The sequence below is a fragment of the uncultured Aquabacterium sp. genome (assembly GCF_913773725.1).
GTDB lineage: Bacteria > Pseudomonadota > Gammaproteobacteria > Burkholderiales > Burkholderiaceae_C > Aquabacterium.
This window is the reverse complement of sequence record NZ_CAJYGK010000089.1, coordinates 1-45,021: the sequence shown is the minus strand read 5'-3', so window position 1 is coordinate 45,021 and position 45,021 is coordinate 1. Positions and strand designations below refer to the sequence as shown.

General features: G+C 67.6%; 39 protein-coding genes and 1 riboswitch. Of the genes, 26 read left to right on the top strand and 13 right to left on the bottom strand.

Annotated elements, in window-relative coordinates:
* The 4 genes from QZ709_RS10430 to glp form a co-directional block, all read right to left on the bottom strand.
* Positions 1 to 1,065 (bottom strand): GGDEF domain-containing protein (locus QZ709_RS10430; RefSeq protein ID WP_294637210.1); only part of this gene is annotated, 1,065 nt, incomplete at its 3' end.
* Positions 1,066 to 1,075: 10 nt separating this feature from the next.
* Positions 1,076 to 1,462, bottom strand: coding sequence for a CrcB family protein (locus QZ709_RS10425; protein ID WP_294637209.1), 387 nt, complete (start codon positions 1,460 to 1,462; stop codon positions 1,076 to 1,078).
* Positions 1,459 to 2,013, bottom strand: coding sequence for a molybdenum cofactor biosynthesis protein MoaE (locus QZ709_RS10420; protein WP_294637208.1), 555 nt, complete (start codon positions 2,011 to 2,013; stop codon positions 1,459 to 1,461). The genes QZ709_RS10425 and QZ709_RS10420 overlap by 4 nt, the downstream gene beginning before the upstream one ends.
* Positions 2,014 to 2,085: 72 nt before the next feature.
* A complete protein-coding gene (glp, locus tag QZ709_RS10415; protein ID WP_294637212.1) occupies positions 2,086 to 3,342 on the bottom strand; it encodes a gephyrin-like molybdotransferase Glp in 1,257 nt (418 codons plus the stop codon).
* A gap of 172 nt (positions 3,343 to 3,514) precedes the next feature.
* Here glp and QZ709_RS10410 point away from each other — a divergent pair, with 172 nt between their 5' ends.
* Complete coding sequence (locus QZ709_RS10410; RefSeq protein ID WP_294637206.1) at positions 3,515 to 4,168, top strand: DUF542 domain-containing protein; 654 nt, start codon at positions 3,515 to 3,517, stop codon at positions 4,166 to 4,168.
* 81 nt (positions 4,169 to 4,249) lie between these two features.
* Here QZ709_RS10410 and thrC read toward each other — a convergent pair whose 3' ends face one another.
* The 3 genes from thrC to QZ709_RS10395 form a co-directional block, all read right to left on the bottom strand.
* Positions 4,250 to 5,671, bottom strand: a complete 1,422-nt coding sequence (gene thrC, locus QZ709_RS10405) for a threonine synthase (RefSeq protein ID WP_294637205.1) — start codon at positions 5,669 to 5,671, stop codon at positions 4,250 to 4,252.
* Positions 5,668 to 6,990, bottom strand: a complete 1,323-nt coding sequence (locus tag QZ709_RS10400) for a homoserine dehydrogenase (protein ID WP_294637211.1) — start codon at positions 6,988 to 6,990, stop codon at positions 5,668 to 5,670. Before QZ709_RS10400 ends, thrC begins: the two co-directional genes overlap by 4 nt.
* A gap of 96 nt (positions 6,991 to 7,086) precedes the next feature.
* Positions 7,087 to 8,310 carry a pyridoxal phosphate-dependent aminotransferase gene (locus QZ709_RS10395; RefSeq protein ID WP_294637204.1) on the bottom strand — a complete coding sequence of 408 codons (1,224 nt, stop codon included), beginning with the start codon at positions 8,308 to 8,310 and terminating at the stop codon, positions 7,087 to 7,089.
* Between the two features lie 194 nt (positions 8,311 to 8,504).
* Between QZ709_RS10395 and QZ709_RS10390 the strand changes: the two genes are divergently transcribed.
* The 11 genes from QZ709_RS10390 to QZ709_RS10340 all read left to right on the top strand — a co-directional run bounded on the left by QZ709_RS10390 (position 8,505) and on the right by QZ709_RS10340 (position 22,743).
* Positions 8,505 to 8,873, top strand: a complete 369-nt coding sequence (locus QZ709_RS10390) for an Mth938-like domain-containing protein (RefSeq protein WP_294637203.1) — start codon at positions 8,505 to 8,507, stop codon at positions 8,871 to 8,873.
* 126 nt (positions 8,874 to 8,999) lie between these two features.
* Positions 9,000 to 9,479, top strand: coding sequence for a peroxiredoxin (locus QZ709_RS10385; RefSeq protein WP_294637202.1), 480 nt, complete (start codon positions 9,000 to 9,002; stop codon positions 9,477 to 9,479).
* Positions 9,480 to 9,855: 376 nt separating this feature from the next.
* Positions 9,856 to 11,631, top strand: coding sequence for a PhoH family protein (locus QZ709_RS10380; protein WP_294637201.1), 1,776 nt, complete (start codon positions 9,856 to 9,858; stop codon positions 11,629 to 11,631).
* 80 nt (positions 11,632 to 11,711) lie between these two features.
* A complete protein-coding gene (locus QZ709_RS10375) occupies positions 11,712 to 12,224 on the top strand; it encodes a GNAT family N-acetyltransferase (protein WP_294637200.1) in 513 nt (170 codons plus the stop codon).
* 137 nt (positions 12,225 to 12,361) lie between these two features.
* A complete protein-coding gene (locus QZ709_RS10370) occupies positions 12,362 to 13,084 on the top strand; it encodes a CerR family C-terminal domain-containing protein (RefSeq protein WP_294637199.1) in 723 nt (240 codons plus the stop codon).
* The gene (locus tag QZ709_RS10365) at positions 13,081 to 14,109 is read left to right on the top strand and encodes an HlyD family efflux transporter periplasmic adaptor subunit (RefSeq protein ID WP_294637198.1); all 1,029 of its coding nucleotides are present in this window, start codon (positions 13,081 to 13,083) and stop codon (positions 14,107 to 14,109) included. The genes QZ709_RS10370 and QZ709_RS10365 overlap by 4 nt, the downstream gene beginning before the upstream one ends.
* An 18-nt stretch (positions 14,110 to 14,127) precedes the next feature.
* The gene (gene rbbA, locus QZ709_RS10360) at positions 14,128 to 16,902 is read left to right on the top strand and encodes a ribosome-associated ATPase/putative transporter RbbA (protein ID WP_294637197.1); all 2,775 of its coding nucleotides are present in this window, start codon (positions 14,128 to 14,130) and stop codon (positions 16,900 to 16,902) included.
* A 6-nt stretch (positions 16,903 to 16,908) separates the two neighbouring features.
* Positions 16,909 to 18,036, top strand: coding sequence for an ABC transporter permease (locus QZ709_RS10355; RefSeq protein ID WP_294637196.1), 1,128 nt, complete (start codon positions 16,909 to 16,911; stop codon positions 18,034 to 18,036).
* A gap of 22 nt (positions 18,037 to 18,058) precedes the next feature.
* Positions 18,059 to 19,792 carry an alpha/beta fold hydrolase gene (locus QZ709_RS10350; RefSeq protein WP_294637195.1) on the top strand — a complete coding sequence of 578 codons (1,734 nt, stop codon included), beginning with the start codon at positions 18,059 to 18,061 and terminating at the stop codon, positions 19,790 to 19,792.
* A gap of 12 nt (positions 19,793 to 19,804) precedes the next feature.
* Positions 19,805 to 21,220 (top strand): bifunctional enoyl-CoA hydratase/phosphate acetyltransferase, encoded by a 1,416-nt coding sequence (locus tag QZ709_RS10345; protein WP_294637194.1) that lies wholly within the window; start codon positions 19,805 to 19,807, stop codon positions 21,218 to 21,220.
* Positions 21,217 to 22,743, top strand: a complete 1,527-nt coding sequence (locus QZ709_RS10340) for an efflux transporter outer membrane subunit (protein WP_294637193.1) — start codon at positions 21,217 to 21,219, stop codon at positions 22,741 to 22,743. Before QZ709_RS10345 ends, QZ709_RS10340 begins: the two co-directional genes overlap by 4 nt.
* Positions 22,744 to 22,822: 79 nt before the next feature.
* Here the strand turns inward: QZ709_RS10340 and ilvC are convergent, their stop codons facing one another.
* From ilvC to QZ709_RS10325, 3 genes are all read right to left on the bottom strand, one after another.
* Positions 22,823 to 23,839, bottom strand: coding sequence for a ketol-acid reductoisomerase (gene ilvC, locus QZ709_RS10335; protein WP_294637192.1), 1,017 nt, complete (start codon positions 23,837 to 23,839; stop codon positions 22,823 to 22,825).
* 97 nt (positions 23,840 to 23,936) lie between these two features.
* A complete protein-coding gene (ilvN, locus tag QZ709_RS10330) occupies positions 23,937 to 24,428 on the bottom strand; it encodes an acetolactate synthase small subunit (protein WP_109036974.1) in 492 nt (163 codons plus the stop codon).
* Positions 24,429 to 24,613: 185 nt separating this feature from the next.
* A complete protein-coding gene (locus tag QZ709_RS10325; protein ID WP_294637191.1) occupies positions 24,614 to 26,392 on the bottom strand; it encodes an acetolactate synthase 3 catalytic subunit in 1,779 nt (592 codons plus the stop codon).
* Positions 26,393 to 26,714: 322 nt separating this feature from the next.
* Between QZ709_RS10325 and QZ709_RS10320 the strand changes: the two genes are divergently transcribed.
* From QZ709_RS10320 to QZ709_RS10300, 5 genes are all read left to right on the top strand, one after another.
* Entirely contained in the window at positions 26,715 to 27,299 is a 585-nt protein-coding gene (locus QZ709_RS10320) for an RNA polymerase sigma factor (protein ID WP_294637190.1), read from the top strand.
* The gene (locus QZ709_RS10315) at positions 27,296 to 27,949 is read left to right on the top strand and encodes a DUF3619 family protein (protein WP_366937164.1); all 654 of its coding nucleotides are present in this window, start codon (positions 27,296 to 27,298) and stop codon (positions 27,947 to 27,949) included. The genes QZ709_RS10320 and QZ709_RS10315 overlap by 4 nt, the downstream gene beginning before the upstream one ends.
* Complete coding sequence (locus tag QZ709_RS10310) at positions 27,946 to 28,749, top strand: DUF3106 domain-containing protein (protein WP_294637189.1); 804 nt, start codon at positions 27,946 to 27,948, stop codon at positions 28,747 to 28,749. The genes QZ709_RS10315 and QZ709_RS10310 overlap by 4 nt, the downstream gene beginning before the upstream one ends.
* Before the next feature lie 63 nt (positions 28,750 to 28,812).
* Complete coding sequence (locus tag QZ709_RS10305; RefSeq protein ID WP_294637188.1) at positions 28,813 to 29,397, top strand: RDD family protein; 585 nt, start codon at positions 28,813 to 28,815, stop codon at positions 29,395 to 29,397.
* A 7-nt stretch (positions 29,398 to 29,404) separates the two neighbouring features.
* Positions 29,405 to 30,019, top strand: a complete 615-nt coding sequence (locus QZ709_RS10300; protein ID WP_294637187.1) for a TIGR00730 family Rossman fold protein — start codon at positions 29,405 to 29,407, stop codon at positions 30,017 to 30,019.
* Positions 30,020 to 30,044: 25 nt separating this feature from the next.
* Here the strand turns inward: QZ709_RS10300 and QZ709_RS10295 are convergent, their stop codons facing one another.
* Both QZ709_RS10295 and QZ709_RS10290 read right to left on the bottom strand, forming a co-directional pair.
* Positions 30,045 to 30,383, bottom strand: coding sequence for a P-II family nitrogen regulator (locus tag QZ709_RS10295; protein ID WP_294637186.1), 339 nt, complete (start codon positions 30,381 to 30,383; stop codon positions 30,045 to 30,047).
* A 140-nt stretch (positions 30,384 to 30,523) separates the two neighbouring features.
* Positions 30,524 to 32,245, bottom strand: coding sequence for an NAD+ synthase (locus QZ709_RS10290; RefSeq protein WP_294637185.1), 1,722 nt, complete (start codon positions 32,243 to 32,245; stop codon positions 30,524 to 30,526).
* Between QZ709_RS10290 and QZ709_RS10285 the strand changes: the two genes are divergently transcribed.
* Both QZ709_RS10285 and QZ709_RS10280 read left to right on the top strand, forming a co-directional pair.
* Positions 32,244 to 33,503: a GNAT family N-acetyltransferase gene (locus QZ709_RS10285; RefSeq protein WP_294637184.1), complete on the top strand. Its 1,260-nt coding sequence runs from the start codon at positions 32,244 to 32,246 to the stop codon at positions 33,501 to 33,503. The two genes, QZ709_RS10290 and QZ709_RS10285, sit on opposite strands and share 2 nt — an antisense overlap.
* A 43-nt stretch (positions 33,504 to 33,546) precedes the next feature.
* A complete protein-coding gene (locus tag QZ709_RS10280; protein ID WP_294637183.1) occupies positions 33,547 to 34,065 on the top strand; it encodes a hypothetical protein in 519 nt (172 codons plus the stop codon).
* A gap of 15 nt (positions 34,066 to 34,080) precedes the next feature.
* Here the strand turns inward: QZ709_RS10280 and QZ709_RS10275 are convergent, their stop codons facing one another.
* Entirely contained in the window at positions 34,081 to 35,613 is a 1,533-nt protein-coding gene (locus tag QZ709_RS10275; protein WP_294637182.1) for a serine/threonine-protein kinase, read from the bottom strand.
* Between the two features lie 151 nt (positions 35,614 to 35,764).
* Here QZ709_RS10275 and QZ709_RS10270 point away from each other — a divergent pair, with 151 nt between their 5' ends.
* From QZ709_RS10270 to QZ709_RS10240, 7 genes are all read left to right on the top strand, one after another.
* Entirely contained in the window at positions 35,765 to 37,687 is a 1,923-nt protein-coding gene (locus tag QZ709_RS10270) for a sensor domain-containing diguanylate cyclase (protein ID WP_294637181.1), read from the top strand.
* 103 nt (positions 37,688 to 37,790) lie between these two features.
* Positions 37,791 to 39,257 carry an NAD(P)/FAD-dependent oxidoreductase gene (locus tag QZ709_RS10265; RefSeq protein ID WP_294637180.1) on the top strand — a complete coding sequence of 489 codons (1,467 nt, stop codon included), beginning with the start codon at positions 37,791 to 37,793 and terminating at the stop codon, positions 39,255 to 39,257.
* Positions 39,258 to 39,303: 46 nt separating this feature from the next.
* Positions 39,304 to 41,178, top strand: coding sequence for an aminopeptidase P family protein (locus QZ709_RS10260; protein ID WP_294637179.1), 1,875 nt, complete (start codon positions 39,304 to 39,306; stop codon positions 41,176 to 41,178).
* Between the two features lie 210 nt (positions 41,179 to 41,388).
* A riboswitch (guanidine-I (ykkC/yxkD leader) is annotated at positions 41,389 to 41,509 on the top strand.
* Positions 41,510 to 41,567: 58 nt separating this feature from the next.
* Positions 41,568 to 42,596 (top strand): ABC transporter substrate-binding protein, encoded by a 1,029-nt coding sequence (locus QZ709_RS10255; RefSeq protein WP_294637178.1) that lies wholly within the window; start codon positions 41,568 to 41,570, stop codon positions 42,594 to 42,596.
* A 15-nt stretch (positions 42,597 to 42,611) separates the two neighbouring features.
* On the top strand, positions 42,612 to 43,523 hold the full coding sequence (locus QZ709_RS10250; RefSeq protein WP_294637177.1) for an ABC transporter permease: 912 nt from the start codon (positions 42,612 to 42,614) through the stop codon (positions 43,521 to 43,523).
* Positions 43,524 to 43,578: 55 nt separating this feature from the next.
* The gene (locus QZ709_RS10245; RefSeq protein ID WP_294637176.1) at positions 43,579 to 44,448 is read left to right on the top strand and encodes an ABC transporter ATP-binding protein; all 870 of its coding nucleotides are present in this window, start codon (positions 43,579 to 43,581) and stop codon (positions 44,446 to 44,448) included.
* Positions 44,449 to 44,489: 41 nt separating this feature from the next.
* Positions 44,490 to 45,021: urea amidolyase associated protein UAAP1 (locus tag QZ709_RS10240; RefSeq protein WP_294637175.1), on the top strand; the 532-nt coding region annotated here is incomplete at its 3' end.

The window sequence follows — 45,021 nt, the reverse complement described above, 5'->3', positions numbered from 1 at the left end:
GTGAAAGGCCACCCCGATGCTCACGGTCAGGTGGATCACCACGCCGTGTGTCCGGCAAGGGGTGGACTCCACAACCCGGCGGAGCCGTTCTGCGACACGCAGTGCCTCGCTCTCCATGCGCACCGGCAACACCACAGTGAACTCTTCCCCCCCGTACCGCGCGAGCAAGGCATCCTCGCGGAGGTGATCCCGCAGCAACTGCGCCAGGAACCGGAGGACCTCGTCGCCGACCTGGTGACCATGCGCGTCGTTCACCTGCTTGAAATGGTCCACGTCGACCATGAGCACCGCGGTGGCACGCGCGGGATGCTGCTGCAGGCCCAGCATGCGCTCGCCCAGTTCACGCAGACCGCGACGCGACAGCGTGCCGGTGAGGTCATCCGACAGGGCCCGGGCACGCAGCTGCGCGTTCAGTCGCTCGTTGACGATGGCAAACACCACGGCCGCAACCGACAGCGGCAGCAGCGCAATGGCCAGCGCCGACCACGGAAGCAGCCAGGCCGGCACATGCAGCCAATGCGGTGGATAAGGCCCGGGCACCGAGAGAACGTGCTGCACCGCGACGAGCCAGTTCAGCGCAAAGCCCGATGCGACCCACAGCAGGGACAGCTCACTGCCGCTGACTCTGGGGCTGCGCAAGATGATCCAGCCCTGCTCCAGCGTCATCCCCACGCTCACGAACGCGAACACGAAGGCGATCGCGCGGGCGAAGACCGTGTCGCCCCACCATGCGGCCCCCCAGATGCACCCGCCGGCCAGCGCCGTGGCCAGCAGTCCACCCCACGGAGCCGTCCGCCGTCCGTTGAGCTGGCGGAACGCCCAGGCCAGCAAGGCCACCCCCATCGCCACCGAGCCGATGGCGACCTTCAGGTAGCCCGACTGCCAGCTCGGAGGCACCAGGGGCAGCGCACCCAGCAAGGCGATGCACCCGAACGCCCACCGGTACAGACCCAGCGCCTGGCGCAGCCTTGGCTGATCCGTCCGGATCAGCGACACAACGCCCAGCCCGATAACCGCACCGGCACCGGCGGCCACGTAGCTGGTGAAGACGTCGATCGGCCCCATGACTTGCAGATCAGGCCCACCAGTGCCGCGCCATGCGAGCGCCAAGCGCCGCGCACGCCAACGCCCCCAGCACATGGGCGGCCGTGTGAGCCAATGCCATCTCGGGCCGGCCCTTCTCGATCAGGGCCAAGGACTCGGCCGAAAAACTGGAAAACGTCGTCAACCCACCCAGGCCCCCTGTCACGACCAACAGACGCCACGTCTCATTCGGAGTGCGTCCGAAGTAAACGAACGCCACGCCGGCCAGGAAGCCCCCGGTCAGGTTCACACACAGCGTCCCCAGTGGGAAGCCTCCCCAAACGGGGTTCAGCCACACAGCGGCCTGCCAGCGCAGCCAGGCGCCGCAAATGGCTCCCCCGGCCACGGCCAGCGCGTGCACGATCATGCCGTTGTTCATCTCACCGGGTCCTGCGGCTCGCCTGCTGCAGCAGGGTTCCAGCGCGCGGCAGCCGCCTCGTCGCTGTCCCGTGCCGCCACCCAGCGGGCTCCGTGTGACGACACTTCTTTTTTCCAGAACGGCGCCCGCGTCTTGAGCCAGTCCATCAGGAAGGCACAACAGGCAAACGCCTCGCCCCGGTGCGCGGAACTGACGGCGACCAACACGATCTGATCACCCAATGCCAGCGGCCCGACACGGTGAATCACCCGCACGCCGCGCACGTCGAACCGCTGCCTGGCCGTGACGATCAGCTCGGCAATGCTGCGCTCCGTCATGCCAGGATAGTGTTCCAGCTCCATCACAGGCTGTCCGGCTGCCTCGGCGTCGGACGTCGCATCGCACACCTGGGCATCGTGGGTCCACTCCCGGACCGTGCCGACAAAGGCGGCGACGGCGCCCACACCAAGATCGCCCGCTCGAAGCCGCGCCACTTCTGCGCCCAGATCGAAGTCATCAGGACCGACCCGAACACAAGCGAGGGCCTCCTGCCAGGGGGGCGGTGCGAGCATGCGTGCATCCATCTTGTTCAGTGTCTTCTCAAGGTCTGTGTCGGGCCGTGCGCATCTTCGCAGATCGCCTGCTCAGCCTTGTCGCATCGTGGAAGCGGGCTGCAGCAACTCCGGCAGAGGCAGCCAGGGCACCAGGTCGCCAGGCTGCACGGTGCGGCCGGGCGCCAGATCGACCAGACCGTCACCCCAGGCCGCGGAACTCAGCACACCGGAGCCCTGGTTGGGAAACAGCACCGGGCGCCCACTCCCGTCGAGCCGAGCGCGCAGAAACTCCCGCCGCTTGTCCGCCCTTGGCCAGGCAAACCCGGCTGGCACCATCAGGGCCTGGGGCAGGTGCCACCGCTCCCCGGCCAGGCACCCGAGCACCGGACGGGCCAGCAGGAGGAAGGTCACGTAACTGGCCACGGGGTTGCCGGGCAAGCCCATGTACAAGGCGTGCGTGCCGTCCGGACGACGCAGGCGACCGAACACGAAGGGCTTGCCGGGTTTGATGGCCAGCGCCCAGAAGGCCAGCTCGCCCTCGGCCTCGACCGCCGCGCGCAAGTGGTCCTCCTCACCGACGGACACCCCGCCACTCGTGATGATCAGATCATGACCGGCTGCTGCCGCCCGCAGTGCGGCGCGGGTCGCTGCCAGCTCATCCGGCACCAAACCCAGGTCGGTCACCGCCGCCCCACACGCCTGTCCCAGGCCCACCAGCGTATGGCGGTTGCTGTTGTAGATCGCACCTGGTGGCAGGGGCTCACCCGGCATCACGAGCTCACTGCCGGTGGTCAGCACGCCCAGCCGGGGACGGGCAAACACGGACAGCGTGGCGGCCCCCACCGACGCGCCCACCCCCAGCGAAGCAGGCGACAACCGTGTGCCCGCTGCCAGCACGCCATGCCCCTCGGCGATGTCTTCCCCCCGACGACGGATGTTCTGCCCGGCCGTCACGCCATGGATGAAGCGCACCGCGCCATCCCCAACGGCCTCTGTGTGCTCCTGCATGACCACGGCCCCCGTGCCCTCGGGCACAGGCGCCCCCGTGAAGATCCGCGCGACCGTTCCGGGCACCAGGGCATCGCCGACCTGGCCAGCCGCAATCCGTTGCGCCACAGGCAGCACCGTACCCGGCTGCACCAGCCGGGGCACGTCCGCTGCGTGCACGGCATAGCCATCCATCGCACTGTTGTCAAGCGGCGGCACCGCCACCGGCGACACCAATGCCGCAGCCAGCACCCGCCCAAGCGCGTCGACGCTGGGCATCCGCTCTGTGGTCAGTGGCGCGGCACCGAGGTGGGCAGCCAGACTGGCCTCAAGGCGCGACCACGCATCGTCCAGCGGCATCAAAGGTTGAAAGGCAGGCGGCACGTTGGATCCTCGTCAAACAGATGGAAGCGCCGTGATTGTGACCCAGCGCAGTCCGATCACCACGCGCTTGCCCCTTGCGCCGCATCAAAGCCCTGAGGCCAGTGCGCGACGACCATGGGAGCTCCATTCCACCATTTGTGAGCACGCCATGCACGATGCCGATCTGGCCCTGTGGACGCTCGCACGGGCCATCCCGGGGGCCACCCGGGTCTTTCACCAGCACGATCTGGACTTCTGCACAGGCGGCAGACAGACCCTGCGCGACGCAGCCCTTGCCAAGGGGCTGGACGTGGGCCTGTTGGAGGCCGAACTGGACGCCATCAAGCCCGGTGCGATGCGCGAGGTGAACTGGGCCCGAGCCAGCACGCCCGCCTTGGTCGAACACATTCTCGAGCGCTACCATGCCCGGCACCGAGCCGTCCTGCCGGACTTGGAACAGCGTGCTGAGGAAGTCGAGGCTTCGCATGCGGCCCATCCGGCTTGTCCGCATGGGCTCGCCCACCACCTGCGGCGGATCCACCACGCCCTGAACCGCCACATGCGTCAGCAGGAAGACGTGCTGTTTCCCTTGATCGCGGAGGGGCTCGCATCGCAGGCCACCGACGCGCTCGACGCCATGCGCCAGGCACACCGGCACCTCGCCGATCTGCTGACCACCCTGGCCACCCTGACAGACGGATTCACGCCACCGGACGAAGCCCCCGCAGATTGGCGGGCGCTGTACGTCGGCGCCCGAAGCCTGAAGGAAGACCTCATGGAGCACCTGTACCTTGAGAACCAGGTGCTGTTCGAACGCCGCTGAGCCCCCTGAGCGACACGCCAGAAAACAAAAAGCCTGCCACGCGGGCAGGCTTCCGTCCTCGGCATCACGCCAGGCGTCACATCAGTCCCGGCAGTGCTGGACGATGTAGTCCTTGACCGCTTGCGTGCTCTTGGGCACCACGACAAAGCGCTTGGGCAGGTCTTCCAGCCCGTCCAGGCCCCGGATCCAGCTCGGACGCTCGGGCTGGCGACCCGTGGCTTCCACGATGGTTTCAGCAAACTTGGCCGGAAGGGCCGTTTCCAGCACCAACATCGGCACACCAGCCGTGAGGTGCTCGCGCGCCACCTTCAGGCCATCGGCCGTGTGCGTGTCGATCATGATGCCGAAACGCTCGAAGGTGTCCTTGATCGTGGCCAGGCGGTTTGCGTGCGTGCTGGTGCCTGACACGAAGCCGTACCCCGGCACCTTCGCGAACTCGTCGGGCGTGAGCGTGAACACGCCCCGCTGCTCGACCTCGTCCTTGAACAGGGCCTTCACGCGGGCACCATCGCGGCCCAGCAGGTCGAACACGAAGCGCTCGAAGTTCGAGGCCTTGCTGATGTCCATCGACGGCGACGAGGTCTCGTAAGTTTCCGCCGAGCCTCGCACGCGGTAGGTCCCCGTGCGGAAGAACTCGTCAAGCACGTTGTTCTCGTTCGTCGCCACCACCAGCTTCTCGACGGGCAGGCCCATCATGCGGGCGACGTGGCCGGCGCAGACGTTGCCGAAGTTGCCCGAGGGCACCGTGAAGCTGACCTTCTCGGCGTTCGACTTGGTGGCGTAGAAGTAGCCGGCGAAGTAGTACACGACCTGGGCCAGCAGGCGGGCCCAGTTGATCGAGTTGACCGTGCCGATCTTGTACTTGCGCTTGAACTCGAGGTCGTTCGAGACCGCCTTGACGATGTCCTGCGCGTCGTCGAACACGCCTTCCACCGCCAGGTTGTGGATGTTCGGGTCCTGCAGGCTGAACATCTGAGCCTGCTGGAAGGGGCTCATGCGGCCATTGGGGCTCAGCATGAACACGCGCACGCCCTTCTTGCCGCGCATGGCGTACTCGGCCGCGCTGCCGGTGTCGCCCGAGGTCGCGCCCAGGATGTTGAGCTGCTCGCCACGGCGACCCAGTTCGTATTCGAACAGGTTGCCCAGCAACTGCATGGCCATGTCCTTGAAGGCCAGCGTCGGGCCGTTGGACAGGGCTTCCAGCGCCAGACCGGGCTCGAGCGGCTTGAGCGGCGTGATCTCGTCAAAGCCGTACACCGCCTTGGTGTAGGTCTTGGCCGTCAGGGCCTTCAGGTCGGCCGCCGGGATGTCGTCGATGTAGAGCGACAGGATCTCGAAGGCCAGCTCGGCATACGACAGGCCGCGCCACTTCGACAGCAGCGCGTCGTCGACCTTCGGATAGGCCACCGGCAGGTACAGGCCGCCGTCCGGCGCCAGGCCTTCCAGCAGAATTTCCGAGAAGCCGCGCTCGGTCTTGTCACCACGCGTCGAGATGTATTTCATGCGAGTTCTTCCTTGCGCAGCTTGACGATGGGCGCCAGCACGGTCGGCAGGGCCTGCATCGCGGCCAGCGCGGTGTTCATCGCGCCTTCCTTGGTGTCGTGCGTGAGGATGATGAGGTCGGTCTGGTTGCCGCCCTCGCCGCTCACTTCATCGGCCTCGCGCTGCAGCACGGCGTCGATGCTGATGCCCTGCTCGGCCAGGATGCTGGTGATGCGGGCCAGCACGCCGGCCTGGTCGGCCACGCGCAGGCGCAGGTAGAACGACGTGACCACCTGCTCGATCGGCAGGATGGGCAGGCTGGACAGCGCATCGGGCTGGAAGGCCAGGGCCGGCACACGCGACGCGGCAGGCGCTTCGACCTGACGGGCGATGTCGACCAGGTCGGCCACCACGGCCGAGGCGGTCGGCTCGGAGCCCGCGCCCTTGCCGTAGTACATGGTGGTGCCCACGGCATCGCCCTGCACCATCACGGCGTTCATCGCGCCTTCCACATTGGCGATCAGGCGGCGCATCGGCACCAGCGTCGGATGGGTGCGCAGCTCGATGCCCTCAGCCTGACGGCGGGCGATGCCCAGCAGCTTGATGCGGTAGCCCAGCTGCTCGGCGTACTTGATGTCGGTGGCCGACAGCTTGGTGATGCCTTCCACATGGGCCTTGTCGAACTGCACTGGCACGCCGAAGGCGATGGCGCTCATGATCGTGGCCTTGTGGGCAGCGTCCACGCCTTCGATGTCGAAGGTCGGGTCGGCTTCGGCGTAGCCCAGACGCTGGGCTTCTTTCAGCACCACGTCGAAGTCCAGGCCCTTGTCACGCATCTCGGACAGGATGAAGTTCGTGGTGCCGTTGATGATGCCGGCCACCCACTGGATCTGGTTGGCCGTCAGGCCTTCGCGCAGCGCCTTGATGATGGGGATGCCACCGGCCACGGCGGCTTCGAAGGCCACCATCACGCCCTTTTCCCGGGCGGCAGCGAAGATCTCGGTGCCATGCACGGCCAGCAGCGCCTTGTTGGCGGTGACCACATGCTTGCCGGCCGCAATGGCTTCCAGCACCAGCGCCTTGGCGATGCCGTAGCCACCGATCAGCTCGACCACCACGTCCACGTCCGGGTTCGCGATCACTTCGCGGGCGTCGGCCACCACCTTGGCGGCGTCACCGACCACGGCCTTGGCGCGCTCGGTGTTCAGGTCGGCCACCATGGTGATCTCGATGCCCCGGCCGGCGCGACGGTGGATTTCTTCCTGGTTGCGCTGCAGCACGGTGAAGGTGCCACCGCCGACGGTGCCGATGCCCAGCAGGCCGACGCGCACGGGACGCAGTTGTTCTTGGCTCATGTCGTTCTCTTCTCTCGCTGCGCGCGGCCTTGTGGGCGGCGCGGGTTCATCACAAAGGGGTAGGGGCGGTTCAGGCAGGGCTCACGCGTAGCGCTTGCGGTAGCCATCCAGGAATCGGGCGATGCGGCCCACGGCATCGGTCAGGTCGTCGCTGTTGGGCAGGAAGACCAGGCGGAAGTGATCCGGGTGGGCCCAGTTGAAACCGGTGCCCTGCACGATCAGCACCTTCTCTTCGGCCAGCAACTCGTAGGCGAACTGCTGGTCGTCGGCAATGGGGTACATCTTGGGGTCGAGCCGCGGGAACATGTAGAGCGCGCCCTTGGGCTTGACCACGCTCACGCCCGGGATCTGGGTCAGCAGGTCATAGGCCAGATCACGCTGCTTGCACAGCCGGCCGCCGGGCGCCACCAGGTCCTTGATGCTCTGGTAGCCCCCCAACGCGGTCTGGATGGCCAGCTGGCCCGGCGTGTTGGCGCACAGGCGCATCGAGGCCAGCATGTTCAGGCCTTCGATGTAGTCGCGGGCATGGCGCTTCTCGCCCGACACCACCATCCAGCCGGCACGGTAGCCGCACGAGCGGTAGTTCTTGCTCAGGCCGTTGAAGGTCAGGAACAGCACGTCGTCGGCCAGCGAGGCCATCGAGGTGTGCACCGCGCCGTCGTACAGCGTCTTGTCATAGATCTCGTCGGCCATCACGATGAGCTGGTGCTCGCGCGCGACCTGGATGATCTCTTTCAGCAGGCTCTCAGGGTAGAGGGCGCCCGTGGGGTTGTTCGGGTTGATGACGACGATGGCCTTGGTCTTGGGCGTGATCTTGGCGCGGATGTCGGCGATGTCGGGATACCAGTCCGACTGCTCGTCGCACAGGTAGTGCACCGGACGGCCGCCCGACAGCGACACGGCCGCTGTGTACAGCGGGTAATCGGGCGCCGGCAGCAGCACCTCGTCGTCTTCATTCAGCAGCGCATTGAGCGCCATCACGATCAGCTCGGAGGCGCCGTTACCCAGGTAGACGTCGTCCACCGTGACGCCCTTGATGCCCTTTTCCTGACAGTAGTGCACCACCGACTTGCGCGGCGCGAACAGGCCCTTGCTGTCGGTGTAGCCCGCGGCGCCCGACAGATTGCGGATCATGTCCTGGACAATCTCGTCGGGCGGCTCCAGCCCGAACACGGCCAGGTTGCCGATGTTGAGCTTGATGATCTTGTGCCCGTCTTCCTCCATCTGGCGCGCCTTGTCCAGCACGGGCCCACGGATGTCGTAGCAGACGTTGGCAAGCTTGCTGGATTTGGCGATCGGCTTCAAAACGGGCTCCGTTCAGGATGCTTGTGGGGGACTCAGCGGGCAGTTCTCGCGCGGTACGCCGTGGCAATTGCCGCCATGCGCCGCAGACCGCGCTCAAATCGCGGCTTTTTCAGGGAAAGCTACAATTTAACCACACCCTCCCTCTGCCGGCGCGCCGCGAGGGCCGCCGCGCACCAACCCTGCACAGCCTGTCCATGAAACTGCATGCCGACCGCGCCGAAGGCGTCAACGTGATCCATGCCTGCGAGCCCGGCTCGGTGTCGATCAACGGGGTCACCTACCGTCACAGCGTGCTGGTTCCCTACACGGGCGAGGTGGCTGCCTGGGCGCCGGTCGCCCTGGCCGACCTGACGGAAGACCACTTTACGTCGTTGGCGGCTGCGCAGCCGGAAGTCATCGTTTTCGGCTCGGGGGCCACCCTCCGCTTTCCTCCACCCGCCGTGTTGCGTGCGCTCATGCAGGCCCGCATCGGCGTCGAGTCGATGGACACCGCAGCCGCCTGCCGCACCTTCAACATCCTCGCCGGCGAGGGACGTCGGGTGTGGGCTGCCCTGCTCGTCTGAGGCCCCGGAACACGGTCGTACCGGAGCCTTATCCTCCCTCAGGGGGATCGGGCACCCGTCAGGGGGGGCCTGCAGAAGCACTTTATAATCAGAGGCTATTCAATCAGGCTGCTGATTCACTACAACATGACACCCGCCCTGAACAAACCGTTGCCGGAATTCGAAGCAGTTGCCACTGGGGGCGTGAAGTTCACTCCTCAGGGTTACATCGGCCAGACCGTGGTGCTCTACTTCTACCCGAAGGACCACACCCCCGGCTGCACGACCGAGGCCATGCAGTTCCGCGACAAGCACAAGGAATTCGTGAAGGCCGGCGCGGTCGTGTTCGGCGTGTCGCGAGACAACCTGGCTTCGCACGACAAGTTCAAGTCCAACCTCGAGCTGCCGTACGAACTGATTGCCGACACCGAAGAAAAACTGTGCCACATGTTCGGGGTCGTGAAGAACAAGATCATGTACGGCAAGAAGGTCAAGGGCATCGAGCGCTCGACTTTCCTGATTGGCCCCGACGGTGTGCTGCGAGAGGAATGGCGCGGCATCAAGGTGGCCGGCCACGTGGACGATGTGCTCAAGGCCGTGCAAGGCCTGAAGCAAGAAGCGGCCTGATGTTGCATTCGGGCACGGAAGACGCGTAAAACTGCGTAAATCTTCCAGCACAGGGCGCCTTCGGGCGCCCTTGTTTTTTCGGTCAAGGGCGGCGCACGCGGCTGACGCCGAAGCTCTCAGCATGACACGCTTTCCGGGTCGCAGGGGCGGCTGTCACGCCGCCGCCACGCCGTGCATCTACCCGCGCCCCCGCGGGTAGCGCGCCGGCACGGACTGTGCATAATCGATCGCATGCCCCTGCGCATCGACCCGTCTTCTGTCCCCGCCAGCTCCCGATCCGTGACGCATCGCCCTTGTGGTGCCCTGATCGACCCGAACGAGGCCGCACATCGCCCTGTGCGGCCTTTTTGTTTGTCCCAAACCGACGGACCCCACCATGCCTCTGCCCAAGCCGCCCACCAAACGCGCTGACATGCTGACCGAGGACGACTACGCCTCGCAGCCCAAACCGGCCAAGGCAAGTCGCTCGAAAGCCTCCGCCCGACCCACCCCCGTCGTGGAGGCACCTGCGGCCGCGACGCCGCCGGTGCTCGAACTGGTCAAGCCCGTCACGTCGGCACGCCAGGCGCCGGTGACCGCTCAGCCTGCTGTCGAGCCCGCTGTTGTCGTCTCCGTCGAACCCGTGCCGCGCCGCATCGTGGCCGACAAGGGTGGCGCTCCGACACCGCCACCTGCCACCAGCAGCACGCCCCCCTCTCGCGCCCGCGCAGCCGAGCCCGCCTCGGGCGGTCGACGCCGCAAGGTCGACACAGGGCCAGCCAAGCTTTTCGTGCTGGACACCAATGTGCTGCTGCACGATCCGATGTCGCTGTTCCGCTTCGAGGAACATGACATCTACCTGCCGATGATCACGCTGGAAGAGCTGGACGGGCACAAGAAGGGCATGACTGAAGTGGCGCGCAACGCCCGCCAGGTCAGCCGTGACCTGGACGCCCTGGCCGCCGACATGAGCAACCGGCAGCAGATGGACCCGGCCTCCGGCATCGAGCTGGCCAAGACAGGCCATGTGGAGGCGAAGGGCAAGCTGTACTTCCAGACCACCGGCATGGCGGTCGAACTGCCCATGGGCCTGCCTCAGGGCAAGGCGGACAACCAGATCCTGGGCGTGGTGCAGGCACTGCGCAGCCAGCATCCGGGACGGGACGTGGTGCTGGTGTCCAAGGACATCAACATGCGGATCAAGGCGCGCGCCCTGGGTCTGCCGGCCGAAGACTACTTCAACGACAAGACGCTGGAAGACGGCGACCTGCTCTACACCGGCGTGCTGCCCCTGCCAGGCGACTTCTGGGAGCGCCATGCCAAGGGCATGGAGAGCTGGCAGCAAGGTGGCGTCACCTATTACCGCATCACCGGGCCGATGGTCCCGGCCTTGATGGTCAACCAGTTCGTCTACTACGAAAGCCCGGGGGCCGCGCCGTGGTACGGCAAGGTGGCCGAGATCACGGGCAAGTCGGCCGTGCTGCGCACGCTGAAGGACTACACCAACCAGAAGCACGCCGTGTGGGGGGTGTCGGCACGCAACCGCGAGCAGAACTTCGCCCTCAACCTGCTGATGGACCCGGACTGCGACTTCGTGACGCTGACAGGCTCGGCCGGCACGGGCAAGACGCTGATGACGCTGGCCGCGGCGCTGAGCCAGGTGCTCGACGAGCGCCGCTACACCGAGATCATCGTGACCCGGGTCACCGTGCCGGTGGGCGAGGACATCGGCTTCCTGCCCGGCACGGAAGAGGAGAAGATGTCGCCCTGGATGGGCGCGCTGGACGACAACCTGGAGGTGCTGGCGCGTGGCGACAGCTCGGCCGGGGAATGGGGCCGCGCGGCCACCAATGAACTGGTGCGCAGCAAGATCAAGATCAAGAGCATGAACTTCATGCGCGGCCGCACCTTCTTGAACAAGTTCCTCATCATCGACGAGGCGCAGAACCTGACGCCCAAGCAGATGAAGACCTTGATCACGCGGGCGGGCCCGGGCACCAAGATCATCTGCCTGGGCAACCTGGCCCAGATCGACACGCCCTACCTGACCGAAGGCTCGTCGGGCCTGACCTATGCCGTGGACAAGTTCAAGGGGTGGCCACACAGTGGGCATGTGACACTGGCCCGCGGTGAGCGTTCACGCCTGGCCGATTTCGCCTCCGAGGTGCTCTGACCCGGGCTGCTTCGGCGCCCCCCGCCCCCAAGGCCGGAGCATGCTCCGGCTTTTTCACGTCTGAAGATCACCGTCTCGCCATGTCTGCCCATTTCTTGCACATCCGATTGCTGACCGAAGCGGACCTGCCTGCCGTCATGGCGGTTCAGGCCGCCTGCTACGAAGCCGGCTTTCACGAACCGCAGGCCGCTTTCGCCAACAAGCTCGCCGAGGCGAGCGACAGTTGCTGGGGTGCCTGGCAAGGCGATGCGCTGCGGGGCTACCTGTTCTGTCTGCCAGCCGACGCCGATCACCTGCCCGCCCTGCATGCGAGCAGCTGGCGCCGCCCCGCCGACGCCGCGTGGCTGTACCTGCACGACATGGCGGTGCACCCCGACGCACGGGGCCTCGGGGTGGCTGGCCGCCTGCTGGAGGCGGCACGCACCCGCGCACACGCCGTGGGTGTGGAGGCCCTGGTCCTGGTTGCCGTGCAGGGCTCCGTTCCGTATTGGACGCGCCATGGCTTTGCGACAGTGGCCCCCAGCCCCCCCATTGCAGCCAAGCTCCGCACCTTTGGTGACGACGCGCATTTCATGCAGCAGGCCCTGCGTTGAACAGCCCCCATCGCACGGGGTGTCGCTCTTTCGTCGGCGTTTGCGTTTCATCAAATCAGTCGATTGATTCACAAGCCCACTGGTGTCATGCTGGCACTTGTCCAGCCGGGTTTTCCCGAGCGCTTTCAGGATTCGCGATGACGCCCGTCACCCTCGACGCACACAGCACCCGCCCCCCTCACTCAGCCCACCCCGAGTCCAGCCGCGGCGCCCTGGCCCGCGACAAGATGCTGATGGCCGCCCTCGACCTGTTCGGGCGCCACGGCTATGAGGCAACCACCACCCGCATGGTGGCCCAGCAGGCCGGCATGAACCTCGGCGCGATACCGTATTACTTCGGCTCGAAAGACGACCTGTATGCGCAGTCGGCATCCTGGCTGGCCGCCTACATCGCCGACCGGATGCGCGAGCCGCTGGCGCGCCTACAGGTGGACACGACCAGCGAGGACGACCCCGAGGTGTTGGTGGCCCACCTCGTCACGTTCATGCAGGCGCACGCCCGCGCCCTGCTGCACGATGCTGCGCCACCCAGCTGGGTGCAGTTCTTCATGCGCGCCCAGACCGAACGGGACGCCGCGTTCGAGGCGCTCTTCGGTCAGGTCATCGCGCCCAGCCATGACACCGTGTGCACGGTGCTGGGCAAGGCGCTGGGGCTGCCAGCCGAGCACCTCCGCACCCGCACGCTCGCTTACCTGGCCTTTCACCAGTCGATCTGCTTCCGGCTGACCGGTGACGTGTTGCTGCGCCGGCTTGGATGGGACAGCTTCACGCCGTCGCGGATCGACGCCTTGCTCGAACTGATCGGCGGTGCCTTGCGGGATCAACTGCTGGGAGCCATTCGACGCGGGGGGCAGGCATGAAGCGCGGCGTGGTGTTCGCTGCGCTGACCGTCGCAGCCCTGGCCGCGGCAGGCGGCGCATACTGGTACGTCGGGCAGCAACAGGCGCTCCCGGAAGGCTTGGTGCGCACCAATGGCCGACTGGAAGTCGACCGCATCGAGGTGGCCGCCAAGTACCCGGGCCGGATTGCCGAGCTGCCCGTTCAGGAGGGCGATGTCGTCCGCCGCGGCGATTTGCTTGCCCGGCAGGACACGAGTGAGCTGGAGGCGCAGCGCGCCGCGATCGAGGCGGCGCGCGACCGTGCGGCGCAGGCCATGGCCCGTGCGCAGGCCGAAACCGCCGTGCGCCAGGTGCAGGCCCGGCTGGCACAGCTGGAGCTCGGTCACACCGAAACCCTGCGGCGCGATGAACTCGTCTCGGCCGCCGAGGTCGACCGCCGCCTGGCCCAGCGCGATGGTGAGCAGGCTGGCGTGCGCGTGGCCACCGCGGCGATCGGCGAGGCCACCGCCGCGCGTGCCGAGGCAGAAGCGCAGATCCGGCGCATCGACGTGGCCATCGGCGACATGAGCCTGCGGGCCCCGGTGGATGGGCGGGTCGAGTACCGCGTGGTCGAACCGGGCTCGGTCATCCCGTCCGGTGGGCGCGTGGTGACGCTGCTGGACACCAGCCAGGCGCACATGACGGTGTTCCTGCCCTCGACCGTGGCCGGCCGGCTGAAAGTCGGCGACGAGGCCCGGCTGAAGCTGGACGCCGCACCGGCCTTCACCTTGCCGGCCAGGGTCACCTTCGTGGCCGCAGAGGCCCAGTTCACGCCGAAGTACGTGGAGACCGCCACCGAGCGCGACAAGCTGGTCTACAGGGTCAAGCTGGCCGTGCCACCCGAACTGGCCAAGCAGCATGCCGGCTTCGTGAAGGCCGGTCTGACGGGCTATGCCTTTGTGCGCACCCGGCCAGACACGGCCTGGCCGGCGAACCTGGCCGTGGCGCTGCCGCCTGCCGAAGCCGCAGCACCGGCCATCTCCGCTGCGTCTGCCGCATCCCGCTGAAGCGCGATGGTGAGCGCCATGTCGCCCCAGGCACCGCGCGACGTCGCCGTCGTCGTTCAGGGCCTGAGCCATTCCTACGACAATGTCCCGGCACTGGACGGCGTCGCGCTGCGCCTGCCTGCGGGCCGCACCATCGGGCTGGTCGGGCCGGACGGCGTCGGCAAGTCGACGCTGCTGTCCATCGTGGCGGGTGTGCGCCGCGTGCAGCAAGGCCAGGTGCAGGTGCTGGGACTGGATGTGCAGTCCGCAGCCGATCGACACCGCTTGTCGCCCCGGGTGGCCTTCATGCCGCAGGGGCTGGGGCGCAACCTGTACCCCACCCTGTCCGTGGCCGAGAACATCGACTTCTTCGCCCGGCTGTTCGGCCAGGCAGCCCAGGAGCGTGCCGCGCGCAGCCAGCGTCTGATGGACGCGACCGGGCTGACGCCGTTTCGCGACCGGCCGGCCGGCAAGCTCTCCGGCGGCATGAAGCAGAAGCTGGGGCTGTGCTGCGCGCTGGTCCACGACCCGGATCTGCTGATTCTCGACGAGCCGACCACCGGCGTGGACCCGTTGTCACGGCGGCAGTTCTGGGCCCTGGTCGAAGCCCTCCGACAGGAGCGCCCGGGCATGACAGTGGTCGTGGCCACGGCCTACATGGAGGAGGCCGAGCGCTTCGAGGTGCTGGTGGCCATGGACGCCGGCCGCATCCTGGTGTGCGACGCCACCCGTGACGTGCTGGCCCGCTCGCCCGATGGCACGCTGGAATCGGCCTACATCGCCCTGCTGCCGCCCACGCGGCGCGGGAGCGGCGAGCCCCTGGTCATCCCGCCGCGGCCGGTCGTCGACGGCCCACCGGCCATCGAAGCCCGCCACCTGACCCGACGCTTCGGCGACTTCGTGGCCGTCAACGACGTGAGCTTCCGGATCGAGCGGGGCGAGATCTTCGGCTTCCTGGGCTCCAACGGCTGCGGCAAGACCACGACCATGAAGATGTTGACGGGCCTGCTCGACATCAGCAGCGGCGAGGCCAGCCTGCTGGGGCAGCCGATCAACGCCAGGGACCTGGCCACGCGGATGCGGGTGGGCTACATGTCGCAGGCCTTCTCGCTGTACGAGGAGCTGAGCGTGGCGCACAACCTGCGCCTGCACGCCCAGCTGTATCGCATGGAAGGCAAGGCCGCAGACCGGGCCATCGAGGGCGCCCTGGCGCAGTTCGAGCTGGCCGAACATGCCGAGGCCATGCCCTCGGCCCTGCCCCTGGGGATCCGTCAGCGCCTGCAGCTGGCTGCAGCCTGTCTTCACCGCCCCGAGGTGCTGATCCTTGACGAGCCGACCTCGGGCGTGGACCCGGCCGCGCGCGACCTGTTCTGGCGGCATCTGGTGCGCCTGTCCCGCGACGAGCAGGTGACCATCTTCGTCTCGACGCACTTCATGAACGAGGCCGAGCGGTGCGATCGGATCTCGCTGATGCACCGGGGCACGGTGCTGGCGGTGGGCTCGCCCGACGCCCTGCGCCGCGAGCACGAGGCCGCGACATTGGAAGAGGCCTTCATCGCCTGCCTGGAAGCCGCGGACACCACGGTCCAGGCGGCGCAGGCCGCAGCACGGGCTGGCTCACCCGCTGAGCCAGAGGCCGGGAAGACGGCCGCCGACACGCTGGGCCACACCCTGGGCGACCCGCGATCCGGCTGGCTGGCCCGCATGTGGGCCTTCGCCCGACGCGAAGGCATGGAGCTGCGCCGGGATCGCATCCGCCTGACCTTTGCGCTGCTGGGGCCGATCATCCTGCTGCTGACGGCGGCATGGGCCATCTCCTTCGACATCGAGCAGGTGGCATTCGCGGTGCTGGACCACGACCAGAGCCATGACAGCCGGCAGCTCATTTCGCACTTCGACGGGTCGCGGTACTTCGTGCAGAAGGCCCCCTTGCACGACATGGCCGAGATCGGGCCACGGCTGCAACGGCGCGATGTGCTGCTGGTGATCGACATCCCGCCGGGCTATGGACGGGATCTGGTTGCCGGCAGACAGCCCGAAGTGGCCTTCTACATCGACGGCGCACAGCCTTTCACCGCCGAGAACATCCGCGGCTACGCCCGCGGCATCATGCTCGAGCATGCGAGCCGGCTGGCACGCGAAACGCCCGGGGTGGCGCCGGTCGCCCTGCCCGCCCGGTTCGAGCCCCGGTTTGCCTACAACCAGGACTTCCGCAGCATCTATGCCTTTACGCCAGGCCTGATCATGCTGTGCCTCATCATCATCCCCAGCATGCTGACCGCACTGGGCGTGGTGCGTGAAAAGGAGATGGGCTCCATCGTCAACCTGTACGCCTCGCCTGCAACGGTGGCGCAGTTCCTGATCGGCAAACAGCTGCCCTACATCGCGCTGGCCATGCTCAGTTACCTGACCCTGGCCGGGCTGTCCGTCACGGTGCTGCAAGTGCCCTTGAAAGGCAGCTTCATCGCGCTCACGCTTGGGGCGCTGTGCTTCGTGTTCGCGGGCACGGCGCTGGGCCTGCTGGTGTCGGCGTTCCTGCGCTCGCAGGTCGCGGCCACCTTCGCCACGGCCATCCTGTGCATGATCCCGTCGGTCAACTTCTCGGGGCTGCTGTACCCGGTGTCCACGCTGGAGGGCGCGGCCCGCTGGGTGGGACTCGGCTTTCCGTCGTCGTGGTTCCAGCTCATCAGCCTGGGCACCTTCACCAAGGGGCTGGGGCTGTCGAGCTTCGGCCCGATGTACGCGGCCCTGCTGGGCTTTGGTGCGCTCTATCTGCTGGCAGCCCGCCTGCTGGTGCGCAAGCAGGAAGGCTGAAGACCCATGCGGCAATGGATGCTCAATGTGCTGCGGCTGTCCCTCAAGGAGCTGCGCAGCCTGGCCGGGGACCTGCCCCTGATGGCCCTCATCGTCTTCGCGTTCTCGGTGGCCATCTACAGCACGGCCAAAGGGGTCAAGGCCGAGGTGGCGAATGCATCGGTGGGCATCATCGACGGTGACCGGTCCGGTCTGTCGCAGCGCCTGCGCGAGGCCATCCGGGCGCCCTACTTCAAGACCCCGGTGGACACCACGCCCGATGCGGCCACCCCGGCGCTGGACCGCGGCGACCTGATCTTCGTGGTCGACATCCCTCCGCGCTTCGAGGCCGACGTGCTCGCGGGCCGCGCGCCCACGGTGCAGGTGCTGGTCGATGCCACCGCCATGACCCAGGCGGGCCTGGGCGTGGTCTACCTCAACGAGATCTTCTACCGCGAACTGCTCGATTTCTTCCACCAGCAGGGCATCGAGGCGCGCCTGCCCACCCGGCCGGTGATGCACGTGCTCTACAACCCCAACACCCAGTCGCACTGGTACACGGCCGTCATGCAGATCGTGACCAACGTGACGGTGCTGGCCATCATCCTCGTGGGCGCGGCCGTGATCCGCGAGCGCGAGCACGGCACCATCGAGCACCTGCTGGTCATGCCTGTGCGCCCGAGCGAGATCGCCCTGGCCAAGATCATCGCCAACGGCGCTGTGATCGTGCTGGCCGTGATGCTGTCGCTGTGGCTGGTGGTGCACCTGTGGCTGGGCGTGCCGCTGGCCGGCTCGGTGCCGCTCATCCTGCTGGCCACCACGGTCTACCTCTTTGCCGTCACGGCGCTCGGGATCATGCTGGCCACGCTCGCGTCGTCGATGCCACAGTTCGGGCTGCTGTCGTCGCCGGTGTACGCGGTGCTGTACCTGCTGTCGGGCGCCGCCACGCCGGTGGAAAGCATGCCGCCGCGCGTGCAGCAGCTGGTGCAGTTCTCGCCCACGACGCAGTTCGTGCGGCTGGTGCAGTCGGTGCTGTACCGGGACGCCGGGCTCGACATCGTCTGGCCACAGTTGCTGATCGTGACCGCGGCCGGCGCCTTCTTCCTCGTCATCGCGCTGTCGCGTTTCAGATCGATGCTGGCCCGACAGGGCTGATGCCAACCCAGGAGCTATGAGCATGACCACCCCTTGCACGCCCCCCACCCCGGATCCGGACGCCTGGCAGAACTGGGTCAACGAGCTCGACCGCCATGCGCAGGCCACCGTGGGCCAGATCACGGGCGGCATCTCGCCGGTGCAGGCCGCCCTGGTCTACCTCGACTGGCTGGGCCACCTGGGCACCGCGCCGGGCAAGCAGCTTGATCTGATGAAGCGCTTCATCGAAGACGCCCAGGCCACGACCGAGCGGGTGCTGTCGCCCGAAGACGAGGTGCCCGCCGACAAGCGCTTCAAGTCCGAAGGCTGGCGGCGCTTTCCCTTCAACGCCTGGGCCGAAGGCTTTCTGCTGATGCAGCGCGCCTGGGACCGCGCCACGCACGACGTGCCCGGCGTGGGCCACAAGACCGAGGAAACCGCCACCTTTGCCGCACGGCAGTGGCTGGACATGATGTCGCCCTCGAACCTGCCCTGGCTCAACCCCGAAGTGCTGCAGGCCACCGCCAAGGAAGGCGGCATGAACCTGGTGCGCGGCGGCCAGAACTGGTTCGACGACTGGCAGCGCCTGGTGCGCGGGCTGCCGCCGTCCGGCGCCGAGCAATACGAGGTGGGCCGCAACGTGGCCATCACGCCCGGCAAGGTCGTGATGCGCAACGACCTCATCGAGCTCATCCAGTACAGCCCCACCACCGACAAGGTGCACGCCGAGCCCATCCTCATCGTGCCGGCCTGGATCATGAAGTACTACATCCTCGATCTGCAGCCGCAGAACTCGCTGGTGAAGTACCTGGTCGACCAGGGGCACACGGTGTTCATGATCTCGTGGAAGAACCCCACGGCCGACGACCGCGACAAGGGCATGGACTGCTACCGCGAACTCGGCGTGATGGCCGCGCTCGACACGATCAACCGCATCGTGCCCGACCGCAAGGTGCACGGGGTCGGCTACTGCCTGGGTGGCACGATGCTGATGATCGCCGCCGCGGCCATGGGCCGCGCCCACGACGACCGCCTGGCCACGATGACCCTGTTTGCGGCCCAGGGGGACTTCACCGAAGCCGGTGAACTGCTGCTGTTCATCAACGACAGCGAGGTCAGCCTGATCGAAGCCATGATGGCCGAGGAAGGCGTACTCAAGGGCAGCCAGATGGCGGGCACCTTCCAGCTGCTGCACTCCAACGACCTGATCTGGTCGCGCGTGCTCAAGGAGTACATGCTGGGCCAGCGCGGCGAGCCCAACGACCTCATGGCCTGGAATGCCGACACCACGCGCATGCCCTACCGCATGCACTCCGAATACCTGCGCAAGCTCTTCCTGCACAACGACCTGGCCAGCGGGCGCTACGAGGTCGACGGCAGCCCCGTGTGGTTCACCGACATCCGCATGCCGGCCTTTGCCGTGGGCACCGTGACCGACCACGTGGCACCTTGGAAGTCGGTCTACAAGCTGCACCTGCTGCCCATCGACCTCACCTTCGTGCTGACCAGCGGCGGGCACAACGCCGGCATCGTCAGCGAGCCCGGTCACCCGCGCCGGCACTACCAGATCCGCCATCGTCCGGCCACCGAGCACTACGTGGACCCGGACACCTGGCAGGCCATGACCCCGCGCGTGGAGGGCTCGTGGTGGCCCGCCTGGCAGGCATGGCTGGCCGAGCACTCCAGCGGCCTCGTGGCCCCGCCCCGCATGGGGCTGCCCGGCGGGCGCAAGAAGACCTTGCCCGACGCGCCGGGCGACTACGTGCGCGTACCCTGACCGGAGCCTGCGATGAACGACACCCCTGCCCTGCTCGAGAACCGCACCTACGACGAGCTGTCGGTGGGTGACACCGCCTCGCTCGTGCGCACCCTCAACAAGGACGACATCGCGCTCTTCGCCATCCTGAGCGGCGACGTCAACCCGGCCCACCTGGATGAGGCCTACGCGCGCGACACCCCCTTTCACAAGGTCATCGCCCACGGCATGTGGGGCGGCACGCTGATCTCCACCGTGCTGGGCACCAAGCTGCCTGGCCCCGGCACGATCTACGTCGGCCAGACTCTGCAGTTCCTGCGGCCCGTGGGCCTGGGCGATCGCATCACAGTGACCGTCACGGTCAAGACCAAGGAGGCCAACAACCGCGTGCGGCTCGAGTGCCTGTGCACCAACCAGCTTGGCAAGCCGGTGATCACGGGCGAGGCCGAGGTGCTCGCCCCGCTGACCAAGGTGAGCCGCCCGGCCAGCAGCCTGCCCGAGGTGCATCTGCACCGCCATGAGCGCTTCGACCAGCTGATGAGCCTGGTCGGGGCGCACGCGCCCCTCCGCTGCGCCGTGGTGTGGCCGGATGACGAACACACGCTGACGGCGGCGCTGGAATGCGCCCAGGCCGGCCTGCTTGCACCCGTGCTGGTGGGCCACGGCGAGCGCATCCGGGCACTGGCTGCGCAGCTCCAGCTTGGCCTGGACGGGTGCGAGATCGAGGAAGCCCCCGGACCTGCCGCGGCGGCCCACCACGCCATCGCCCTGGCCCGCGAGGGCGATGTGCTGGCCGTGATGCAGGGCGCGCTGCCGGTCGGCACGCTGATGCACGCCGTGATGGACCACGGCTACGGCCTTCGCACCCATCGGCGCGTCAGCCACGCCTACATCGCCGACGTGCCCGCCTATCCCCGTCCCTTCATCGTGACGGATGCGGCCATCAACATCCAGCCCACGCTGGAGGACAAACGCGACATCGTGCAGAACGCCATTGACCTGGCCCGCACGCTGGGCCTGAGCGAGCCGCGCGTGGCCATCCTGTCGGCGGCAGAGACCGTGCACAGCACGCTGAGCTCATCCATGGATGCGGCCGCGCTGTGCAAGATGCTGGAGCGCCACCAGATTGCCGGCGGCATCGTCGATGGCCCGCTGTCGCTGGACGCGGCCATCAACGAACGCATCGCCCGGCTCAAGCACCCGCAGTCGCCCGTGGCCGGCCAGGCCAACGTCCTGGTCGTGCCCAACCTCGAAACAGGCGACATGCTGGTCAAGCAGCTCTCGCTGCTGGCCGATGCCGACGTGGCTGGCATCGTGCTCGGCACCCGCGTCCCCATCATCCTCACCAACCCGGCCGACAGCCCGCGCACGCGGCTGGCCTCGGCCGCGCTGGCCCTGCTCCTGCACGATGCCGACGGCCGGCTGTCCACCGAACACCCGATCACATGAACGCGTTCCTCGCCCGATCGCCCGCGCTGGCTGACCTGCACCGTGTGGCCCCGCGCCTGCTGCTGGCGTGCGCTGTGGCCAGCCTGTGCGGCTGTGCCGTCGTCCGGGTCGACATGCCTGCTCAAGGCGTGACCCCGCCCGACCGTTTTGCCGAAGCCCCTGCCGAGCCCGGCACGGCCCTGCCCGACACGGCCCGGTGGTGGCGCCAGGTGCCCGATCCGACGCTGCACGCGCTGATCGAGCGCGGTCTGCAGGCCAACGCCGATGTGCGGATCGCCCTGGCGCGGGTGAAAGAAGCGCGCGGCGTGAGCAGCCAGGCCGAGTCGGCGCTGTACCCCACGCTGACGGGATTCGGCGGCATCGGCCGCAACCGCCAGGACATCCTGCCGTCCACGCCCGATGGCCTGCCCGTGCCGCTGCCGGATGTCCGCGTGCCCATCAGCCGCTTCGACGGCTTCGGTCTGGCTGCCGCCTGGGAAGTCGACCTGTTCGGCCGCCGCCGCAGCGACATCGATGCCGCCCGCGAAGCCGAACTGGCCCAGACCGAACGCGTGCACGGCGCGCAGCTGCTGGTGGCAGGCGACATCGCCGCCAACTACGCCGAGGCCCGCGCCATCGAGCATCGGTTGGGCGTGCTCGACCGGGTCGAAGCCACGCTTCAGATGCTGCTGCGCTATGTGCAGGGCCGCTTCAACGCCGGCCAGGCCAGCCGGGCTGACATCGATCGGGTGCAGGCCCAACTGGCCGGCGTGCAGGGCCAGCGCGCGCCGCTCCAAGGGCTGCGGGCGTCGCGTCTGCGCCGACTGGCCGTGTTGTCGGGCCAGACGCCCGATGCGCTCACCGCCCTGCCCGCCCCCACCGCAGCCGCACCGGCGGACGCCCGTGTCATCCCGACCGCACTGCCCACCGTGCTGCCTTCGTCGGTGCTCGAGCAGCGCCCGGATGTGCGCGGCACCGCGCGGCAGGTGCGCGCCCTGGCCGCGCGGCTGGGCAGCGCCAAGGCCGAGCTGCTGCCCAGCTTCTACCTTGGCTTCCTCAACACCGACGGGCGCCTGAGCATCGGCGACAACCTGGGCGCGCGCGACCAATTCACCGCCTGGGGCGTGGGCATGCGCTTGCCGATCTTCGAGGGCGGCCGCATCCGTGCCCGCATTGCCTCGGCAGACGCACGGCTCGAAGCCGCCGCCGTGCAGCATGAACAGGCTGTGCTGACCGCGCTCGAAGACGTCGAGAACGCCTATGCGATGCGGCACGCGCTCGACCAGCGTGCCACACAGCTGACCGCCTCGCTGCAGCACGGCAACGACGCAGCCCGCCACGCACAGCGTCTGTTCGAACAGGGCAGCACGCTGCTGCAACCTGCGCTGGAAGCCCGCCTCGCCGCGCTGCAGCGCGAAGACGAACTGATCCAGACCCAGGCCGCCCGGGCCCGCGCCACCATCGCTTTCTACCAGGCGATCGGGGGCGGCTGGCAGGACGACACGCCCGCGCGGGCAGAGGCCGTCGAGCACACCCCGCACTGAAGCCGCAAAAAAAGCCGCCGGGCTTGCACCTCGGCGGCTTCTGATCCAGTCAGCAAGCCGGCTCGCGCCGGCAGCCCGATCAGTTCTTCGACTGGTCGACCAGCTTGTTCTTGGCGATCCAGGGCATCATGCCGCGCAGCTCGGCACCCACGGTTTCGATCGGGTGCACGGCGTTCAGACGACGGCGAGCGGTCATGCTCGGGTAGTTCGTCTTGCCTTCCAGGATGAACATCTTGGCGTATTCGCCGGTCTGGATGCGCTTCAGAGCGTTGCGCATGGCTTCGCGCGACTTCTCGTTGATCACTTCCGTGCCGGTCACGTACTCACCATACTCTGCGTTGTTCGAGATGGAGTAGTTCATGTTGGCGATGCCGCCTTCGTACATCAGGTCGACGATCAGCTTCAGCTCGTGCAGGCACTCGAAGTAGGCCATTTCCGGAGCGTAGCCGGCTTCCACCAGCGTCTCGAAGCCCATCTTCACCAGCTCGACGGCGCCACCGCACAGCACGGCCTGCTCGCCGAACAGGTCGGTTTCGGTTTCTTCACGGAAGTTGGTCTCGATCACGCCACCCTTGGTGCCGCCGTTGGCAGCAGCGTACGACAGAGCGATGTCCTTGGCCTTGCCCGACACGTCCTGGTAGACGGCGATCAGCGACGGCACGCCGCCGCCCTTCAGGTATTCCGAACGCACAGTGTGGCCAGGGCCCTTGGGGGCGACCATGATCACGTCCAGGTCAGCACGGGGCACGACCTGGTTGTAGTGCACGTTGAAGCCGTGCGCGAAAGCCAGCGTGGCACCCTTCTTGATGTTCGGGGCGACGTTGTTGTTGTAGACCTCGGGGATGTTCTCGTCCGGCAGGAGGATCATCACGACGTCAGCGGCCTTCACGGCTTCGTCGACTTCAGCGACCTTCAGGCCAGCGCCTTCGGCCTTGGACCACGAGGCGCCACCCTTGCGCAGACCGACGGTCACGTTGACGCCCGAGTCACGCAGGTTCTGGGCGTGGGCGTGGCCTTGCGAGCCGTAGCCCACGATGGTGACGTTCTTGCCCTTGATCAGGCTCAGGTCGGCGTCCTTGTCGTAATAGACCTTCATGTTTTGCTCCGTCGATGAAACGAATAGGTGCTTGAGCGGCTCAAGCGGGTTGATGCAGTGACAGCGGAAATCAGCGGGAGAAAGAGACTGCGGAGAGTCAGACGCGCAGGATGCGCTCGCCGCGCCCGATCCCGCTGGTCCCGGTGCGCACGGTTTCGAGAATGGCAGCGCGGTCGATGGCCTCGATGAAGGCATCGAGCTTGGACGCGTCGCCAGTGAGTTCGATGGTGTAGGTCTTGTCGGTCACGTCGATGATGCGGCCGCGGAAGATATCAGCCATCCGCTTCATCTCTTCGCGTTCCTTGCCCACGGCGCGCACCTTGATGAGCATGAGTTCACGCTCGGTGTACGGGCCTTCGGACAGGTCGACGACCTTGACCACCTCGATCAGTCGGTTCAGGTGCTTGGTGATCTGCTCGATCACGTCATCGGAGCCGTGCGTGACGATGGTCATGCGCGACAGCGACGGGTCTTCCGTGGTGGCGACCGTCAGGCTCTCGATGTTGTAGCCGCGGGCCGAGAACAGGCCGACCACGCGGGACAGGGCGCCGGCTTCGTTTTCCAGCAGCAGGGCAATGATGTGTTTCATGTTGATCGTCCTGGCGGGCTCTTGAGCACCCGGGGCGGTAACCCCGGGCCCGTGGCCCGCGCACGATGGGAAATCGTTGTGCATGTGCCCGACCGGCTTGAGCGAACCCTCCGCCCGTGCCGGAAAGCACGGGCCTTGGTTCAACCCCGACCAGATCGGGCCTCGATGTCAGAGGGTGCGCCGGATCAGAGTTCCTCGGAGCCCAGCAGCATCTCCGAGATGCCCTTGCCGGCCTGCACCATCGGCCACACGTTCTCGGTGGGGTCGGTGCGGATGTCGAGGAACACCGTGCGGTCCTTCAGCGCAATGGCTTCCTTCAGGGCGCCTTCCACGTCTTCCGGACGCTCGACCAGCATGCCCACGTGGCCATAGGCCTCGGCCAGCTTCACGAAGTTCGGCAGCGCGTCCATGTAGCTGTGCGAGTAGCGGCCCGAGTACTCGAGCTGCTGCCACTGGCGTACCATGCCCAGGTAGCGGTTGTTCAGCGACAGCACTTTCACCGGGGTGTTGTACTGCAGGCAGGTCGACAGCTCCTGGATGCACATCTGGATCGAGCCTTCACCGGTGATGCAGAACACATCCGATTCCGGCTTGGCCAGCTTGATGCCCATCGCGTACGGCAGGCCCACGCCCATCGTGCCCAGGCCACCGGAGTTGATCCAGCGGCGCGGCTCCTCGAACTTGCAGTACTGGGCGGCAAACATCTGGTGCTGGCCCACGTCCGAGGTGATGTAGTGGTCGGTTCCGGCCGTCAGGCGGCCCAGAGTCTCGAGCACAAACTGCGGCTTGATGACCTCGTTGGAGGTCTTGTAGCGCAGGCACTCGCGCTTGCGCCACTCGTTGATCTGGCTCCACCAGGCGGCCAGGGACTGCTGGTCGACCTTTTGAGCCGACTCCTTGACCTGGGCGATCAGCTCCAGCAGCACGTCCTTGACGTCGCCCACGATGGGGATGTCGACCTTGACGCGCTTGGAGATCGACGACGGGTCGATGTCGATGTGGATGATCTTGCGCTCGACCTGGGCGAAGTGCTTCGGGTTGCCGATCACGCGGTCATCGAAACGCGCACCGATGGCGATCACGACGTCTGCGTGCTGCATCGTCATGTTGGCCTCGTAGGTGCCGTGCATGCCCAGCATGCCCAGGAACTTGGGATCGGACGCGGCCGTGGCGCCCAGACCCATCAGCGTGTTGGTGCAGGGGAAGCCGAGCATGTCCGACAGCTCGCGCAGTTCCTTGTGCGCGTTCGCCAGCACCACGCCGCCGCCCACGTAGATGTAGGGGCGCTTGGCGTTGAGCAGCAGTTGTACAGCCTTGCGGATCTGACCGCCGTGGCCCTTGCGAACCGGGTTGTACGAACGCATTTCCACCGTCTCGGGATAGTGGAAGGCGGTCGTCTTCAGCGAGACATCCTTCGGGATGTCGACCACGACCGGGCCTGGGCGGCCGGTGCGGGCGATGTGGAAGGCCTTCTTCAGCGTGCTGGCCAGCTCGGCCACGTCCTTCACCAGGAAGTTGTGCTTGACGATGGGGCGGGTGATGCCGACGGTGTCGCACTCCTGGAAGGCGTCCAGGCCGATGGCGGCCGTGGGCACCTGCCCGGTGATGATCACCATGGGGATCGAATCCATGTAGGCCGTCGCGATGCCGGTGATGGCGTTCGTCACGCCCGGGCCGGAGGTCACCAGTGCGACACCGACGTCGCCCGTGGCGCGCGCATAGCCGTCGGCGGCGTGCACGGCAGCCTGCTCGTGGCGCACCAGCACGTGCTCGATCGTGTCCTGCTTGTACAGGGCGTCGTAGATGTAGAGGACGGCGCCACCGGGGTAGCCCCAGATGTACTTGACGTTCTCGGCCTGCAGGCAGCGGACGAGGATGTCGGAACCGTTGAGGATTTCGCCCTGGGCGATGGAGGCGGCGTCGGCGGCTGCGGCGCGCTTGGCGTCTGCGGGAGACATGTCCATGATGAAGAAGAACCTTTCCGAATTTCTCTAACGAAAAACGATCGGTGCCCCTCTTACACGATCACCACCCGGGCGGGTGGCAACAGCAGCACTGCGGCAACGGATTGCCAGCGTGCTCGCCCTCGTGAGGCGGTTTCGGAGCCTGCGCGGCCTGGGCCCGTCGCCTGTAGATGCGGGCGAGCACAAGCCAGATCGAAATGGCGCAAAACCGACATTATTGCATTCCCTGACACAACTTCAAGCGAAGCAGCCCCGCGGGGTGACGCCGCGCAAGCCGGTGCCATAATCCGCCGCGACAAACGCCGCCGTCTGGCTTTCGGTCTTGACCCCTCTGCCCAGCCCCTCTCCAGAAGAAGAACTCGACGACTTTCTCAGAAGTGTCGAGCGCCGCGCCTTCAAGCGCACGGTCTATGCCGTCCGCGACGAAGACGCTGCCCTGGACATCGTGCAAGACAGCATGATCCGGCTCGTGCAGAGCTACGCCGACCGCCCGCCCGGCGAGTGGCCGATGCTGTTCCAGCGCATCCTGTCGAATGCCACCCTGGACTGGTTTCGCCGGCAGAAGGTGCGCAACGCCGTGTTCACCAACATCGGCGACATCGAGGCCTCGGCGGACGATGGAGAGGGCGACTTCGATCTGCTGGAAGCGCTGACTGCCGAAGACGCTGGCACGGAAGGTGCGGATGACGCAGCGAGTCGCACCGAAACCCTCGCCCAGATCGAAGATGAGATCGCGCGGCTGCCAGCACGTCAACGGGAAGCGTTTCTGCTGCGTTACTGGGAGGAACTGGATGTTGCAGAGACGGCCGCTGCCATGGGGTGCTCCGAAGGCAGCGTGAAAACCCACTGCTCCCGCGCCGTCCAGGCCCTGGCCAAAGCCCTACAACTTCGTGGAATCACATTGTGAAAACCCGTCCCACTCTCCCGCTGAACGCGGCGCAACGCGAGGCGCTTGAAGCCCGCTTTGCCCTGCGTCTGAGCGCGCGCCTGGACGAAGGTGCGCAATCGGTGCCACATGACATCACCGAGCGGTTGCGCGTGGCGCGACAGCAGGCGGTGGAGGCCGCCCGCGTGGCGCGCCTGAAGGCAGCACCGGCCATCAGCGTGGCGCCGCAAGGCCTTCAGGTTGGCTGGGCGTCTGCCACGGCAGGCGCAGGTCGGGCTCTCGGCCCCTGGCATGACGGAGCAGCGGCACGCCGATCGGATCACGGCCGCCGACTGGACGACGGGCCCGTTTCATGGGGGTGGCGCCTTGCGTCTGCCCTGCCGGTGCTGGCCCTGGTGGCTGGCCTGTGGGGCGTGAAGTTCTATCACCAGCTCGAGCAGCTGGAGGCCGCGGCCGATGTCGACATCGCCCTGCTGAGCGACGACCTGCCGCCTGACGCCTATGCAGACCCGGGCTTTGCGGAATTCCTGAGCCACGACACGGCGCCGGCGACGGCGGTGTCCGCGTTGCGTACGCCGGACATCGAGGTGGCAGTGCAGGCCCCGTCGGCCGATCCGATGGAACAGGGCACCGACGACGCGGCGGCCGCTGCGGCGGCGGTGTCGCCATGACGATGCGTCGCCCGCTGTCTCTCGCCTGCACCACCGTGGCGCTGGCCCTGTTGTCGGGCACGGCGCCATCGGTGCTCGCGCAGCCTGCGCCGACCGCCCCGGCGCCCCAGGGTGGCGCGATCGCGTGGCAGGACCTCAGCCCGGCACAGCGTGCCGTGCTGCAGCCGCTGGCGTCTCAGTGGGCCACACTGCCCGCAGGCAGCCAGGAAAAGTGGGTGCAGGTGGCGGCGCGCTACCCGAAACTCAGCGCCACCGAGCAGCAACGGCTGCGCGAGCGCATGATCCAGTGGGCCTCTCTGCCTGCCAGCGAGCGGGGCGAGGCGCGGCTGCGGTTTCAGCAGGCCCGTCAGCTGAGCCCGACCGAGCGCCAGCAGAAATGGGAGGCCTATCAGGCCCTCTCACCTCAGGATCGCGACCTGCTCGGCAGACAGGCACGTGAGCGCACGGTTCCCGCTGCTTCCTCTGCGGCCTCTGCCACACCGGCTTCGCTGCTGGGCAGCCGCCGCGTGGTCACGGAAGATGGCCGCAAGCTCAATGTGGTGCCAGCAGCCGGCCAGCGGACGGCGGCCAGCCCCACGGTGGTCGCGCCTGCGCTGGTGAAGGACGGCCCGGGCGCCACCACCCGGCTCGTGACGCAGCCGCCCGCGCCTCCGCTGCATCAGCAGGCCGGCCTGCCCAAGATCACGGCCACCCGTGTCTTTGTCGATCCCGTCACCCTGCTGCCTCGCAAGGGCGCGCAAGGGGCGGCCATGGCCACGCCGCCTTCGGGCGTGATGCCTGCGGACGACCTGCCGGACTGAGCCGGCGCGGCCTCGCGACGTGGTGGTATCGTTCGCGCCTGCCTGCCCTGTCCGTCCCGCATCATGTCCGCCCGGCGCCCGTCCTCGTACCGATCTCTCACCCCTGAAGAAACCGCCCTCCGTGCGCACGGCCCCGCACCGCGACTGCGCCGCAGGCTGACCTCGTTCGTCTATGAAGGCGTGCTGGTGTTCGGCATCGCCGTGCCAGTGGGCCTGCTGTACGGCATCGCCACCTCGCAACGCCATGCCTTGCAAGGGCGGCACGGTCTGTGGCTGGCGCTCGTGCTGGCCTTCGCGCTGTATTACACCTGGTGCTGGGTGCAGACCGGGCAGACGCTGGCGATGAAGACCTGGCACCTGAAGGTGGTCGATGCCCAGGGGCAGGCGCTGCGGCTGCCACGGGCACTGCTGCGCTATGCGCTGGCATGGCTGTGGCTCGTGCCGGGGCTACTGGCGCCCAAGCTGCTGGACCTCCATCAGGGGCGCGCGGTCTTCGGCGCGCTCGTGGGATGGATGGTGTTTTATGCTGTGCTGAGTTTCGTGCTGCCCCGGCGCCAGTTCCTGCATGACGTGCTGAGTGGCACGAACCTGATCGACACGCGCCCCGACCCCGAGGCTGCTGCCCCGAACGCCGCCTCAGCGGCCTGAGAGAACCATGTCCCTGTCACTCTGTGTGTATTGCGGCTCGCGAGACGGGCTGGACCCGGCCCATGTGGCCGCCGCCCGCGAAGTGGGCCGACAGATCGGCGAGCGCGGCTGGCGCCTGGTGTACGGCGGGGGCAGCACCGGCCTGATGGGCACCGTGGCCGATGCCGCGCTGCAGGCCGGCGCCCAGGTGCTGGGCGTGATCCCCGAGCGGCTGATGACCCGCGAGATGGGGCACGGCGGCCTGACCGAGCTGCAGGTGGTGGACACCATGCACGCGCGCAAGCACCTGATGGCCATGCGCTCGGACGCCTTTCTGGCCCTGCCGGGCGGCATCGGCACCATGGAGGAAATCTTCGAGGTGTGGACGTGGCGGCAGCTGGGCTACCACCGCAAGGCGCTGGGGCTGCTGAACGTGGCCGGCTACTACGACCACCTGCTGCGCTTCATCGACACCTGCCGCGAAGGCGGCTTCCTGTGGCCCGACGTGCAGGAACTGCTGCTGGTCGACGCCGACATCACGTCGATGCTGGACAGGCTGGAAGACGAGCACGCCCGCCTTCAAGTGCAAACGCCGCCGGACCAGCCTGAGCCGGGTCCTGGCGGCGTCTCGACCGAGATCTGATCCCGGCCAGCCGATCAGGCGGCGGTCAGACCGCCGATTCGTCGGTTTCGCCGGTGCGGATGCGCACCACCTGCTCGACGGCGGTCACGAAGATCTTGCCATCGCCGATCTTGCCGGTCTTGGCCGCCTTGATGATGGCCTCGATGCAACGGTCCACGTCGGCGTCCTTCACGACGACCTCGATCTTGACCTTGGGCAGGAAATCGACGACGTACTCGGCACCGCGGTAGAGCTCGGTGTGGCCCTTCTGGCGGCCAAAGCCCTTCACCTCGGTGACGGTCAGGCCGGTCACGCCGACTTCAGCCAGGCCTTCGCGGACTTCTTCGAGCTTGAACGGTTTGATGACGGCGGTGATCTGTTTCATGAGGGAACTCCAGAAAGTCGGCGAAGTGGGGAAATCGACAAGGCTTCGGGGCGCATTGCTGCGCCGCATGATGACTATTTAAGCACGTCTGTGACAGCCCGGCACCCCGGGATGAGGGCCGTACAGGGTCACATCGGACTTCAGGCGCGGAAGCGCGACGTGATCGGGTAGCGCCAATCGCGGCCGAAGGCGCGGTAGGTGATGCGGATGCCCACGGGTGCCTGACGGCGCTTGTACTCGTTGATCTTGATGAGGCGGGTGACCTTGTCGACGTCAGCGCGGTCGAAGCCTGCGGCCACGATCTCTTCGATGGACTGGTCCTGCTCCATGTAGCGCTCGAGGATGGCGTCGAGCACGTCGTACTCCGGCAGGCTGTCCTGGTCGGTCTGATCCGGTCGCAGCTCGGCCGAGGGCGGGCGCGTGATGATGCGCTCGGGGATGGGCTCGACCTGACCGGCTGCCGCGGCCTGGGCGTTGCGCCAGCGCGCCAGCCGGTAGACCACCGTTTTGGCCAGGTCCTTGATGACAGCAAAACCGCCGGCCATGTCGCCATAGAGCGTGCAGTAGCCCGTGGCCATCTCGCTCTTGTTGCCGGTGGTCAGCACGATGGCGCCGGTCTTGTTGGACAGGGCCATGAGCAGGGTACCGCGGATGCGGGCCTGGATGTTCTCTTCGGTGGTGTCCTCGGCGCGGCCCACGAACAGCGGCGCCAGCGAGGTCTTGAAGGCCTCGAACTCGGGCGCGATGGCGATCTCGTCGTGGCGCACACCCAGACGGTCGGCCATGTCGCGCGCGTCGATCCAGGAGATGTCGGCTGTGTAGGGCGACGGCATCATCACGGTGCGCACCTTGTCGGCGCCGAGGGCATCGACGGCGATCGCCAGCACCAGGGCCGAATCGATGCCACCCGACAGGCCGATGATGGCGCCGGGAAAACCGTTCTTGCCGATGTAGTCGCGCACGCCGGTGACCAGGGCCTGCCAGATTTCGGCATCGGCTGAGGGCACGTCGGCCAGCGTGCCTTGCACGGCACCGCCCGGCTGCAGCGCCAGGGACAAGGTGGCTGCTTCGAAACTGGGCGCGCGCGCGCAGACCTGCCCCTGGGCATCGACGGCGAACGAGGCACCATCGAACACCACCTCGTCCTGGCCACCCACCATGTGGGCATAGACCAGCGGCACGCCCAGTTTGCGGGCGCGTTCGCCCATCAAGGTTTCGCGCTCACCCCATTTGCCGGCATGGAAGGGCGAGGCGTTGACCACGACCAGCGCGTCGGCACCCTGCGTCATGGTAGCCGCGGCAGGCTCGTCGAACCACGCGTCTTCACACACCAGCAGGCCAAGGCGCCAGCCCAGCACGTCGACCACGACCGGGCCGAGACCGGCTTCGCGCCCACTGAGGAAGTAACGCCGCTCGTCGAAGACCTGGTAATTGGGCAGCTCGCGCTTGGCATAGCTGGCGCGCACCTGCCCGCCTGCAATGAGGCTGGCGGTGTTCAGCAGCCCGGGCTGGGCATGGGAACGTCCGCGCAGCCCGGCGCCCGGGGCGGGCTTGGGGTGGCCGAGCACGAGGTGCAGGTCGGGCAGATCGGCCAGCCTGGCCGCGATGTCGGCCACGGCCTGCTCGCAGGCGGCCACGAAGGCGGGGCGCAGCAGCAGGTCTTCTGGGGGGTAGCCGCACAGGGCCATTTCCGGGGTCACGACAAGGCGCGCGCCTTGCGCGTACGCTTGCCGGGCTCCGTCAACGATCTGACGGGCGTTGCCGGCCAGGTCGCCGACGACCGGGTTGAATTGCAGCAGGGCCACGTTCAGCGCCTGGGAAGGGCCTGAGGCGGGACGGGCCACGGACGACACAGCATTCATGAGCAGGTTTCAAGCAGACGGCGCAGATGCGCAAGGCAGCATGGTACCGGCCGAATCGGCCCCATGCAGCGTGACCTGGGTCCATGACCCCGCCGCGATCGACGCCGCACAGTGGGATGCCCTGCTGCCGGCCGGAGGCAGCAGCCCGTTCTTGCGGCATGCGTTCTTCCAGGCCTTGCACGAGACGCGCGGCGCCCACCCGGACACAGGCTGGCATCCGCAGTTTCTGCTGCTGCACGATGCGCAGGGCGTGCTGCGGGCGGCCTGCCCCGCCTATGCCAAGGACCACTCCTATGGCGAGTACGTGTTCGACTGGGCCTGGGCCGATGCACATGACCGGGCCCTGGCGCGCCACGGGCAGCACTACTATCCCAAACTGCTGAGTGCCGTGCCTTTCTCGCCCATTCCGGGAGCGCGCCTGCTGGTGGATCCCCGCCTGCCCGATGCGATGCGCCAGGTGTGGCAAGGGCGGCTGCTGGACGCGCTGGTCGAGCGGTGTGCCGAGCAGGGCTGGTCATCGGCCCACGCGCTGTTCCTGCCTTCGGACGAAGCGGCGCTGGCCGTCGAGCGGGGCTGGTTGAAGCGCGAAGGCGTGCAGTTTCACTGGCTCAACCGCGCGGAACGACCTTACACCGACTTCGCCGACTTCCTGGCCAGCCTGCAGCGCGACAAGCGCAAGAAGATCCAGCAGGAACGCCGCAAGGTGGCCGAGGCGGGTGTGCAGTTCGAAGTACGCGCTGGCGAAGCCATCACGGCAGCGGACTGGCATTTCTTCCACCGCTGCTACGCGCGCACCTATCTGGAGCATGGTCAGCGGCCCTACCTCACCGAAGCGTGCTGGCACCAGCTTGGGTCCACCCTGCCGGATTGCTGGACGATGTTCATCGCGTCTCTCGGCGGGGAGCGCATCGCGGCATCCCTGCTGGCCGTCGACCCGGTTGGCCGTGTGGCCCACGGACGCTACTGGGGCGCCCTCGCGTCGGTGTCCTGCCTGCATTTCGAGGCCTGCTACTACCAGCCGATCGCCTGGTGCATCGAGCAGGGGATCCTGCGTTTCGAGGGCGGCGCCCAGGGGGAGCACAAGCTGGCACGCGGCCTGCTGCCAGTGAGCACGCAGTCGGTGCACTGGCTGCGCCACCCCGGGCTGCGCGAGGCAGTTGCCGACTTTCTGTCACGCGAGGAACGGGGCATCGGGTATTACCTGAACGAACTGGACGAACGCCAGCCGTTCAAGCAAGGGGATCTCCCATCACGGTGAGGGGGGCAACCCGGGACCATAGACGAACAGACACAGGGACTTCATGAATTCACCTCTCGCAGCCGGCGTTGCCGCCCTGCCGCCGCCGGTCATCGACATCGAAGCCTCGGGGTTCGGGCACGGCAGTTACCCGATCGAGGTGGGCTTCGTGCTGCCGGACGGACAAGCGTGGTGCAGCCTGATCCGGCCCGAGGCGGACTGGCAGCACTGGGACGATGCTGCGGCCTCCATGCACGGGATCACGAGGGAGCAGCTGTGGTGCCATGGCCGCTCACCGGCGACGGTGTGCGACACGTTGAACCAGCGCCTCAGGGGCTTGACCATCTACTCCGACGCCTGGGCCCATGACTACACCTGGCTGGGCCGGCTCTTCGACGTGGCCGACCGCGTGCCGGCGTTCAAGCTGGAGAACCTGCGCGCGCTGCTGACCGAGGCCGACGCCGCGCGATGGCATGAGGTCAAGAGCCAGGTGGCCGCCCGCATGGGGCTGGCACGCCACCGGGCCAGCGCGGATGCGCGCCTGCTTCAGCAGACGCTGGTGGCCGTGAAGCAGGCTGCCTGACCGCACAGGCCGCCGTCAGGGCGGAAAGTGGTTGCGCTGAGCCTCTTCCTGCTTGCGCATCTGCACGCATTCGGCATGGCGCGCGTACGCGGGCCGACTGCAGTGTTGCTTCATGCAGATGGCCAGAAAGATGAAGGACTTGCCGGCGCACGCTGTGCGCGGGCTCAGCGGCCCAGGGCGGGCCGAACGCGGCTTGGGCTCGGGGCGCTCGGGCGTGGACGCAGGCTGCGCAGCAGGCAGGGGAACAACGGGTGACGACGCCGATGCCGGCATCGCGGCCGCCTGCTGGGCAACGGATGGGGCCGGCGTCGCCTCGGGCACCGGCGCGGCAGCCTGCCCGAACCATCCGAAGCCCGCTGCGGCCACACCCGAAGCTGCGATCAGTCCGGCCCAGGCCACGCGGCTGAAGCGCCGGCGACTCGGCCCGGAGCCCGGTGCAGGTGAGAGGCCGCCCCCCGCATGCGCGGGCGCGATGTCGGCCAGGGGCACCGTGGGCCGTTCGGCGTCACCGGCTGCTGCACGGCTCGGCACCCCGTCTGGACGCGAATGTGTCGTCGGTGGGCGCGCCAGCACCGTGGGCATCACGCCCGCGTCGGCGGCCAACAGCCGCGGCTCGACCTGATCATCCCGCTCTTCCAGCTCTTCCTGCCATTGCGCCACCGATGCGGGTCGGTCCAGGGGGCGCACCGCCAGGGCATGGTCAATGGCCCGCAGGAGGCCGGGGCTGTAGTGTCGGTCGAAGCCCCGGGCCAGCGCGGTCGCCATGCCGGACAGGGAGGGCAACTCGTCCTGCACGGTCCGGGCGGTGGCCGGCACCGGTGGCCGCCCGGTGACGCAGAAATGCAGGACGGCGGCCAGCGCGTACAGATCCGTCCAAGGCCCCTGCCTCAGGTGGCGCGTTTCGGCGTACTGCTCGATCGGGGCGAAGCTGGGCTTCACGATGGCCGTGAGTGCTTGGGTGTGGTCACTGATGACGCGCCGTGCCGCCCCGAGGTCGAGCAGCACGGGTGCCCCGCACCCTGGCCCGGCCTCGCTGTCGAGCAGCAGGATGTTGTCGGGCGCGATGTCGCGGTGATAGACCTGCTCGCGGTGCAGGCAGGCCAGCGCGCCGAGCAAGGGTTGCAGCAACGCGCGCAGCCAGGCCTCGTCCGGCGGCCCGGGCATCTCGCGACGCACGGCCTGCAAAGTGCGCCCTTGGTAATACGGCATCACCATGTAGGCGGTGCCGTGCGCCTCCCAGAAGCGGTAGACCTTGACCAGGGCCGGGTGATCGAAACGGGCCAGCAGACGGGCTTCGTTGACGAAGGAGCGCAGCCCCAGTTCGAAGGTTTGCGCATCGGCCCCGGCTCGCAGGGCCAATGTCAGATCGGGCTGGCGCACGGCCAGCGTGGCGGGCATGTACTCCTTGACCGCCACCGGGCGCTGCAGCGTGTGGTCGAACGCAAGGTAGACGACACCGAAACCGCCCGAACCCAGCACACGCTGGATCTCGAACTCGGCGAGCTGGGTGCCCGGCGGCAGCACATCGTGTGCAGACAGAAGCGGCATGAAGCGGGAATGCGGTCGACGAAGCGCACGGCGTACGGCAAGCCATCAGCTTAACCGACTCGCTGCCCCACCACTGGCACCGTTTCGCCCCTACAGATGGCGCTCCGCCATCCGAAATTCCGGGTGCTGTCATGTCACAGACGGGGTATCCATGTCATCACGTCGTTTCACGTCGATGATCCTGGCGATGCCCACACGATCCGGCTCCTTCGCGACGGCCCTGATGGGGCTGTCTGTCGCGCTCGCCACGGTCCTGCTTGCGTCGTCCATTGGCTCATCCACTTCGCGCTCCACAGCCACGCTGTATCAGTGGCATGGCGCGGCGCTGCTGCTCGGGATTGCGGGCGCGGCGTGGTATCACGCCCTCCGGTCGCGACGCCATGCGAGCGCGAGCCAGACCGGTGCGCGAACCATGGCCTTGCTGGATGGGTTGAACGATGCTGTCGTCGTCCTGGTCCGGGATGCCGATGATCCCTCGCCTCAGCGTGTGTCGTATGCCAACCCCGCCGCCCGGACCGTGTTCGGCGAGGCAACCGAGCGCCTTGGCGGCCCTCTTGCTGCCGCGATGTGGCCGGCATTGCACCAGGCCATCGACTTGGCGTGGTCGACCCGGCGAGCACAGCAGACTGAAGAGGGTGGCCAGTTCCCCGCCAGCACCGCCACCGCATCGCGCTCGGGTGTGCGCTGGTGGCTCCATCAGGTCATTCCCCTGCCGGACGGCCTGGCCGTCTGTACCCGGGAGACCACCGCGGCCCATCAGACCCTGCAGGCGCTGCAGGAGAAAGAAGCCTTCTACCGCACGCTGGTGGACAGCCTGCCACTGGGCGTGTTCGCTCGCAGCACCCGCCCTCGAACAGCCGGCCAGTACGTGGTGTGGAACCAGGCTGCGGCCGACATCATGCGCTTGCCGGCCGAGGTGGTGCTCGGGCGCACGGCGAGCGAGCTCATGCCGGCCGAGATCGTCCGGCAGGCCGACACCCTGGACATGGCCGTGGTGCGCGAGCCCCGGGTGCACCGGTTCAACGACCTGGTGTTTGTCACACCGACCGGCGAGCGTGTGATCGACATGGTGAAGTGCCCTGTCTATGGCCAGGACGGCGAGATCGACCACATTCTGTCGATCGCACAGGATGTGACGGCGCAACGCCAGACGGCCGAGCAACTGCGCCTGGCATCGCGGGTGCTGGAGGAAACCGGAGACGCCGTGGTGGTCAGCGATGCCGTGGACCGGATCGTGGCCGTGAACCCTGCCTTTCTGCATCTGACGGGTCTGCCGGAGGCAGACGTGCTCGGCCGCAGTGCCGAACTGGTGGGCCTGCCTCCGCTGCGCGAAAGCCATCTGCCCGGCATCCTGGCCCGACTGGAAACAGGGCAGCGCTGGCACGGCGAGAGCCGGCAGGTGTGCCAGGATGGCCGCACGCTCGACATCTGGCTGAGCGTAAGCACGCTGCGCAACGAAGCGAGCCGCATCACGCAGCACATCCGGCTGTTCAGCGACATCTCGGTGCTCAAGGCCCAACAGCGTGAACTCGTCGAGCAGGCCCGGCATGACAGCCTCACGGGCCTGCCCAACCGGAGGGCCTTCGGTGAACGACTGCGGCAGGCCATGGCCCGAACCCAGCGCCGCCCCCAGGCACTGGCCGTGCTGTTCGTGGACCTGGACGGCTTCAAGGCCATCAACGACCGCCACGGTCACGCAACCGGCGACCAGATCCTGGTGGAGGTGGCACGTCGGCTGCAGACCTGTGTGCGGACCACGGACACGGTATGCCGCCTGGCTGGCGACGAGTTCACCGTCATTCTGGAAGGAGCCGGCCTGCCGGACGATGTAGCGCGCGTGGGCACCCGGATGCTCCAGTGCCTGAGCCAGCCTCACGCCGTGGGACAGGAGGCCATCGTGTGCACGCCGAGCATCGGTGCGGCCTTCCAGCAGGCGGAGGACACGCCCGACACGCTGTGCGCCCGCGCGGATGCCGCCATGTACGTGGCCAAGGCCGCCGGCAAGGGCCGGCTGGAGATCGACGATGCAACGCAGCCCGTAACAGTAAGAAAGTGTCAGAAAGAGGCCATTTAGAAGCAGAAGCCCCTTGTTTTCGGGGCGAAACGTGAGGGGAAAAGACCACATAAATCACTCGGGAAAAGGTATAAACCGTTGATTGCACGTCAAAAGGTTCCCCATGAAGCCCGTTTCGCCTTCGTCCGCCTCCCAGCCTGGTCGCCCGGGACACGGCCGCCCCCGCGTGGTGATCATCGGCTGTGGCTTCGGCGGCCTGGAGGCCGCCAAGGCACTGGACGGCGCTGCCGTCGACATCGTGGTGGTGGACCGCACCAACCACCACCTCTTTCAGCCCTTGCTGTACCAGGTGGCCACCGCCGGCCTGTCGGCCCCTGCGATCGCAGCGCCGATCCGCCACGTCCTGCGCAAGCAGATCGCCGACGGCCAGCTCACGGTGTTGATGGGCGAGGTGACCGGCGTGGACACGGCCTCCTCCTGTGTGCAGATGGACGGTGGCGAACACCTTCACTACGACCACCTCATCGTGGCGGCCGGTGCCACCCACAGTTACTTCGGCCGGGACGACTGGGCCCGTTTTGCCCCCGGATTGAAGACACTCGGCGATGCATTCACCATCCGACGGCGCGTGCTCAGCGCCTTCGAGCAGGCCGAACGGGAATCCGATCCCGCCCGCCGTGGCCCCTGGCTGACCTTCGCGGTCGTGGGCGCCGGCCCCACCGGTGTCGAGATGGCCGGCACCCTGGCCGAGATCGCCCAGCAGACGCTGAGCGCCGAGTTCTGCCGCATCGACTCGCGCGAGGCGCGCGTCATCCTGCTCGAAGGGGGCCCTCGGGTACTCGGAACGTTCACCGAACCGCTGTCTCAACGCGCGAAGGAACAGCTGGAAGGCCTGGGTGCCGAGGTGCTGCCAGGCGCCAAGGTGACCGACATCAATGCCTTCGGCATCCAGTACGATTTGAACGAACGGCAGCCCGACGGCAGCACGCGTTCGGTATCGCACTTCCTGCCTACACGCACTGTGATCTGGGCAGCCGGTGTGGCCGCGTCACCCCTCGGCAAGGCGCTGGCAAAGACCACGGGATGCGAACTGGATCGCGCCGGCCGCGTGATCGTGCAGCCCGACCTGACGATTCCCGGCCACCCCAACATCTACGTCGTGGGCGACCTGGCCAGCGCCAAGAGCTACCACGACCCGCAGAACCCGACCCCGGTGCCGGGCGTGAGTCCAGGGGCCAAGCAGATGGGACGCAAGGCCGCGTTCAACATCATCCGCCGCATGAAGGGGTTGGAGCCCCAGTCCTTCCGCTACTTCGACTACGGTTCGTTGGCCACCATCGGCAAGCGTGCTGCCGTGGCCATGATCGACCTGCCCTTCACGAAACGGCAGTTGCGCTTCAGCGGCTTTGCGGCGTGGCTGTTCTGGCTGTTCGTGCACGTGTACTTCCTGATCGGCTTCCGCAACCGGCTGGTGGTCATGATGGACTGGGCGTGGGCCTACTTCACATCCCAGCGGCATGCGCGCGTGTTCCCGGACCCTCACGCCCTGGAACCCCACAAGCGCCTCGTGCGGGTGGACGACGACACGACAGCCAAGGCGCCTCACACGGGCGCGCGCGCGGCAAGGTAATGCGGGGCGTGGCAACATCCGGGCTGACACCCTGCTGGATTGCCTTGTGAACGCCCCTGCCGCCCTCGCCTCTGCCTCCGCTGTCCCGGCCCGCCTGGCCGCCTTGCGTGCCGCCATGGCTTCCCACGGGTGGCATGCGGTGATGCTGCCCAGCAGCGACCCTCACCTGTCGGAGTACCTGCCGGAGCGCTGGCAGGGCCGCGTGCACTTCAGCGGCTTCACCGGGTCATCCGGTACCTTGCTGGTGGCCGCCGACCGCGCTGCGCTGTTCACCGACAGCCGATACTGGACGCAGGCCGAGGCCGAGCTGTCCGGCACCGGCGTCGATCTGGTCAAGCTGGACGGCCCGCCGGTGCCGGCCTACGTCGCCTGGCTCAAAGCGCTGCCGCTGAGTACGGGCACGGCCACCCTGGCCGCCGATGGCGCCGTGCTGGGCCTGGCGCAGGCGCAGCAGCTGCAAGAAGCCCTCGCAACCGTGCAGACCTCGACGTGGCAACTGGCCACCCGCCAGGACGTCCTGGATGGCGTGTGGCCGGAGCGGCCTGGTCTGCCCACCGCACCGGTGCATGAACACCTGCCCCCCCACGCGACCACCTCGCGCCAGGAGAAGCTCGCCGGCGTGAAACAGGCGCTGCAGGCCCGCGGTGCCACACACCACTGGATTGCCACCCTGGACGACCTGGCCTGGGTGCTGAACCTGCGGGGCGCCGATGTCGACTACAACCCGGTGTTCCTGGGACACCTGCTGATCCGCCCCGATGGGGCCGATCTGTTCGTCGGTGACGGCAAGGTGGGCCCGGCGCTGGCTGCCCGTCTGGCCGAGGACGGGGTGCGCTGCCGCCCCTACGACGAGGCGCTGGCCGCCATGGCCTCGCTGCCCCTCGATGCCGTGCTGCTGCTGGATCCCAAGCGCACCACCTGGGGCCTGCGCGAGGCCGTGCCCGAAGGCGTGCGCGTGATCGAGGCCATCAACCCGAGCACCGTGGCCAAGGCGTGCAAGACCGACGCCGAGGCCGCCCACATCCGCGAGGCCATGGCGCGGGACGGCGCCGCCATGTGCGCCTTCTACGCCTGGCTGGACCAGGCCCTGGGCCGCGAGGCGATCAGTGAGCTCACCATTGACGAGCGCATGACGGCCGAGCGCGCCCGCCAGCCGGGCTACGTGTCGCTCAGCTTCCCGACCATCGCCGGCTTCAACGCCAACGGGGCCTTGCCGCATTACCGTGCCACCCCCGAATCGTTCGCGATGATCAGCACCCCGACCGGCCTGGTGGCCGAAGGCCTGCTGCTGATCGACTCGGGTGCGCAGTACCTGGGTGGCACGACGGACATCACCCGCGTGTGGGCCATCGGCAAGCCCACGGCGGCGCAGCAGCGCGATTTCACGCTGGTGCTCAAGGGCACGATGGCCCTGTCGCGTGCGCGCTTCCCGCGTGGCACGCTGGCACCCATGCTTGACGCCCTGGCCCGCGCACCGCTGTGGGCCGAAGGGCTGGACTTCGGCCATGGCACCGGCCATGGCGTGGGCTACTTCCTCAACGTGCACGAGGGGCCGCAGTCGATCTCGAAGGCCGTGCCGCATCCCGACATGGCCATGCTGCCCGGCATGGTGACCTCCATCGAGCCCGGCCTGTACCGCCCGGGTCAGTGGGGCATCCGCATCGAGAACCTGGTGCTCAACGTGCCGGTGATGCCGGCCGTGCCGAACGCCGAGCCGGGTACGCCCGAGCATGGCGACTACCTCGCATTCGAGACGCTCAGCCTGTGTCCCATCGACACCCGCTGCATCGACCGCAGCCTGTTGCGCCCGGATGAGGTGGACTGGCTGAACGGCTACCACCAGCATGTGCGCGAGCGCCTGCTGCCGCTGGTCGAGGGCGACGCACGGGCCTGGCTGATTCGGCGTACCGAGCCGATCTGACGGAAGCACGGCAGGCACCTGAACGGGGCCACAGGCCGCGCCACACCCCGACATGAGGCGCCACGACGCCGGCCTTGCGGCCCCGTTCGCACCACGGCTGTGCGGTTCCGGCCTGCAAGCGGCGGGCTGCCTGGGAGGGCACCGGGAACGGCGCCTGGCACAGCGCTTGCGTTGATCTCACATGAGAGGACCGGCGGCGATGTCGGTCTCTGACAGGACAGCTAGGGTTCCGATCCCGGTGCATGCACGGGGGTGACTGGTCCGAGAGCGGTCGGCCCCCATCGGCTTCATACCGGCAGGGGCTCCACGGCGGGACAAAAGCCCGGGAGGTTCGCTTCGATGTCACGGAGTGTCCTCTCGCGTCCGCCAACCGATCCAGGAGCTTGCCCATGCTGTCCGTCTCTCGCCCGAACACCGGTTCTTTGCTGTGCGTCGGCCCCGCGCTGAAGCACAAGGTGCTCGGGGCCATGGCCGCGGTCGCCGCCGCCATGGCCCTCGCAGCACCCCTTCCGGCCGCAGCCGAAGTGAAGGTGGGCGTGTCGGACTGGCCGGGCTGGGTCGCCTGGTACGTGGCCGAGCAGAAAGGCTTCTTCAAGAAGCACGGCGCCGACGTCAAGCTCGTCTGGTTCGCCAACTACACCGATTCGATCTCGGCCCTGTCCTCGGGCAAGCTCGACGCCAACTCGCAGACCTGGTCCGACACCATGGGCCCGCTCGCCAAGGGCCTGCCGCTCAAGGCCATCCTGGTCAACGACAACTCGGCCGGCAACGATGCCGTGATGGTCTCGCCGAAGATCAAGTCCATCAAGGACCTGAAGGGCAAGACGGTCGCGCTGGAGGAATTCAGCGTCTCGCACTTTGTCCTGGCCACCGCGCTGGCCAAGAACGGCATGAAGCCGGCCGACGTCAAGATTACCAACCTGAGCGCGGGCGACGCCGCAGCCGCCTTCCTGGCTGGCCGTGTGGACGCCGCCGTGGTCTGGAACCCCTGGATCCACCAGATCGAAAGCAGCGGCAAGGGCAAGGCCGTGTTCACATCGAAGGACATGCCTGGATTGATCCCGGACCTGCTGGTGGCGCAGGACAAGGCCATCAAGGCCAAGCGCAAGGACCTGGTCGGCATGATCAAGGCCTGGTTCGACACCGTCGCCTTCATTGCAGCCCAGCCTGACGAGGCCGCGAAGATCATGAGCAAGGTCGTGAGCCTGAAGCCCGATGAGTACGAGGTCTTCCTGCCGGGCACCAAGTTCTTCGACGCGGCAGCCAACCGGTCGGCGATGGACGGCAAGAGCCCTCAGTCGCTGGTCGCCGTGGCCCCGACGGTGTCGGCCTTCCTGCTCGAGCACAAGCTGATCGAGGGCAAGCCCGATCCGGCCAAGGGTGTCGACGCCTCCCTGCTGGCCGAAGCGCTGAAGTAAGTCGGAACGCGCTCCATGTCCATCACCCCGCTTCCCGTGAACCCGGCCGACCTCCCGCCTGTTGCAGCGCCCGCCGTCCCACCCAGCGTGTCGCATGGGGTGCCGATGCAGCGCCCCAATGAGACGGGCCAGGTCAACCCGCGCCGGCGCGGCCTGGCCGTGCGTCAGGACATTCCGCGTGCGGTGTACTGGGGGCTGGCCGCGGTGGGCCTGCTGGTGCCCCTGCTGCTGTGGCTGCTGGCCGCTGCAAGCGGGGCCGACCCGGTGTTCCTGCCTTCGCCCGCCAAGGTCGTGGCCCGCCTGGGCCTGTGGTGGGACGACGGGCTGCTGGGTGACGTCGGCATCAGCACGATGCGCGTGGTGGTGGGCTGGGCGGTGTCGGCGCTGATCGCCCTGCCGGTGGGGCTGATGATCGGCACCTGGCGGCCCGTGCAGGCGCTGCTCGAGCCGCTGACCGACTTCATCCGCTACATGCCGGCGGTGGCCTTCATCCCGCTGGTGATGGTCTGGGTCGGCATCGACGAAAGCGCCAAGGTCGCCATCATCTTCATCGGCACCTTCTTCCAGATGGTGTTGATGGTGGCCGAGGACGTGCGCCGTGTGCCCATGGCCCAGATCGAGGCGGCCCAGACGATGGGCGCCACCGCAACCGAGGTGATCGAGAAGGTCATCGTGCCGTCGGCCAAGCCGGCCCTGCTCGACACCCTGCGCATCACCATGGGCTGGGCCTGGACCTACCTGGTGGTGGCCGAACTGGTGGCAGCAAACTCGGGCCTGGGCTACGCCATCCTCAAGGCGCAGCGCTTTCTGCAGACCGACAAGATCTTCGCCGGCATCCTGCTGATCGGCCTGATCGGGCTGCTGATCGACCAGCTGTTCCGCTTCGCGCACCGCAAAGCCTTCCCGTGGCTGCACGCACGCCACTGAGCTGTACGCACTGCCTGCCTCGATGGCTTCGATGAACCGATCCCAAGGGCCTTTCATGCCTGCAGACACCCCCTCGCTCGGCATTCACTGCCGGCAGTTGCACAAGACCTACCCGGGCGCCAGCACGCCGGCACTGGTCGACATCCACCTCGATGTGCACCCGAACGAGTTCGTCGTGCTGGTGGGCGCATCCGGTTGTGGCAAGTCCACCTTGCTGCGCACCATCGCCGGGCTCGAAGCCTATGACAGCGGCGTGCTGACCGTGGGCGACCAGGCCGTGACCGGCCCCGGCCTGGACCGCGCCATGGTGTTCCAGCACTACAGCCTCTACCCGTGGCTGACGGTGCTGGACAACATCCGCTTCTGCCGCCAGTTGAAGGCACACACCGCCGAGCGCACCAGCGGCGACGTCGAAGACGCCGCCGGCCGCGCCGACGCGCTGCTGCACCTGATGGGCCTCACGCACGTGGCCAAGGCCTACCCCAGCCAGCTCTCCGGCGGCATGCAGCAGCGTGTGGCCATTGCCCGCGCGCTGATGAGCCGCCCGCCCGTGCTGCTGATGGACGAACCCTTCGGCGCACTCGACGCCCAGACCCGCGAGGTGATGCACGACCTGATCCAGCACGTGCATCGGCTGGAGCGCACCACCATTGTGTTCGTCACGCACGACGTGGAGGAGGCCATCTACCTGGCCGACCGCGTGGTGCTGATGGCCCCGCGCCCAGGTCGCATCGACTCGATCCACACCGTGCCGCTGCCAGGTGTGCGCACGCAGGACATGAAGCTCGCGCCCGAATTCCTCGCGCTCAAGCGCCTGCTGCTCGACCGCATCCGCGACACCTCGGGCATGAAGACCGACCTGGACCTGCTGGCGCAGTTGAGTCGCTCGGCCGCCGATGTGGCGTCTGGCGCCACGGCCCCCTGATCGACTGCACCGCGCCCCTCTCCTCTCACTGGCCGACACCCATGAGCACCGCCCCCTTCGAGATCCCTGACAACCCGCCGCTGGCTCAGCCGGTGGATGCCCCGGCCTTCTGGCAGCGCTTCGCGCCCGACCTGCCCGCCGACCGCGTGATGTGGTCAGAGATCGTGCCCGGGGGTTGCCACTGGTCATGGGTGATGCCGCGTGGCAGCCGGATGCGCATGGTGGCCCTCGAGGCCGGCGCCAACCTCAGCATGGTGCTCTACCACGCACGGGAAAAGCTCGAGCGCTACAACATGCCCGACTCGCTCAAGGCCCAGCACACGGCCCACTACACGCTAGGCCACGTCCTGATGAGCGACATGGGTCGCGCACTGGCCAGCATCACGGCCGACACCGTGGGCTGGCATGACCCGCTGGGCGCGCTGCTGGATGCCGAGCGCATGCAGGCGAAGTACGGCGACCGCTCCTTCCACACGCACCGCAACGCGATGCACCGCAGCGGCAAGGATGGGTTGCTGATCGAGATCGGCAAGTACGGTCTGGCCCGTCGCGACCTGATCGCACCGGTGAATT

Bases quoted from the DNA above. Each gene is read 5' to 3' on its own strand.
- QZ709_RS10265 (WP_294637180.1), top strand. From the start codon at position 37,791: ATGAAGCCCGTTTCGCCTTCGTCCGCCTCCCAGCCTGGTCGCCCGGGA.
- QZ709_RS10380 (WP_294637201.1), top strand. From the start codon at position 9,856: ATGCCTCTGCCCAAGCCGCCCACCAAACGCGCTGACATGCTGACCGAG.
- QZ709_RS10280 (WP_294637183.1), top strand. From the start codon at position 33,547: ATGAATTCACCTCTCGCAGCCGGCGTTGCCGCCCTGCCGCCGCCGGTC.
- QZ709_RS10410 (WP_294637206.1), top strand. From the start codon at position 3,515: ATGCACGATGCCGATCTGGCCCTGTGGACGCTCGCACGGGCCATCCCG.
- QZ709_RS10340 (WP_294637193.1), top strand. From the start codon at position 21,217: ATGAACGCGTTCCTCGCCCGATCGCCCGCGCTGGCTGACCTGCACCGT.
- QZ709_RS10345 (WP_294637194.1), top strand. From the start codon at position 19,805: ATGAACGACACCCCTGCCCTGCTCGAGAACCGCACCTACGACGAGCTG.
- QZ709_RS10350 (WP_294637195.1), top strand. From the start codon at position 18,059: ATGACCACCCCTTGCACGCCCCCCACCCCGGATCCGGACGCCTGGCAG.
- QZ709_RS10390 (WP_294637203.1), top strand. From the start codon at position 8,505: ATGAAACTGCATGCCGACCGCGCCGAAGGCGTCAACGTGATCCATGCC.
- QZ709_RS10250 (WP_294637177.1), top strand. From the start codon at position 42,612: ATGTCCATCACCCCGCTTCCCGTGAACCCGGCCGACCTCCCGCCTGTT.
- rbbA (WP_294637197.1), top strand. From the start codon at position 14,128: ATGTCGCCCCAGGCACCGCGCGACGTCGCCGTCGTCGTTCAGGGCCTG.
- QZ709_RS10310 (WP_294637189.1), top strand. From the start codon at position 27,946: ATGACGATGCGTCGCCCGCTGTCTCTCGCCTGCACCACCGTGGCGCTG.
- QZ709_RS10365 (WP_294637198.1), top strand. From the start codon at position 13,081: ATGAAGCGCGGCGTGGTGTTCGCTGCGCTGACCGTCGCAGCCCTGGCC.
- QZ709_RS10325 (WP_294637191.1), bottom strand. From the start codon at position 26,392: ATGGACATGTCTCCCGCAGACGCCAAGCGCGCCGCAGCCGCCGACGCC.
- QZ709_RS10385 (WP_294637202.1), top strand. From the start codon at position 9,000: ATGACACCCGCCCTGAACAAACCGTTGCCGGAATTCGAAGCAGTTGCC.
- QZ709_RS10270 (WP_294637181.1), top strand. From the start codon at position 35,765: ATGTCATCACGTCGTTTCACGTCGATGATCCTGGCGATGCCCACACGA.
- QZ709_RS10370 (WP_294637199.1), top strand. From the start codon at position 12,362: ATGACGCCCGTCACCCTCGACGCACACAGCACCCGCCCCCCTCACTCA.
- QZ709_RS10420 (WP_294637208.1), bottom strand. From the start codon at position 2,013: ATGCTCGCACCGCCCCCCTGGCAGGAGGCCCTCGCTTGTGTTCGGGTC.
- ilvC (WP_294637192.1), bottom strand. From the start codon at position 23,839: ATGAAGGTCTATTACGACAAGGACGCCGACCTGAGCCTGATCAAGGGC.
- QZ709_RS10425 (WP_294637209.1), bottom strand. From the start codon at position 1,462: ATGAACAACGGCATGATCGTGCACGCGCTGGCCGTGGCCGGGGGAGCC.
- QZ709_RS10255 (WP_294637178.1), top strand. From the start codon at position 41,568: ATGCTGTCCGTCTCTCGCCCGAACACCGGTTCTTTGCTGTGCGTCGGC.
- QZ709_RS10245 (WP_294637176.1), top strand. From the start codon at position 43,579: ATGCCTGCAGACACCCCCTCGCTCGGCATTCACTGCCGGCAGTTGCAC.
- thrC (WP_294637205.1), bottom strand. From the start codon at position 5,671: ATGAAATACATCTCGACGCGTGGTGACAAGACCGAGCGCGGCTTCTCG.
- glp (WP_294637212.1), bottom strand. From the start codon at position 3,342: ATGCCGCTGGACGATGCGTGGTCGCGCCTTGAGGCCAGTCTGGCTGCC.
- QZ709_RS10285 (WP_294637184.1), top strand. From the start codon at position 32,244: ATGAGCAGGTTTCAAGCAGACGGCGCAGATGCGCAAGGCAGCATGGTA.
- QZ709_RS10290 (WP_294637185.1), bottom strand. From the start codon at position 32,245: ATGAATGCTGTGTCGTCCGTGGCCCGTCCCGCCTCAGGCCCTTCCCAG.
- QZ709_RS10305 (WP_294637188.1), top strand. From the start codon at position 28,813: ATGTCCGCCCGGCGCCCGTCCTCGTACCGATCTCTCACCCCTGAAGAA.
- QZ709_RS10275 (WP_294637182.1), bottom strand. From the start codon at position 35,613: ATGCCGCTTCTGTCTGCACACGATGTGCTGCCGCCGGGCACCCAGCTC.
- QZ709_RS10375 (WP_294637200.1), top strand. From the start codon at position 11,712: ATGTCTGCCCATTTCTTGCACATCCGATTGCTGACCGAAGCGGACCTG.
- QZ709_RS10355 (WP_294637196.1), top strand. From the start codon at position 16,909: ATGCGGCAATGGATGCTCAATGTGCTGCGGCTGTCCCTCAAGGAGCTG.
- QZ709_RS10295 (WP_294637186.1), bottom strand. From the start codon at position 30,383: ATGAAACAGATCACCGCCGTCATCAAACCGTTCAAGCTCGAAGAAGTC.
- ilvN (WP_109036974.1), bottom strand. From the start codon at position 24,428: ATGAAACACATCATTGCCCTGCTGCTGGAAAACGAAGCCGGCGCCCTG.
- QZ709_RS10300 (WP_294637187.1), top strand. From the start codon at position 29,405: ATGTCCCTGTCACTCTGTGTGTATTGCGGCTCGCGAGACGGGCTGGAC.